Origin of the sequence: Achromobacter sp. ACM03 (genome assembly GCF_014851665.1) — a bacterium.
Classification (GTDB): Bacteria; Pseudomonadota; Gammaproteobacteria; order Burkholderiales; family Burkholderiaceae_B; genus Achromobacter; species Achromobacter aegrifaciens.
In genome coordinates, this window is record NZ_JACVAD010000001.1 from 1,020,209 (window position 1) to 1,075,766 (window position 55,558).

Annotated in this window: 55 protein-coding genes (2 of these 55 cut by a window edge); 22 read left to right on the forward strand and 33 right to left on the reverse strand. The window is 67.4% G+C overall.

From position 1 onward, the window contains the following. The 3 genes in view from IB257_RS04605 to surE are tightly spaced (at most 17 nt apart) and all read right to left on the reverse strand, a layout consistent with a single transcriptional unit that may run on beyond the window. A protein-coding gene (locus tag IB257_RS04605) for a peptidoglycan DD-metalloendopeptidase family protein (RefSeq protein ID WP_054453979.1) crosses the window boundary here: on the reverse strand, positions 1-684 show its 5' portion. Its footprint begins 171 nt before the window's first position; 684 of the gene's 855 nt are visible here — the first part of the coding sequence; its start codon is at positions 682-684; the stop codon falls past the left edge of the window. Between the two features lie 17 nt (positions 685-701). Next, a complete protein-coding gene (locus tag IB257_RS04610; RefSeq protein WP_054453977.1) occupies positions 702-1,526 on the reverse strand; it encodes a protein-L-isoaspartate(D-aspartate) O-methyltransferase in 825 nt (274 codons plus the stop codon). Beyond that, positions 1,511-2,269, reverse strand: a complete 759-nt coding sequence (surE, locus tag IB257_RS04615) for a 5'/3'-nucleotidase SurE (RefSeq protein WP_054453975.1) — start codon at positions 2,267-2,269, stop codon at positions 1,511-1,513. The genes IB257_RS04610 and surE overlap by 16 nt, the downstream gene beginning before the upstream one ends. A 188-nt stretch (positions 2,270-2,457) precedes the next feature. On the opposite strand from surE, the gene plsY reads away from it, so the two are divergent. Next, complete coding sequence (gene plsY, locus IB257_RS04620) at positions 2,458-3,099, forward strand: glycerol-3-phosphate 1-O-acyltransferase PlsY (protein WP_054453973.1); 642 nt, start codon at positions 2,458-2,460, stop codon at positions 3,097-3,099. Between the two features lie 51 nt (positions 3,100-3,150). Here the strand turns inward: plsY and tsaD are convergent, their stop codons facing one another. After that, entirely contained in the window at positions 3,151-4,182 is a 1,032-nt protein-coding gene (tsaD, locus tag IB257_RS04625) for a tRNA (adenosine(37)-N6)-threonylcarbamoyltransferase complex transferase subunit TsaD (protein ID WP_054453971.1), read from the reverse strand. 110 nt (positions 4,183-4,292) lie between these two features. Between tsaD and IB257_RS04630 the strand changes: the two genes are divergently transcribed. The 3 genes from IB257_RS04630 (at position 4,293) to IB257_RS04640 (ending at position 7,353) form a co-directional block, all read left to right on the forward strand. Continuing rightward, entirely contained in the window at positions 4,293-5,585 is a 1,293-nt protein-coding gene (locus tag IB257_RS04630; protein ID WP_119449664.1) for an NCS2 family permease, read from the forward strand. 208 nt (positions 5,586-5,793) lie between these two features. Beyond that, positions 5,794-6,810: an LLM class flavin-dependent oxidoreductase gene (locus IB257_RS04635; protein ID WP_054453967.1), complete on the forward strand. Its 1,017-nt coding sequence runs from the start codon at positions 5,794-5,796 to the stop codon at positions 6,808-6,810. Between the two features lie 168 nt (positions 6,811-6,978). Next, complete coding sequence (locus tag IB257_RS04640; RefSeq protein ID WP_013394055.1) at positions 6,979-7,353, forward strand: co-chaperone YbbN; 375 nt, start codon at positions 6,979-6,981, stop codon at positions 7,351-7,353. A 28-nt stretch (positions 7,354-7,381) separates the two neighbouring features. Here the strand turns inward: IB257_RS04640 and IB257_RS04645 are convergent, their stop codons facing one another. The 5 genes from IB257_RS04645 to IB257_RS04665 form a co-directional block, all read right to left on the reverse strand. Next, on the reverse strand, positions 7,382-7,969 hold the full coding sequence (locus tag IB257_RS04645) for a YigZ family protein (RefSeq protein WP_054454822.1): 588 nt from the start codon (positions 7,967-7,969) through the stop codon (positions 7,382-7,384). Between the two features lie 27 nt (positions 7,970-7,996). After that, positions 7,997-8,803 carry a transporter substrate-binding domain-containing protein gene (locus IB257_RS04650; RefSeq protein ID WP_192491922.1) on the reverse strand — a complete coding sequence of 269 codons (807 nt, stop codon included), beginning with the start codon at positions 8,801-8,803 and terminating at the stop codon, positions 7,997-7,999. An 18-nt stretch (positions 8,804-8,821) separates the two neighbouring features. Then, positions 8,822-9,595: an ABC transporter permease gene (locus tag IB257_RS04655; RefSeq protein ID WP_054453964.1), complete on the reverse strand. Its 774-nt coding sequence runs from the start codon at positions 9,593-9,595 to the stop codon at positions 8,822-8,824. Continuing rightward, positions 9,592-10,590: an ABC transporter substrate-binding protein gene (locus IB257_RS04660; protein ID WP_054453961.1), complete on the reverse strand. Its 999-nt coding sequence runs from the start codon at positions 10,588-10,590 to the stop codon at positions 9,592-9,594. Before IB257_RS04660 ends, IB257_RS04655 begins: the two co-directional genes overlap by 4 nt. A 70-nt stretch (positions 10,591-10,660) precedes the next feature. Then, positions 10,661-11,431 carry an ABC transporter ATP-binding protein gene (locus IB257_RS04665; RefSeq protein WP_054453958.1) on the reverse strand — a complete coding sequence of 257 codons (771 nt, stop codon included), beginning with the start codon at positions 11,429-11,431 and terminating at the stop codon, positions 10,661-10,663. A 274-nt stretch (positions 11,432-11,705) separates the two neighbouring features. Between IB257_RS04665 and IB257_RS04670 the strand changes: the two genes are divergently transcribed. From IB257_RS04670 to IB257_RS04700, 7 genes are read left to right on the forward strand one after another with little or no spacing between them, the layout of a single operon-like run. Then, the gene (locus IB257_RS04670) at positions 11,706-12,947 is read left to right on the forward strand and encodes a CaiB/BaiF CoA-transferase family protein (RefSeq protein WP_054453956.1); all 1,242 of its coding nucleotides are present in this window, start codon (positions 11,706-11,708) and stop codon (positions 12,945-12,947) included. 49 nt (positions 12,948-12,996) lie between these two features. Next, positions 12,997-13,962, forward strand: a complete 966-nt coding sequence (locus tag IB257_RS04675) for a tripartite tricarboxylate transporter substrate binding protein (protein WP_054453953.1) — start codon at positions 12,997-12,999, stop codon at positions 13,960-13,962. Positions 13,963-13,974: 12 nt separating this feature from the next. Next, positions 13,975-14,454: a MaoC family dehydratase gene (locus IB257_RS04680; protein WP_054453951.1), complete on the forward strand. Its 480-nt coding sequence runs from the start codon at positions 13,975-13,977 to the stop codon at positions 14,452-14,454. Beyond that, positions 14,451-15,233, forward strand: a complete 783-nt coding sequence (locus IB257_RS04685) for an enoyl-CoA hydratase/isomerase family protein (protein WP_175213460.1) — start codon at positions 14,451-14,453, stop codon at positions 15,231-15,233. Before IB257_RS04680 ends, IB257_RS04685 begins: the two co-directional genes overlap by 4 nt. 5 nt (positions 15,234-15,238) lie before the next feature. Further along, entirely contained in the window at positions 15,239-15,634 is a 396-nt protein-coding gene (locus IB257_RS04690) for a Zn-ribbon domain-containing OB-fold protein (RefSeq protein WP_054454816.1), read from the forward strand. Continuing rightward, positions 15,631-16,788, forward strand: a complete 1,158-nt coding sequence (locus IB257_RS04695; RefSeq protein WP_192491923.1) for a thiolase — start codon at positions 15,631-15,633, stop codon at positions 16,786-16,788. The genes IB257_RS04690 and IB257_RS04695 overlap by 4 nt, the downstream gene beginning before the upstream one ends. A gap of 17 nt (positions 16,789-16,805) precedes the next feature. Next, positions 16,806-17,582: an SDR family NAD(P)-dependent oxidoreductase gene (locus tag IB257_RS04700; protein WP_119449657.1), complete on the forward strand. Its 777-nt coding sequence runs from the start codon at positions 16,806-16,808 to the stop codon at positions 17,580-17,582. A 51-nt stretch (positions 17,583-17,633) separates the two neighbouring features. Here IB257_RS04700 and IB257_RS04705 read toward each other — a convergent pair whose 3' ends face one another. Further along, positions 17,634-19,238: an ABC-F family ATPase gene (locus IB257_RS04705; protein ID WP_119449656.1), complete on the reverse strand. Its 1,605-nt coding sequence runs from the start codon at positions 19,236-19,238 to the stop codon at positions 17,634-17,636. Positions 19,239-19,473: 235 nt separating this feature from the next. On the opposite strand from IB257_RS04705, the gene IB257_RS04710 reads away from it, so the two are divergent. From IB257_RS04710 to IB257_RS04720, 3 genes are read left to right on the forward strand one after another with little or no spacing between them, the layout of a single operon-like run. Then, entirely contained in the window at positions 19,474-21,051 is a 1,578-nt protein-coding gene (locus tag IB257_RS04710) for a CHASE2 domain-containing protein (protein ID WP_119449655.1), read from the forward strand. A 6-nt stretch (positions 21,052-21,057) separates the two neighbouring features. Then, positions 21,058-21,414: a hypothetical protein gene (locus IB257_RS04715; RefSeq protein ID WP_192491924.1), complete on the forward strand. Its 357-nt coding sequence runs from the start codon at positions 21,058-21,060 to the stop codon at positions 21,412-21,414. A gap of 7 nt (positions 21,415-21,421) precedes the next feature. Continuing rightward, on the forward strand, positions 21,422-22,990 hold the full coding sequence (locus tag IB257_RS04720) for a M48 family metalloprotease (protein WP_192491925.1): 1,569 nt from the start codon (positions 21,422-21,424) through the stop codon (positions 22,988-22,990). A gap of 36 nt (positions 22,991-23,026) precedes the next feature. Here IB257_RS04720 and IB257_RS04725 read toward each other — a convergent pair whose 3' ends face one another. The 10 genes from IB257_RS04725 to IB257_RS04770 all read right to left on the reverse strand — a co-directional run bounded on the left by IB257_RS04725 (position 23,027) and on the right by IB257_RS04770 (position 32,120). Then, a complete protein-coding gene (locus tag IB257_RS04725; RefSeq protein ID WP_192491926.1) occupies positions 23,027-24,064 on the reverse strand; it encodes an LD-carboxypeptidase in 1,038 nt (345 codons plus the stop codon). Further along, entirely contained in the window at positions 24,061-24,552 is a 492-nt protein-coding gene (gene tadA / locus IB257_RS04730) for a tRNA adenosine(34) deaminase TadA (protein ID WP_054453937.1), read from the reverse strand. Before tadA ends, IB257_RS04725 begins: the two co-directional genes overlap by 4 nt. A 10-nt stretch (positions 24,553-24,562) precedes the next feature. Beyond that, positions 24,563-25,411, reverse strand: a complete 849-nt coding sequence (locus IB257_RS04735) for an HAD family hydrolase (RefSeq protein WP_059380070.1) — start codon at positions 25,409-25,411, stop codon at positions 24,563-24,565. A 110-nt stretch (positions 25,412-25,521) separates the two neighbouring features. Next, positions 25,522-26,004 (reverse strand): hypothetical protein, encoded by a 483-nt coding sequence (locus IB257_RS04740; RefSeq protein WP_119449652.1) that lies wholly within the window; start codon positions 26,002-26,004, stop codon positions 25,522-25,524. 130 nt (positions 26,005-26,134) lie between these two features. Continuing rightward, positions 26,135-26,476, reverse strand: a complete 342-nt coding sequence (gene mnhG / locus IB257_RS04745; protein ID WP_054453932.1) for a monovalent cation/H(+) antiporter subunit G — start codon at positions 26,474-26,476, stop codon at positions 26,135-26,137. Beyond that, positions 26,473-26,754: a K+/H+ antiporter subunit F gene (locus tag IB257_RS04750; RefSeq protein WP_013394078.1), complete on the reverse strand. Its 282-nt coding sequence runs from the start codon at positions 26,752-26,754 to the stop codon at positions 26,473-26,475. The genes mnhG and IB257_RS04750 overlap by 4 nt, the downstream gene beginning before the upstream one ends. Further along, the gene (locus tag IB257_RS04755) at positions 26,751-27,233 is read right to left on the reverse strand and encodes a Na+/H+ antiporter subunit E (RefSeq protein WP_054453929.1); all 483 of its coding nucleotides are present in this window, start codon (positions 27,231-27,233) and stop codon (positions 26,751-26,753) included. The genes IB257_RS04750 and IB257_RS04755 overlap by 4 nt, the downstream gene beginning before the upstream one ends. Then, positions 27,233-28,864, reverse strand: a complete 1,632-nt coding sequence (locus tag IB257_RS04760; protein ID WP_054453928.1) for a monovalent cation/H+ antiporter subunit D — start codon at positions 28,862-28,864, stop codon at positions 27,233-27,235. Before IB257_RS04760 ends, IB257_RS04755 begins: the two co-directional genes overlap by 1 nt. Further along, entirely contained in the window at positions 28,861-29,205 is a 345-nt protein-coding gene (locus IB257_RS04765) for a Na+/H+ antiporter subunit C (RefSeq protein ID WP_054453926.1), read from the reverse strand. Before IB257_RS04765 ends, IB257_RS04760 begins: the two co-directional genes overlap by 4 nt. Next, entirely contained in the window at positions 29,205-32,120 is a 2,916-nt protein-coding gene (locus tag IB257_RS04770) for a monovalent cation/H+ antiporter subunit A (RefSeq protein ID WP_192491927.1), read from the reverse strand. Before IB257_RS04770 ends, IB257_RS04765 begins: the two co-directional genes overlap by 1 nt. 560 nt (positions 32,121-32,680) lie before the next feature. On the opposite strand from IB257_RS04770, the gene IB257_RS04775 reads away from it, so the two are divergent. After that, a complete protein-coding gene (locus IB257_RS04775) occupies positions 32,681-33,661 on the forward strand; it encodes a tripartite tricarboxylate transporter substrate binding protein (protein WP_175163865.1) in 981 nt (326 codons plus the stop codon). A 463-nt stretch (positions 33,662-34,124) separates the two neighbouring features. Continuing rightward, entirely contained in the window at positions 34,125-35,006 is an 882-nt protein-coding gene (locus IB257_RS04780; RefSeq protein WP_192491928.1) for a hypothetical protein, read from the forward strand. A gap of 34 nt (positions 35,007-35,040) precedes the next feature. Here IB257_RS04780 and IB257_RS04785 read toward each other — a convergent pair whose 3' ends face one another. From IB257_RS04785 to IB257_RS04825, 9 genes are all read right to left on the reverse strand, one after another. Next, positions 35,041-36,006 (reverse strand): tripartite tricarboxylate transporter substrate binding protein, encoded by a 966-nt coding sequence (locus tag IB257_RS04785; protein WP_054453920.1) that lies wholly within the window; start codon positions 36,004-36,006, stop codon positions 35,041-35,043. Positions 36,007-36,046: 40 nt separating this feature from the next. Beyond that, entirely contained in the window at positions 36,047-37,189 is a 1,143-nt protein-coding gene (locus tag IB257_RS04790; protein ID WP_192491929.1) for a CaiB/BaiF CoA-transferase family protein, read from the reverse strand. A 24-nt stretch (positions 37,190-37,213) separates the two neighbouring features. Next, the gene (locus tag IB257_RS04795) at positions 37,214-38,269 is read right to left on the reverse strand and encodes a hypothetical protein (RefSeq protein ID WP_370540085.1); all 1,056 of its coding nucleotides are present in this window, start codon (positions 38,267-38,269) and stop codon (positions 37,214-37,216) included. Further along, the gene (locus IB257_RS04800; RefSeq protein ID WP_054453914.1) at positions 38,262-38,945 is read right to left on the reverse strand and encodes a TetR/AcrR family transcriptional regulator; all 684 of its coding nucleotides are present in this window, start codon (positions 38,943-38,945) and stop codon (positions 38,262-38,264) included. Before IB257_RS04800 ends, IB257_RS04795 begins: the two co-directional genes overlap by 8 nt. Next, positions 38,942-40,123: an acyl-CoA dehydrogenase family protein gene (locus tag IB257_RS04805; RefSeq protein ID WP_192491931.1), complete on the reverse strand. Its 1,182-nt coding sequence runs from the start codon at positions 40,121-40,123 to the stop codon at positions 38,942-38,944. Before IB257_RS04805 ends, IB257_RS04800 begins: the two co-directional genes overlap by 4 nt. 159 nt (positions 40,124-40,282) lie before the next feature. After that, a complete protein-coding gene (locus IB257_RS04810) occupies positions 40,283-41,164 on the reverse strand; it encodes a DMT family transporter (RefSeq protein ID WP_192491932.1) in 882 nt (293 codons plus the stop codon). A gap of 374 nt (positions 41,165-41,538) precedes the next feature. After that, a complete protein-coding gene (locus tag IB257_RS04815; protein WP_192491933.1) occupies positions 41,539-44,166 on the reverse strand; it encodes an AAA family ATPase in 2,628 nt (875 codons plus the stop codon). After that, the gene (locus IB257_RS04820; RefSeq protein ID WP_119449677.1) at positions 44,163-45,290 is read right to left on the reverse strand and encodes a DNA repair exonuclease; all 1,128 of its coding nucleotides are present in this window, start codon (positions 45,288-45,290) and stop codon (positions 44,163-44,165) included. The genes IB257_RS04815 and IB257_RS04820 overlap by 4 nt, the downstream gene beginning before the upstream one ends. A 79-nt stretch (positions 45,291-45,369) precedes the next feature. Next, positions 45,370-46,671, reverse strand: coding sequence for a D-amino acid dehydrogenase (locus tag IB257_RS04825; RefSeq protein WP_192491934.1), 1,302 nt, complete (start codon positions 46,669-46,671; stop codon positions 45,370-45,372). A gap of 135 nt (positions 46,672-46,806) precedes the next feature. On the opposite strand from IB257_RS04825, the gene IB257_RS04830 reads away from it, so the two are divergent. The 5 genes from IB257_RS04830 to IB257_RS04850 all read left to right on the forward strand — a co-directional run bounded on the left by IB257_RS04830 (position 46,807) and on the right by IB257_RS04850 (position 49,334). Further along, positions 46,807-47,274 carry a winged helix-turn-helix transcriptional regulator gene (locus tag IB257_RS04830; RefSeq protein ID WP_013394098.1) on the forward strand — a complete coding sequence of 156 codons (468 nt, stop codon included), beginning with the start codon at positions 46,807-46,809 and terminating at the stop codon, positions 47,272-47,274. A gap of 127 nt (positions 47,275-47,401) precedes the next feature. Next, complete coding sequence (locus IB257_RS04835) at positions 47,402-48,061, forward strand: DUF502 domain-containing protein (protein ID WP_119449644.1); 660 nt, start codon at positions 47,402-47,404, stop codon at positions 48,059-48,061. Positions 48,062-48,094: 33 nt separating this feature from the next. Further along, a complete protein-coding gene (locus tag IB257_RS04840; protein WP_125473305.1) occupies positions 48,095-48,340 on the forward strand; it encodes an RNA-binding S4 domain-containing protein in 246 nt (81 codons plus the stop codon). Positions 48,341-48,373: 33 nt separating this feature from the next. After that, complete coding sequence (locus IB257_RS04845; RefSeq protein WP_192491935.1) at positions 48,374-48,949, forward strand: restriction endonuclease; 576 nt, start codon at positions 48,374-48,376, stop codon at positions 48,947-48,949. Between the two features lie 13 nt (positions 48,950-48,962). Next, entirely contained in the window at positions 48,963-49,334 is a 372-nt protein-coding gene (locus IB257_RS04850; RefSeq protein WP_054453896.1) for a DUF2784 domain-containing protein, read from the forward strand. 8 nt (positions 49,335-49,342) lie between these two features. Here IB257_RS04850 and IB257_RS04855 read toward each other — a convergent pair whose 3' ends face one another. From IB257_RS04855 to IB257_RS04865, 3 genes are all read right to left on the reverse strand, one after another. Then, positions 49,343-50,470, reverse strand: coding sequence for an acyl-CoA dehydrogenase family protein (locus IB257_RS04855; protein ID WP_119449641.1), 1,128 nt, complete (start codon positions 50,468-50,470; stop codon positions 49,343-49,345). A gap of 132 nt (positions 50,471-50,602) precedes the next feature. Further along, complete coding sequence (locus tag IB257_RS04860; RefSeq protein ID WP_054453891.1) at positions 50,603-52,420, reverse strand: glycoside hydrolase family 15 protein; 1,818 nt, start codon at positions 52,418-52,420, stop codon at positions 50,603-50,605. Positions 52,421-52,423: 3 nt separating this feature from the next. After that, the gene (locus IB257_RS04865; RefSeq protein WP_125473590.1) at positions 52,424-53,245 is read right to left on the reverse strand and encodes a glucose 1-dehydrogenase; all 822 of its coding nucleotides are present in this window, start codon (positions 53,243-53,245) and stop codon (positions 52,424-52,426) included. Between the two features lie 161 nt (positions 53,246-53,406). On the opposite strand from IB257_RS04865, the gene IB257_RS04870 reads away from it, so the two are divergent. Further along, on the forward strand, positions 53,407-54,501 hold the full coding sequence (locus IB257_RS04870) for a sensor domain-containing diguanylate cyclase (protein ID WP_082400964.1): 1,095 nt from the start codon (positions 53,407-53,409) through the stop codon (positions 54,499-54,501). 60 nt (positions 54,502-54,561) lie between these two features. Here the strand turns inward: IB257_RS04870 and IB257_RS04875 are convergent, their stop codons facing one another. Then, positions 54,562-55,558 carry the 3' portion of an ABC transporter substrate-binding protein gene (locus IB257_RS04875; RefSeq protein WP_054453885.1) on the reverse strand. 734 nt of this gene lie beyond the right edge of the window, so the window shows 997 of its 1,731 coding nt (coding positions 735-1,731); the start codon falls outside the window, past its right edge; the stop codon is at positions 54,562-54,564.

Consider the following 55,558-nt stretch of genomic DNA (forward strand, 5'->3'; position numbering starts at 1 on the left):
AATGAAGCCGTTCTGGTGTTCGACGATGATCAGGTTGCCCAGGCCGCGCACACCGTTGCCGCTGTACTTGACCAAGCCGTCGGCGGCGGCGGTGACCGGATCGCCCAGCGCGCCGGCGATGTCGATGCCCTTGCTGCTGTTGTTGAAGCCTTGCACGATCTGGCCGTTGGCAGGCCAGGCCCAATTGATGACGGCCGCGTCGGCCGCGCGCGTGGCGGGCTTGGTCTCGACCGGCGCGGTGGGCGGCGGCGTGGTGGTTTCAGTGGTCGGCGGCGGCAGGGTTTCCGGCTGGTCCAGCGGACGCGGCTGCGTCTTGGAGCCCGCGACCGGCGCGGTCTGCGCCCCGCCGCTGGCGCTGCCGGACATCTTCAGGACCTGGCCGACCGAGATCTGGTTGGGGTCGCTGAGGTTGTTCCAACGCTTGACGTTTTCGACATCCACATTGTTGGCGCGGGCGATCTTGTAGAGCGTGTCGCCCGGTTTCACCACATAGGTGCCGCCGGTCTGGGTCGCCGGCGCGGGTTGCCCGCCGGTCATGTCGACCACCGGGGCGCGCGTGCCTTTGGAAGCGCAGCCAGCCAGGATGGACAGGCTGAGAGCCCCCGCGATGAAGAGCGGGCGGCGCAGGCGCGTCATGGACGCGCCCAGGGTGATATCGGTCAGTTGCAACTGCCCGTTGAGCATACGTTTCTCCTGTTTGCTCAAGATTGTATTCCGGCCCGTAGCGGCACAAAGCGCACGGCCTCTAATTCTGTGCGTTTCCAGCTGGCCGCGCCTGTGCGTTCGATGAGAACCAGGCGCTGGTTGGCGCCCCCTTCAGGAGCGATCAGGCGGCCACCCGGTGCGAGCTGCGAGAGCAGCGCCTGCGGGATGGCAAGGCCAGCGGCAGCCACAACGATAGCATCGAACGGCGCCACGCCGGGCAGGCCCAGCATGCCGTCGCCGTAGATCAAGCGGATCCTGGTGGTGAGCCGCAGGGCGCGCAGATGCTCGCGCGCAAGTTCATACAATCCGCGGATGCGTTCGATGGTGTGAACCTCGCGCACGAACTGCGCGAGCACCGCCGCCTGGTAGCCGCAACCCGCGCCGACTTCCAGCACGCGGGTGGGCGTGCGGTCGTCGCAGGCGGCGGCGATCATGCGCGCCACCACCCAGGGTTGGGAGATGGTTTGCGAATGACCGATGGGCAACGCGGCGTCTTCGTAAGCGCGGCTGGCCAGCGCCTCGTCGACGAACAGATGGCGCGGCACCGCGCCCATGGCGTTGAGCACGCGCTCGTCGGTAATGCCCTGCGCCCGCAGGCGCTCGACCATGGCCTGGCGCAGGCGATCCGAATTCAGCCCCAGATTGCTGCCCGATGCGGGCGTCGGCGCCTGGGTCTGGCGTTGCAGCGTGGCTGCGGAAATGCGGGTGTTGCTGTTGGCGGGCGTGACGCCCGGACTGAGCCGACCCGAGTCGTAGCGCACCGGACCGGTACGCCCGGGCACCGGCTGGGTCACGTCCGGCTGGCTTACACGTTTACGCATAGCGGCTCCGCCCAGGTCCGGATCTCGTCGAGCTGGCTGTGCTGGGTCAGGTCCAGGCGCAGCGGCGTGACCGACACCGTACCCTGCTCGACGGCATGAAAGTCCGTGCCTGGCGTGGCGTCGGCCGCCAAACCCACGGGTCCGATCCAATAGACGGTATCGCCATACGGCGTGGTGGTGCGCACCACCGGCTGCGAGGGATGGCGCTTGCCCAGGCGCGTGACCGCGAAGCCGTGCATGTCTTCGAAGCGGCGGCTGGGGATATTGACGTTCAGGAGCACCGGCGCGGCCAGCGGCTGGGCCAGATGGCGTTCCACCACGAGGCGCGCGGCGCGCGCGGCGGAATCGATGTGCTCCCAGCCCTTCTCGGCCAGCGAGAACGCGATGGCCGGAATGCCGAACAGATAGCCTTCGCTGGCAGCGGCCACGGTGCCCGAATACAGGGTGTCGTCGCCCATGTTGGCGCCGTTGTTGATGCCGGACACGACCAGGTCGGGCCGGGTATCCATAAGGCCGGTGAGCGCCACGTGCACGCAGTCGGACGGGGTGCCGTTGACGGCAATGAAGCCGTTGGAGGCGGTGCGTACCGACAGCGGCCGGTTCAGCGTCAGGGAGTTGGACGCGCCGCTATGGTTGGTTTCAGGCGCGACGACAGTGAGATCGCCCAGGCCCTGCAGCGCGTCAACCAGCGCCTCGAGCCCAGGGGCCGAATAACCATCATCGTTCGAAACCAGAATTCGCATTGTGCATCCGAAAGAAAATAAAACGCGGGTGAACGCGTCGGATTGTACCGTCCGCGGCCGGTATCCGTGCGATCGACTGGCGGACGGGGGCCGCAGCCCCGCTCGATAACCCGTAGCCGGGCCCGGCCCCGGGCGCGGTAGAATCCGCACCCATTACCGCAACAACACAACAACAACGGATCCTATCCATGGCGATAAACGACCCCTCCCTGGTCTTCAGCGCTGCGCTCATCCTGCTGGCCTACCTGATCGGCTCTGTGCCCTTCGCGGTGGTCGTCAGCAAGCTCATGGGCCTGCAAGACCCCCGCAGCTACGGCTCCAAGAATCCCGGCGCCACCAATGTGCTGCGCACCGGGAACAAGACGGCCGCCGCGCTGACGCTGCTGGGCGACGCCGCCAAGGGATGGTTCGCGATCTGGCTGGCCGAAAAACTGGCTCCCGGGATCTCCCCCGTCGCGCTGGCGCTGGTGGCGCTGGCCGCCTTCCTGGGCCATCTGTACCCGATATTCCTGCGCTTCAAGGGCGGCAAGGGCGTGGCCACCGCCTTGGGCGTGCTGGTGGCAATCCAGCCCTGGCTGGCGGTCGCCACGGCGGCCACCTGGCTGATCGTCGCGGTGTTCTTCCGCTATTCGTCCCTGGCTTCACTGGTGGCGGCCTTCTTCGCCCCCGTCTACTACGTGTTTGGTTCCGGCCTGGCCTGGTATGCGCAGCCGTCCATGGGCGTGGCGCTTGCGGTCATCGGCGTGCTGTTGTTCTACCGCCACCGCGCCAACATCACGCGCCTGGTCCAGGGCACGGAAAGCCGCATCGGCGGCGGCAAGAAGAAATAAACGCGCAAGGAATGCGCTTCGGGGCGGCCTGCATGGCCGCCCTTTTCATTTTCAGGCGATGTCGGCCAGGTCCCAGCGCGGCTTCACCGTGAAGCTGTGCGCATCCGGATCCAGCGTCGCCAGGCCAGCCTTGACCCGCTCGGCGGCGGCAAAGGCAATCATGGCGCCGTTGTCGGTGCACAGTTCCAGCGGCGGGAAATAGGCGCGCGCCTTGAGCGGCTTGAGCGCCGCGTCCAGCTTGGCGCGCAGCAACTGGTTGGCCCCCACTCCCCCGGCCACCACCAGGCGCTTCAGGCCGGTCTGCTTCAGGGCCTTGATGGCCTTGGCCGCCAGCACTTCCACGATGGCGGCCTGCGTGGCCGCGGCCAGGTCGGCGCGGGTCTGTTCGTCCAGTCCGCCCGCGGCTTCGGCAGCCTTGACCCGGGTCAGCACGGCCGTCTTCAGGCCGCTGAAACTGAAATCCAGGTCGCCGCTGTGCAGCATGGGGCGCGGCAGATCGAAACGCGCGGCATCGCCGCTGGCGGCCAGCCGGGACAGCGCCGGTCCGCCGGGATAGCCCAGGCCCATGAGCTTGGCCGACTTGTCGAAGGCCTCGCCCGCCGCGTCGTCCAGCGTTTCGCCCAGCAATTCGTAGCGTCCCACCCCGTCCACGCGCATCAGCTGCGTGTGTCCGCCGGACACCAGCAGCGCCACGAAGGGGAATTCAGGCCGCGGATCCGCCAGCATCGGCGACAGCAGATGGCCTTCCAGGTGATGGATGCCGATGGCGGGCAAATGACGCGACCAGGCGAACGACTGCGCGACGCTGGCGCCCACCAGCAAGGCGCCGGCCAGGCCGGGGCCGGCCGTATAGGCCACGGCGCCGACATCCGACATTTGCAGGCCCGCTTCTTCGAGGACCTGCCGGGTCAGCGGCACGACGCGGCGAATATGGTCGCGCGAGGCGAGTTCCGGCACCACGCCCCCGTATTCCTGGTGCATGGCGATCTGGGTATGCAGCGCGTGCGCGAGCAGGCCCCGTTCCGTACAGACGGCAGCGACGCCGGTTTCGTCGCAGGAGCTTTCAAAGCCGAGAATAATCATGGCGGCAGAGTTTACAACTGATGCGAAAATACGCCCTTTCATGAAAAACCGGCGGGCAACCCAGCCCGCCCACAACAACCCGCAATCCTGCAAACACATTGGGGACTCGAATGCTCGAGAAGCTATTCAAGCTGCGTGAACACGGCACGACAGCGCGTACGGAACTGGTCGCCGGCCTGACGACATTCCTGACGATGTCGTACATCATCTTCGTCAATCCGGACATCCTGTCGTCGACGGGCATGGACCGCGATGCCGTGTTCGTCGCCACCTGCCTGGCCGCCGCGCTGGGCTCGCTGGTGATGGCGCTGATCGCCAACTGGCCGATCGGCATGGCGCCGGGCATGGGCCTGAACGCCTTCTTCGCATTCACCGTGGTCAAGACCATGGGCTACACCTGGGAGCAGGCGCTGGGCGCCGTGTTCATCTCGGGCGTGATCTTCCTGTTCCTGACGTTCTCGGGCATCCGGGTCTGGCTGGTCAAGGGCATTCCGCATTCGCTGCGCAGCGCCATCGCCGCCGGCATCGGGCTGTTCCTTGCCATTATCGCGCTATCCAGCGCCAACATCGTGGTTGCGCATCCCGCCACCAAGGTCACGCTAGGCGACCTGACCCAGCCCGGCCCGCTGTTCGCCATCCTGGGCTTTTTCATCATCGCCGCGCTGGATGCGCTGCGCGTGCGCGGCGCGATCCTGATCGGCATCCTGGTGGTCACGGTGCTGTCGATGGCGCTGGGCTACAACGAATTCAAGGGCATCTTCGCCGCCCCGCCCAGCCTGGCCCCCACACTGATGAAGCTGGACATCCTGGGCGCGCTGCACAGCGGCTTCGTGCACGTGATCCTGGTGTTCGTGCTGGTTGAAGTGTTCGACGCCACCGGCACGCTGGTCGGCGTGGCCAAGCGCGCGGGCCTGATGCCCGAGAACCGCCCCAACCGCCTGGGCCGCGCACTCTTCGCCGACAGCAGCGCCATCGTGGCCGGCTCGATGCTGGGTACCAGCAGCACCACCGCCTATGTGGAAAGCGCCTCCGGCGTGCAGGCTGGCGGCCGTACCGGCATGACGGCCCTGGTCGTCGCGGTGCTGTTCCTGGCCGCGCTGTTCATTTCGCCGCTGGCCGGCGCCGTGCCGGCCTACGCCACCGCGCCCGCCCTGCTCTACGTGGCCGGCCTGATGATGCGCGAGCTGATCGACATCGACTGGAACGACGTCTGCGAGGCCACGCCGGCCGCGCTGACCGCCCTGGTCATGCCGTTCACGTACTCGATCGCCAATGGCATCGCCTTCGGCTTCATCAGCTACGTGGTGCTGAAGACGGCTACCGGCAAGGTCCGCGACGTGCATCCCGCCACTTGGCTGGTCGCGGCGCTGTTCGTGATCCGCTACGCGTTCTTCCCCGGCTAGGCGCAAGCCCCAAGGCCGCTCTCAAGGCGGGCCAATCGCGGCAATAGCGGAAATCAATCAACCCGCCGCGCCATATGGTTGCTGGCGGGTCCGCTTGATTTCACCGATACACTCCCCATGTATAACGGCATATGGAGTCCGCCTTGCGCCTTACCCGCTTTGTTTCCGCCCCGCTGTCCTGTCCCACCGTGCATACGGAGGTTTCCGCATGAGCAGCCTGGCCCGCATCCCTTTCTCCGTACTGGACCTGGCCCCGATAGTGCAAGGCCGCGACGCGGCTGACGCCTTCCGCAACACGGTTGCGGTCGCGCAGCACGTGGAACGCCTGGGCTACAAGCGCTTCTGGCTGGCGGAACACCACAACATCAACGGCGTGGCCAGCAGCGCCACCGCCGTACTGATCGGCCACGTCGCCTCGCACACCAGCACCCTGCGCGTGGGCTCGGGCGGCGTCATGCTGCCCAACCACGCGCCGCTGATCATCGCCGAGCAGTTCGGCACGCTGGAAACGCTTTACCCTGGCCGTATCGACCTGGGCCTGGGCCGCGCGCCCGGTAGCGACGGCGCCACGCAACACGCATTGCGCCGCGGTCCGCGCAGCGGATTGGAGTTCCCGGCGCTGGTGGAAGAATTGCGCGGTTTCCTCGCGCCTTCGCGCCCTGGCCAGCCCGTGCGCGCCATTCCCGGCGAAGGCCTGGACATTCCGATCTGGCTGCTGGGGTCCAGCGATTTCAGCGCGCGGCTTGCCGCGGAGCTGGGCCTGCCCTTCTCCTTCGCGGGACATTTTTCGCCCGAAGGCATGGCGGCCATGCGCCTGTACCGCCATTTGTTCAAGCCGTCGGCAACGCTGGCGCGCCCCTACGCCATGATAGGCGTGCCGGTCGTGGCCGCCGAAACCGATGAAGCCGCCAGGCGCCAGGCCACCACCCAGCAGCTGAAATTCCTGTCGCTGGTGCGCGGCAACCGCCTGCAGCTGCAACCGCCCGTGGACAGCATGGACGGCCTGTGGAACGAATGGGAGCGCGAGGCGGTCCATCAAAGACTGGGCGCGGCCATCGTGGGCGGCCCGGATACCGTCCGGCGCGAACTGGAAGCGCTGGTGGCCGAAACCGAGGCCGACGAAGTCATGATCGTCTCGGATTTCTACGATATCGCCGACCGCCTGCGTTCCTTCGAGATCGTCGCGTCGTTGAAAAACGGCGCCCCGGCAAGCACCGCGGCCTGAGGGCCGCAGCCCGCGCCTCAGGCGCCAACCATTGCGACGCGGCCATTACCCGCTCTACTATCGTTCTTAAAGCACCGAACGCCGCCGCAACGCCCCATCGGGTCCGGGACGGGCATACCCCGGGCCTCTGACACCGCTTTTTACGCCGCTCGCCGGCAAGGATTCAAAATGAGTATTGTTGAACTCACCAAAGACAGCTTCCAGGAAGCCATTACCCCCGACGGTACGCTGATCGTTGATTTCTGGGCGCCCTGGTGCGGCCCCTGCCGCGGTTTCGCGCCGGTATTCGAACAGGCCGCCACCGAGCATCCCGACGTCACCTTCGCCAAGGTCAATACCGACGTGGAACAGGAACTCGCCGGCGCGCTGGGCATCCGTTCCATCCCGACCCTGATGGTCTTCCGCGAAAAGGTCCTGCTGTTCTCGCAACCGGGCGCCTTGTCGGGCGGCCAGCTCAATGAGCTGCTCGCCAAGATCAAGGAAGTGGACATGGAAAAGGTCCATCAGGAAATCGCAGCTGCCCAGAACGGGCAGGACGCCTGAACGCTGCGCGGGCCGTGCGCCCCTGGGATCAGGACTCGACTTCCCAGGCCGCACGCCCGCGCGTGATGTTGGCGGCGGTCACTTCCAGGTCCGCCACCGCTGCGCGCGGCACCGTGAACCGTAGCGCCACCCCTTCCTCGTTGAAGTCTTCCTGCAGGATGGCCGCGCCTGCCTGAGCCAGGCGCGACTTCAACAACGCCAGTTCGCCAAAACCGCAAGCGCAGGCGACGGTTGCAAGATCCACGATCTCGGTCCGCTCCCCCAGCCGCAGGCAGTTGGCCGCGCAGCCCCCGTAGGCGCGCACCAGTCCGCCTGCGCCGAGCTTGATGCCCCCGTACCAGCGCACTACCAGCACCGCCACGCGATCCATGTCCTGGCCTTCGATGGCTTGCAGGATGGGACGGCCGGCCGTGCCTCCCGGCTCGCCGTCGTCATTGAAGCGGTATTCCTGGCCGATGCGGTAGGCCCAGCAGTTGTGGGTCGCTTCGGCGTCGCTATGTTCGGCAAAGAAGCGCATGGCTTCGTCCACGCCGGACACGGGCGCCGCATACGCGACAAAGCGGCTTTTCTTGATGTCTTCCTGGTAGGTGCAAGGGGCGGTCAGCGTGTGCGTCATGACCGGCATTGTATGTGCCGCCAGTCCCTAGCCGTGGCAGTCGGGCACTTCCTGGTCGAGATAGACATCGAAGGCCACGTCGCGGGCCCACTTCGCGGTCATGGCCTTCCAGGCGCCCGCTCGGTCCCAGGAGCGCATTTCCTGGCTCAGCCAGTTGCGGCTGGCGGAGTCGGAGGCCGGCAGCAGCCACACGCGTTCACGCCGCGCGCCATCGGCCGCCAGCGTCGAGGAGAACTTCTTCCATTCCGGGAAGCGCACCAGCGGCTCCCAGACCGCGTCGTCGACCAGGCCGACATCGCAGCTGCCCTCGCGCACGGCGACCAGCGCATCGGACGGCACGCGGTAGGTGCGCACCACGGCGCCCCAGCTTTCGGCCAGGGCGCGGGAAGCGCTTGCGGCCTCCGCCATGCAGACGCTGCGGCCGCGCACGTCGGCGGGCCTGCGCAGGCTGGTGTCGCTGCGGATCACGGCCTTGGGTCGGGCGGCATAGCCCGTGGCTTGCGTCGCGACCGCGTCCGGCTGGGCCGACGCGCCGTCGGCCAGGACCAGGTCGACCCGCCCCGCCGCCAGCGCGGCAGCGGCCTGTTCCTGCGGCAATTGCACCAGGCGCACCGGCAGTCCCAGGCTTTGCGCCAATCTGTCGGTCATTGCGGCGTCCAGGCCGTCCGGCGTGCGGATCTTGGCGCCGGCCGCGGGCGGCGGCGCCAGGTAAGGCACGCCCACCACCAGCTCGCCGCGCGCCCGCGCCGCCGCGAAGGCGTCGGGCTGCGCCTGCGCGAAGCCCGATGCAACCAGGCAGGCGCCGAGGACAAACAGACGGATGCGGCCAATCATGCAGGACTCCTGTCGCCCTCAGACGTACTGGTAGCGCAGCAGGCGGTGCTTGAGGTTTTCAAGCACGAACTGGTCGATCAGCGCGGCCAGCACGGCAATGACCAGGATGTTGGTCATGACGCCGGTCATGTCGGCGATTTCGCCCGAATAGGCCAGCGAACGGCCCAGCCCCTTGCCGAAGCCGATCAGCATTTCCGCCGAGATCAGCGCGCGCCAGGCATTGCCGAAGGCGAGCTGCGCGCCGGTGATGAGCTCGGGCATCACGGCCGGCAGGTAGACCCGCTTGACCAGTCCCCAGCGCGTGGCGCCCATGACGCGCGCCGCCGACACATGCACGCGCTGCACGGACTCAGTCGCGTTCATCACGCTGAGCGCGGCCGGGAAGAAAGCCGACAATGCCACCACGACGATGATGGGCGTATTGCCGAAGCCCATCACGATGAGGAACAGCGGCACCCAGGCGATCGACGGAATCGACTGCAGGATGACGATGGCGCTGCGCAGCACTTCGCGGAAGAAGAACAGCACAGCCGCCACCAGGCCGAAGCCGATGCCGGCCGCCAGCGCCAGGCCGTAGCCCGCGCCCAGCCGCCCCAGCGTGCCCAGGAGGCTCTGATGGAAGGACTGCTTGCCCAGGTCTTCGACCAGGCGCTCGACCACGGCCGGCACGCCCGGCATCAGGAAGTCCGGCAGCGCGAACGCCGCCAGTTGCCACAAGGCCAGGATGAACAACACGCCCAGAACGCCCGCGAAATGCTTGCGGGCGCCGGTGACTCGGGTAGATGCGCTCAAAGCTTGCGAGCCTCTTGCCAGGACAGGTCGACGATGCTGGAGACGTCATACGGCTTGCCGTCGCGCGTCTTCAGCGAACCCTGGGCTTGCAGGATGTCGGCGATTTCCTGCATGCGGCGGGTGTCCTTGTCGGTCAGCTTGGGCGTGAAGACCTGCGTGCCGATGGCTTCGGCGATGACGGTCTCGCGCGGCAGTTCGCCACGGGTCAGGGTCTTGAGCGTGGGTTCGGCGATGAAGTAGGACGCGATCAGCTTGGAAGCCTGCGCGGGTTCCTTCTGCAGCAGCTGGATGGCCTGGTTCTGCGCATCCAGCGCCTTCCAGACGTCGTCCTTGCGCTTGGCCAGCGTCTCGCCGGAGGTGATCACCACCATGCACGGGAACGGCCAGGCCTGGCCCACTTCATAGATCTGCTTGACCGGCGCCACCAGTTGCGCAATGCGATCGTAGGGTTCGAACAGGAAGGCCGCGTCCACGCGCTTGCCCACCAGCGACTGGACCGCCACGGCCGGGCTTACGCCCATGACGTTGACGTCGTCCGCAGCCAGGTTGCCCTGCTTGAGCACCACGCCCTTCAGCACCACGTCGGCAGTGCTGCCTTCGGCCTGGGAGGCCAGGGTCTTGCCCTTCAGCCCGGCGATGTCCTTGATGCCGGAGTCTTCGCGCACGATCAGCGAGTGGTAGCCCTGCTGCGCACCGCCCACCACCTTCAGGTCCGCGCCCTTGGAGGCCCAGGCCACCGCGTTGGTGAAGCCCAGCACGCCGATGTCCAGCTGGCCGCCGACGATGGCCTTGATCAGGTCGGTGCCCGACTTGAACTCGATCAGTTCGGAATCCAGGCCGGCCTTTTTGTAGTAGCCGCCCTCTTGCGCGACGATGGCCTGCGCATCGTCCATCACGCGCAGATAGCCCACACGGAATTTCTCGGCCGCCATCGCGGGGGCTGCCGCCAGCAGCGCCGCGGCCAGCGGCAGGGACAGCCATTGCTTCAGTTTCATGGGAAGTGCTCCAAGGTATGCAGGGCCGGCCGACGCGCACGCGCCGCCAGCAAGAATCCAGATCCGGGGGTCAGGCTGCCAGGGCCAGGTCCGCGTGCTCGCCCGAACCGTCCACCGCGATGCCGAGCAGGCGCAGGATCTCGCGCTTCTCGGCCGCCAGGCCGGACAGGTCATGGGTCTTTTCGCGGTGCGCGAGGTTGAACTCGCGCAGCACGCGCGCCGGGCGCGGGCTGAAGACGATGATGCGGTCGGCCAGGAACAAGGCCTCGTCCACGTCGTGCGTCACCAGCAGCACGGTGGGCTTTTCCTGGGCGATGAGCTGGCGCAGGACGTCCTGCAGGCTCAGCCGGGTCAGCGCGTCCAGCGCGCCGAAAGGCTCGTCCATCAGCATGGTCTGCGGCTGGGCGATGAAGGCGCGCGCCAGCGCGGCGCGTTGGCGCATGCCGCCGGACACCTGATGGGGGTAATAGTGTTCGAAGCCGGCCAGGCTGACGCGCGCCAGCCACTGGCGCGCGGCTTCACGGGCGCGGGGCTTGGGCGTGTTCTGGAATTCCAGCGCCAGCGCCACGTTGTCCTCCAGCGTCAGCCAGGGGTACAGCGCGTGTTCCTGGAACACCAGGGTACGGCTGGGATGGGGGCCGGCAACCGCCTTGCCGTCGGCCAGCACGCTGCCTTCGGTGGGCTTTTCCAGGCCGGCCGCCAGATGCAGCAAGGTGGACTTGCCGCAACCCGAGGGGCCCACCAGGGCAACCAGTTCACCGGTCTTGATTTCGCTGGTAAAGCCGTCCACCACCGGCAGTTCGCCGAAGTGCTTGTGGACGTGATCGAAGGTGAGATTCATGGAACGTATCGTGGCGGGCCAAAAATGAGCCTCCAATCTAACAATTCGTTATATGAATCCAAACTATCAATATTGAATGTCTTAACTTCTTTTCGTAATAAAGAACGCATCAACAGCGTTCTGCCCGGACTGGTTACGGACATCGAACGGCGGCCCCATCCCGCCGGCAATACTCAATTCGAATCGATAACGCGTAAAACGATATTGGACCCTCGCTACCTCCGTCATTAAGGTGGACCCCAGACATAACGGGGCCCACCCCGATCGGAGCGACATGGAGCGAGACAACACCGCCGCCGCGCAGCCGCGCGGCGCGCTATCCCACCTCAAGATCCTGGACCTGACGCGCGTGCTGGCCGGCCCATGGGCGACGCAGACGCTGGCCGACATGGGCGCTGACGTCATCAAGGTAGAGCGCCCTGGACACGGCGACGACACGCGCGGCTGGGGGCCGCCTTTCCTGACCGGCGCCGACGGCGCTGAGACCCGGGACTCGTCCTACTTCCTGAGCGCCAACCGCGGCAAGCGGTCAATTACCGTGGACATCGCCACGACGGAAGGCCAGGCTCTGATTGCGGAACTGGCGAAGGACTCCGACGTGCTGGTCGAGAACTACAAAGTCGGCACGCTGGCGCGTTATGGACTGGACTACGACAGCCTGCGCGCCATCAATCCGCGCCTGGTCTATTGCTCGATCACCGGCTTCGGCCAGGACGGACCCTACGCGCCGCTGCCGGGCTACGACTTCGTGTTCCAGGGTATGGGCGGACTGATGAGCATCACCGGCGACCCCGCCGGCGAGCCGATGAAATCCGGTATCGCGATCACGGACCTGCTGACCGGCGTCTACGCCAGCACGGCCATATTGGCCGCAGTCGAACACCGCCGCGTCAGCGGCGTGGGGCAGTACATCGACATGTCGCTGCTGGACTGCGTGATCACGATCTCGTCCTACCAGGCCATCAACTACTTCCTGTCCGGGCGGGTGCCGCAGCGCATGGGCAATGCCCATTCCAACATGGTTCCGTACCAGGTATTCGCCTGCAAGGAAGGCTCGGTCATCGTCGCCGTCGGCAATGACGGCCAATACCGCGCCTTCTGCGGCGCCATCGGCCGCGCCGACCTGGCCGCCGACGAACGCTACGCCACGGCCGGCGGGCGCAATCGGAACCGCGACACGCTGATACCGCCGATCGCCGAGGCGATGCTGGCGCGCACCATGCAGGAATGGGTGCAGATACTGCAGGCGGTCAACGTGCCCTGCGGGCCCATCTACGACATCGAACAGGTATTCCAGGACCCGCACGTGCGCCATCGCGGCATGCAGTTGTCGCTGCCCCATGTCTCGGGCGTGGACACGCCGGCCGTGGCCAACCCCATCCGCATGCGCGACACCCCCATGCGCTACGACCGCGCCGCGCCGGCGCTGGGCCAGCACACCGACGCCGTGCTGCGCGAGCGGCTGGGCCTGGACGAAGCCCGCATCGCGCAGCTGAAAGGCCGCGGAATCATCTGACCCCAACCGCCGGGCAGGCGGCCATGACAACAACCCAGGAGACACCACCATGCGCATCATCACCGCCGCAGTCTGCAGCGCCCTGACCCTGGCGGCCCTAGCGGCCGCCCCCGCGTCGGCTCAGGACGCGCCCGTCCGCTTCATCGTGCCCTACCCGCCCGGCGGCGCCGCCGACCAGATCGCGCGCCTGGTGGCGCAGGAAATGAGCAAGGGCGGCGGCGCGACCATCATCGTCGAGAACAAGCCCGGCGCCGCCGGCATGATCGCCGCCGACTACGTCGCCCGCGCCAAGCCCGACGGCAAGACTTTCTTCGTCGGCTCCAATGCCCCGCTGGTGGTGAACCAGGCGCTCTACGCAAAGATGACCTACGACCCGTCCAAGGACTTCGTCCCGGTCTCGGGCATGGCCAAGTCGCCGCTCTTGCTTGTGGTGCGCCATGACCTGCCGGCGCGCGACGTCAAGGCCTTGATCGCCCTGGGCAAGCAATCTCCCGGCAAGCTGACCATGGGCTCGGCCGGCACCGGGAACATCACCTATCTTGCCGGCGAATACGCCGTCAGCAAGCTGGGCTTCCAGGTCACGCACGTACCCTACCAGGGCAGCGCCCCCGCCATCGTCGGCCTGATGGGCAGCAGCACCGACATGATGTTCGACGCCCTGCCCTCCAGCATGACGCAGGCGCAGTCCGGCAAGATCCGCCCCTTCGCCGTGCTCGACGACAAGCGCTTCGCCGGCCTGCCCGACGTACCCACCGCCGCCGAGCTCGGCTATCCCGGCATCGACGCCAGCGCCTGGTTCGGCCTGGTGGCGCCCGCCGGCACGCAGACCGCCGTCGTCGATCAGATGAACCGCGGCGTCAACCAGGCGCTCGCGCAGCCGGAACTGCAGCGCAAGCTCACCAGTATCGGCGCGGTGGCCATGCCGGGCGACGCCCAGGTGTTCGCCGCCTTCGTGCAGGCCGAGCGCGACCGCTGGCTGCCGGTCGCCCGCGACCTGGGCCTGAAGGCCCAGTGAAAAGAGCCCCCCATGATCACCTTGGACTCCATCGAGGCGCTGCGCGCCTTTTCCGGACAGCCTCCCGCGCTGACTCCCTGGCAGACGGTCGACCAGGACACCATCAACCGCTTCGGCCTGGCCACCGGCGACACGCAGTGGATCCACATGGACCCGCAGCGCGCGCAGGCCGAATCGCCCTACGGCGCGGCCATCGCCCACGGCTTGCTGACGCTCTCGCTGCTGCCCAGCCTCTATGCGTCGGCGATGCGCTTTCCGAACCGAAGGCTGGCGGTGAACTACGGCTTTGACCGCGTGCGCTTCACCCAGGCGGTCAAGGCCGGCGCGCGCATCCGCGGCGCGTTTGCACTGACTGGCGTGGACGAGCTGCCGGATGGCCAGGCGCGCCTGGCGTGGGACGTTCGCATCGATATCGACGGCGAGGAAAGACCGGCGCTGGTTGCGCGCTGGCTCACGCAGATCGCCTATCACGCAGGCAAGGAGCAGGCATGACACTGAAGATCACCCGCCACGGCGCCACCGCCGTGCTGGCCATGGACCGCCCCGACCAGCGCAATGCGCTCAGCCTGGAGATGCGCGAGGCGTTCGCGCGCGCCCTCCCGGAACTGCGCGAGGATGACGGCATCAAGGCCGTCGTCCTGACGGGTTCGGGCGGGCATTTCTGCGCCGGCGGCGACATCAAGTCCATCGCACAGGCGCATGCCCAGGGCCTGGACGCCTTCGAGGGGCGCGCGCGCATCCGCAAGATCCACCAGTGGTACGACGCGCTGGTGGATCTGGAGAAACCCGTCATCAGCGCGGTGGAAGGCGTGGCTTTCGGCGCCGGCCTGTCGCTGGCGCTGTGCGCGGACTACGCCATCGCGCGGCGCGGCGCCACCTTCTGCGCGGTGTTCGCCCGCATCGGCTACGTGCCCGACATGCTGGGCATGTATCTGCTGCCGCGCGCCGTCGGGCTGGCGCGCGCCAAGGAACTGGTGTTCACGGCCCGGGTCTGCGACGCCGAGGAAGCGCTGGATCTTGGGCTGGTGCAGGCGCTCTGCGACGGCGATCCGCTGGAACAGGCGCTGGCCATGGCCGAACGTTTCCACAACGCCCCGACGCAGGCGCTGGGGCTGGCCAAGACCATCATGAACCGGACCTTCGAATCCAGCCGCGAAGACATCTACGCGCAGGAAGCCATGGCCCAGGCCATCTGCCGCGACAGCGCCTTCCACCGCGAAGCCGCCCGGCGCTTCGTGGAAAAGCTGCCCCCCGCCTACAAATGGGATTGAACGACATGCCTACGCAAACCCAAACCGCCGAACCGGGTCCGCAGGCCCGCTACGAGGCCTATCTGAACGAAGGCCGTTTCATGCTGCAGCGCGACCGCGCCAGCGGCGAATTCTTCTTCTATCCGCGCGTAGCCGCGCCGCGCAGCGGTTCGCGCGACGTGGAATGGGCCGCACCCAGCGGACTGGGGCGGATCTACGCCGCCACCGTCATCCACCCCCGGCCGCCCGAAACGCCCTACGGCGTGGTGCTGGTCGATCTGGACGAAGGGCCGCGGCTGATGTCACGGGTGGACGGCATCCCCGCGCAGGACGTGCGCATCGGCGCCCGGGTGCGCGCCCGCGTCGTCCAGGAGGCCGGATGCGGCGTGCTGGTGTTTGAACCTGTGGCGGAGCAAGCATGACCCAAGACCGTTTCCCGCGCGGCAAGGCCGCCATCGTCGCCGCAGCCACCTACGGTATCGGCCAGACCCCGGGGCTGAGCTCGATGGACCTCGCCGTCCAGGCCAGTCTTGCGGCCTTGGACCAGGCAGGGCTGCGCCCGGATCAGGTCGACGGCCTTTTCATCGGTCTGCCCGATGACTTCATGTCCGGCCTGGGCTTTGCCGAATACCTGGGCATCTCGCCTCGCCTGACGGAGAACAACCGCACCGGCGGGTCCTCCTTTCTGACGCACGCCATGTGGGCCGCGCTGGCCTTGGAAGCGGGGCAATGCGACGTGGCGCTGATCGCCTACGGCAGCAATCAGCGCAGCGGCGCGGGCAAACTGGTGAGCTCCATGCGCCCCGCCCCCAACGAAGCGCCCTACCGCCTGGCGCGTCCGGTGGGCGCCTATGCGCTGGCGGCTTCGCGCTACGCCCACCAGTACGGCCTGAAGCGCGAACAGTTGGGCGCGGTGGCCATCGCCGCCCGCCAATGGGCCATGCTCAATCCTGAAGCCTACATGCGCGAACCTCTGGACATGGCGCAGTACCTGTCGGCCCGCATGGTGGCCGAGCCCCTGAGCGTGCGCGACTGCTGCCTGGTCACCGACGGCGCCGCCGCCGTGGTGATGACCCGCGCCGACCGGGCCCGCGACCACTGCGCCCGGCCCGCCTATCTGTTGGGCGCGGCCGCGGCCACGGACCACCGCGAAATCACCAATATGCCGGACCTGACCGTCACGGCGGCCGCGAGCAGCGGCGCGCGCGCCTTTGCCCAGGCCGGCGTGCGGCCGCGGGACATCGACGTGCTGGAGCTGTACGACGCCTTCACCATCAACCCGATCCTGTTCCTGGAGGACCTGGGCTTCTGCGCCAAGGGCGAAGGCGCGGCGTTCGTGGAAAACGGCCGCATCGCGCCCGGCGGCGAGCTGCCCGTCAACACCAACGGCGGCGGCCTGTCCTGCGTGCATCCCGGCATGTACGGCCTGTTCACCATGGTTGAAGCCTACGTGCAGCTGGCCGGCCTGGGCGGCGCGCGCCAAGTGCCCGGCGCCAGCCTGGCGCTGGCTCACGGCAACGGCGGCGAGCTGTCCAGCCAGGCCACCCTGATCCTCGGCACGGCCGAAACCCTCTGAACCCGACAAGGAAAACCATGAACCGCACAGCTTTTCTGCTAGACCAGCGCAGCATCATCGTGACCGGCGCCGCCCAGGGCATAGGCCGCGCCATCAGCGAACTGGCCATGCAATTAGGCGCGCGCGTGACCGCCGTCGACATGAACGCCGACGCCCTCGCCGCGTTCGAGCGCGAGGCGCCCAAGGATCAGTTGCTGACCCTGGCCGGCGACGTGTCGGACCCGGCATTCGCGGCCGCGGCCGTCGAGCGCGCGGCGCAGCGCTACGGCGCGGTGGACGGCCTGGTGAACAACGCGGGCATCACCCGCACCGCCATGATAGAAAAAATGACCCAGGAAGCCTGGCAAAAGGTGATCGACGTGCACCTGACCGGATCCTTCCAGTTCCTGCAGGCCGTCGGCCGCCACATGCTGGCTGGGGCGCGCGAGACTGGCAAGCCCGGCGGCTCCATCGTCAACATCACCTCGGACGCGGGTCGCCGCGGCACCATAGGCCAGATCAACTACGCCGCGGCCAAGTCCGGCGTGCTGGGCCTGACCATGAGCGCGGCGCGCGAATGGGGCAAGTACGGGATACGCGTCAATACCATCGGCTTCGGCGTGGTGGAAACGCCCATGACGGAGACCATACGGGGGGACAAGTTCCGCGACACCTATCTGTCGCAGATCCCGCTGGGCCGCTTCGGCCAGCCTGGAGAAGTGGCGTGGCCGGTGTGCTTCCTGCTGTCGGATGCCGCCTCGTATATGACGGGGCAGCACCTCTATGCCAATGGCGGCATGACCATAGGCATGTAGGGAAAATCCAGGGCCGCGGCCAGATGCTTCTGGCGGCGGCCCGCGGCGGCCTCAGCCGTCGATGCCGCGCGAGGTCAGGTAGTCGTCGTAGCCGCCGCGGTAGTCGACGATCTCGCCCGTGGGCAGGATCTCGATCACGCGCGTGGCCAGGCCGGACACGAACTCGCGGTCGTGCGACACGAACACCAGCGTGCCTTCGTACTTTTCCAGCGCGAATTGCAGCGATTCGATCGATTCCATGTCCAGGTGGTTGGTGGGCTCGTCGAGCAGCATGACGTTGTGCCGGCCCAGCATCAGGCGGCCGAAGGTCATGCGGTTCTTTTCGCCGCCGGACAGCACCTTGGGCGCCTTGGGCAGGTCGTCCGCCGAGAACAGCAGGCGGCCCAGCACCGAACGGATCGACTGGTCGTCGTCGCCCGGTTGGCGATGGTCGCCCATCCAGTCCAGCAGGTTGATGTCGGTCTGCAGAAACTGGTCGGACACGTCCTGGGCCATGTAGCCCAAGTCGGCGTTTTCGGACCACTTCACTTCGCCCGAATCGGGCTGCAGGTCGGTGGCCAGCAGGCGCAGCAGGGTCGTCTTGCCGACGCCGTTGGCGCCGATGATGGCGATCTTTTCGCCTGCGTCGACCATGGCCGAGAACTTGCGGATGACGGGCGCGTCGTAGGCCTTGGACAGGTTTTCGACGGTAACCGCCAGGCGGTGCATGACCTTGTTCTGCTCGAAGCGGATGTACGGGTTCTGGCGCGACGAGGGCTTGACCACGACCTGGTCGGCCTTGATGCGGTCGATCTGCTTCAGGCGCGAGGTGGCCTGGCGCGACTTGGACTTGTTGGCGGCGAAGCGGCGCACGAAGTCCTGCAGTTCGGCCACGCGTTCCTTGGCCTTGGCATTGTTGGCCACCAGGCGCTCGCGGGCCTGGGTCGAGGCCAGCATGTAATCATCGTAGTTGCCCGGATAAATGCGGATCTCGCCGTAATCCACGTCGGCCATGTGCGTGCACACCTGGTTCAGGAAGTGGCGGTCGTGGCTGATGATGATCATCGTGCTCTGGTAGCTGTTGAGCACGTTTTCCAGCCAACGGATGGTGTTGATGTCCAGGTTGTTGGTCGGTTCGTCCAGCAGCAGCACGTCCGGATTCGAGAACAGGGCCTGCGCCAGCAGCACGCGCAGCTTCCAGCCCGGCGCCACTTCGCGCATCGGCAGGTTGTGCTGGTCGACAGCGATTTCCAGGCCCAGCAGCAGTTCGCCGGCGCGGGCTTCGGCGGTGTAGCCGTCGTACTCGGCGAACTTGGCTTCCAGGTCGGCCGCGCGCATGTAGTCGTCTTCGGTCGCTTCCGGATTGGCGTAGATGGCGTCGCGCTCGGACATGGCGGCCCACATCTCGGTGTGGCCCATCATGACGACGTCCAGCACGCGCAGGTCTTCAAACGCGAACTGATCCTGGCGCAGCTTGCCCAGGCGCACGCCCGGCTCCAGCGACACGTTGCCCGCCGAGGGTTCCAGGTCGCCGCCGATGATCTTCATGAAGGTCGACTTGCCGGAACCATTGGCCCCGATCAGCCCGTAGCGGTTGCCTTCCCCGAACTTGACGCTGACGTTCTCGAAAAGGGGTTTGGGACCGAACTGGATGGTGAGATTGGCGGTGGAGATCACGGTATGTTTGAGTCTTTGGGCGTCCGGGGACGCATGCGGAGAAACCCGATAGTGTACCAAGCATCCGTGAATCGCATCCAGGCCGGGCAAGCTACCCGCTGAAGCATCTGGAAATGCTGCATGGCATTTGATGTCACAACGTAAACATTTGTATTAATTGGGGTACTATTGCGGGCAACTCAGCGCCTATGGCCGCCAGGCCGGTCAGGCGGTTGCAACCCACCTCCCCCGCTACGTGGCAGACGCCAACCACTCCTCCGAGAAAGTCGAGCTTTCCTATGGCCGGTCGCTGATCGTGGCGGCCATCGTCGCGATCGTGATGTTGTGGGCGACGCCCCGGCTCACCCCCAGTTCCGACCTGCTCACCTATGCGGCGGCGCGGCTCCAGGCCCGGCTGGTCGGGGGCCACTACGACATCTCGCACCGCAACGACACCACGGTCGTCCTGATCGACGACGACTCCCTGGACCAGCAGAAAGGCGCCTGGCCGGTGCCTTACAGGACGCATGCGCGCTGGCTGCGCAACATCGGCCTGATCCACAAGCCCAAGGCCATCTTCCTGGACATCACCTTCGGGCGCGAGCGCGACGATCCGACCCTGCCCGAGCTGGCCGCCGCCCTGTGCGAGCTGCGCGACGCCAACATCCCGGTGTTCCTGGCCGCGCTGCCCGATGCGCAGGGCAACCTGAGCCTGCGTTCGGGCCTGGAAGCGCCCGCGGGCGAGAAGCCATGCTTCACCATGGTCGACGTGCGCTACACCCCCAGCAAGGTGGACCGGCTGGTATGGAGCTATCCCCTCTGGTCGGGCGAGCACGCGCGCAGCGCGGCGCTGGCCATCGCCCAGGACGCGGCGGGGGTGGCCATCACGCGCACGCACGAAGCCATGGCCTTGACCTGGGGCGTCGACAACCTGGACCAGCGCCGCTTCAGCATGGAATGCCGGCAGGCCCGCGGCGGCTACATGGAAATGCTGCCGTCCTACGTCCGCAGCCTGCTGGGCGACCCGGACGCCGCCCAGCCCATCTGCCCGTACACGCGCGCGCTGACCCTGTCCGAACTGCGCGCGCCAGAAGCCGACGGCGCCCGCCTGGCCGACATGCTCACGGGGCGCTACGTCATGATCGGCGCCGCGCTCAGCGGCTTCAACGACACCGTGCTGTCGCCCGTGCATGACGCCATCCCCGGCGTGTTCATGCACGCCATGGCCCTGGACAATCTGCTGACCTACCAGGACGACTACAAGCGCGCCCTCGAATGGGAAATCTGGCCGCCCAATGTTCTGTGGCTGCTGGGCATCCCGGTCGTCATGCTGGCCCATTTCCTGCATTGGCTGGCGCAATGGCTGCGCGGTAATACGCGCTTGGGCGGCCGGCTGCTGGCCCCGCCCGCCGAATGGCGGCTTTTTGCCGATGCACCCGCCCTGCCGCTGCCGCCTGCCGCGCAAGCCGGCGACGGCTGGAAGGCCAAGGCCGGGCGCCTGTCAGCCCTGCTGCGCGACCGCGCCGCGCGCCTGTGGCTGGCGCGCTGGTTGACGTCCAAGCTCTGCGTCGCGGCGTTGCTGCTGCTGCGCAAGGCGGCCGCCATCGTCCTGTCCTCGCTCATCGTGCTGTACATCGTGCTGCTTGCGCAGCGCTGGCTGAACGTGGGCACCCTGCCCATCGTCGACCTGGCAATCATGGCCCTGGCCGCCCACTGGCTCGGCTGGACCAATCGCGCCACCGCCTTTCTTTTTGGCAAACCGGACCGCGCTTCCGCGCCGGCGTCCACGACACCCTCGCGGGAGCCATCCGCTACCCGCCCACAACAGGAGTAGAAACGCATGCCCAAGCCCTCCTCCCTGATGACCGCGCTGGCCGCGGCCGCTCTTGCGCTGGCTGGCGCGAGCGCCTCGGCGGCGGACGCCATCGTCGGCCTGAACATCAAGCCCGTGCCGCTGTATGCCAAGTCGGACGGCGGCGCGCCCGCGGCCAAGTCCGATGGCCAGGGCATGCCCTGGCCCGTGCTCGAAGAGGCCAATGAGTTCTACCACGTCAAGGTCGACGGCAAGGACTATTGGGTGGACAGCATGCACGTGCGCATCGCGCGAGGCTCCGCCGCGCAATGCGGGCCTGTGATCAAGGGCGTGCCGCCGCCCACCGGCTCGACCGCAGGCGCGGGCGAGAACGTCTGCCGCTGAGCCGCCCATGCGATCCGCCCACATCCTGCGCATGGCCGCCGTATCCGGCGCGCTGCTGCTGAGCGCCTGCTCCACGCTTCCCGGAGGCAAGGGTTTTTCGGTCACGGCCGGCCAATTGCCTCCGCCTCCCGCCGACCGGCAATGGCCCGACGCCAACCTGGACGCGCGCAACCAGCGCGCCCAGGGCATGGGCCTGGTCGCCATGCCGGAGATGGAAACCTATCTGAACGGCCTGCTTGCCCGGATCAAGAACGCCGCGGGCGTGCCGGGCTGGCCTGGCGCGGTTCACGTGACCTCTTCATCGGCGCTGGAAGCCTACAGCACCGGCGCGGGCAACATCTACCTGTCCATGGGCTGGCTGGCCTCGGCGGAATCCGAGGACGAGATCGTCGCCATCCTGTCCCATGAGTTCGGCCACGTCTACCTCGACTACCACCAGATGGAATCGGTCAATGCCGCGGGCGACCAGGTCGCATCGTTGGCGGCCGTGGGCGTGGCACTGGCCCGCAAGGCCGGCAGCGCCACCGGCTGGAGCCCCGTGGACAGCGTGATCGCCTCGTATACGCTGGGCAAGAACATGCTGGTGCCGGCCTGGGGCCGGCAGCAGGAAGAAAACGCCGACCGTTTCGGCGCCACTGTCAGCCTGGAACTGGGCTACTCGTATACGCAAGGCTTCAAGGCGTTCCTGGAACGCCAGGCCACCTGGGAAGCCGAGAACGCCCAGGTACAGGCCGAAGCGCGCCAGCGCATGCTCGAGCAGATCAAACAGGCGGCGGCCGACAACACCCGCAAGCGGGAGGCGGCCAAGGGCAACAGCATCGCTCCCCTGACCGAGATGCAGGCCTCGTTGAATTCCGGCGTGGCCGGCGCCAGCGAAGGTTTGCGCACCGGCCTGGAAGACATCTGGAACAAGCTGACCGTCAGCCATCCCGACACCGGCGCGCGCCTGGCCGCGCTGACCGAACAGGTCATGCCCCTGATGGCGGGCAAGCCGCGACCTGCGGCGGCGACCGCGCCCTGGAACAAGGCCCTCGCGCAACGCCGCACGGCCGCGCTGCTGAAGAACTACAAGACCGCAGCCGAGGCGCAGCAGGCGCTGCAAGCTCAGGACTATCCGCGCGCCCGCAAGCTCGCGGCCCAGGCCGCTTCGGGGCCCAGCGCCGCGCACGCCCTGCCCTTGCTGACCTTGAGCATGGCGCAGGCGGAGTCCGGCGCGCGCGGGTCCGCCTTGCTGGACCGCAACCTCGCGTCCGAGCCCGACCGCGCGTGGCAGGTGTACGTGCTGCGCGCCAATAATCTGCTGGGCGCGGGCCAGTCCGGGCCAGCCTCCAAGATCATGGGCCAGGGCTTCGAGTACTTCCGTGGTTCGGCGCTGGCATGGCCCGAAGCCATCCGCTTCTATGGTCAGACCCAGGGCTGGGATCAGGCGCGCAAGCTGGCGCAGGAATGCGCGTCGCGCTTCGCGAGCTATGCCGGGGAGTGCAGCAAGGCGGCACAGTCGCCCGCCGAGCAGGCCGAGGCCAAGCGACGCAGCGAGCAGAAGGCGCAATCGCTGGTCGACAGGCTGTTCAAGTAGCAATGAGAAAGGGGCGCTCGGCGCCCCTTTCCTTTTTTAGTGCGTGTGTGCGTCCAGCACCAGGTGCGCCATGCCTTTCTCGGTGGCCAGGCCCACCTTCTGCCCGATCGGCAGCGTCGCCTTGGTGGCAACATGGCCGTACGGCAGCCCCGTCACCACCGGCACCTTGACCGTCTTGCGCAGCCACGCCACGACTTCGTGCAGGTCGTAGCCGTTGTCGTGCGGCGCCAGCTTGTAGTCCGAGAAGCGGCCCAGCACGATGGCCTTCTGCTTGCCCAGGATGCCGGCCTGCGCCAGCTGGATCAGCATGCGTTCGATGCGGTAGGGATGCTCGGCCACGTCTTCCAGGAACAGGATGCCGCCCCGCACCTTGGGCATGTAGGGCGTGCCCAGCAAGGACGTCAGCATGGCCAGGTTGCCGCCCCACAGGATGCCGCGGCAGTCCACCGCATCGGCGTCCTGGGTTTCGAAGCTGAGGATTTCCAGTTCGCCGCGCATGATCTCGCCGAACAGCGCTTCGGTCAGGTCATCGACCTTCTTGCCGCCGAAGTCATAGACGGCCGAGGCGCCGGTATAGCTGACCGCGCCGGTCTGCGCCAGCAGGCCCAGGTTGAAGGCGGTGAAGTCGCTCATGCCCACGAATCGCTTGCCGCTGTCGGCCATGGCCTTCCAGTCGATGGCAGGCAGCAGCCGGCCCATGCCGTAACCGCCGCGCGTCACCATGACGATGGGCAGCTTCTGCTTGGCGGCGCGCGTAAGGCTGGCCAGGCGCTGCGCGTCGGTGCCGGCAAAGCGCTGGTGCTGCGCGTACGCAGTGCGGTCCACGGCGGTCTTGAAGCCCTGTTGCTGCAGCCGTTCGCGCGCCAGTTCGACGGCGGCCGGATCGCGCACGGCAGACGACGGCGAGATCAGGTAGATGCCGCGGGCGTCGGGCAGCACGTGGGCGTGGCTGTGGTCATGCCCGCAGTCTTCATCACATTCGTGGCCTGCGTGGCCATGATCGTGGTTGTGGTCATGGTCGTGGGCGGCGGCGGCTTTCGCGCCGCGCGCCTTGGCGCCTTGGGATTTGCTCATGCTGCGGATTCCTTGCTGCGGCGCTCGCGGAAGAACCGGCGCAGCAGCTCGCCGCAAGGTTCCGCCAGCACGCCGCCGGTGACTGAGGTGTGATGATTGAGTTTGGGGACCGAGCCCACGTCCAGCACGCTGCCGCAGGCGCCGGTCTTGGGATCGTAGGCGCCGAACACGACGCGCGCGAGCCGCGCATGCAGCATGGCGCCGATGCACATGACGCAGGGCTCCAGCGTGACGTATACGGTGATGCCCGGCAGCCGGTAATTTTCCAGCGCGCGCGCGGCGCCGCGCAAGGCGACGATCTCGGCGTGGGCGGTGGGGTCGTGGTCGATGATGGTGCGGTTGTAGCCGCGCCCCAGGATGTCGCCCTGGGCCGACACCACCAGCGCGCCTACCGGCACCTCGCCGATGTCGTAGGCTGCTTGCGCCTGTTCCAGCGCCAGTTCCATGAAGCTGGCATCCTGCGCGGTCCAGGCCGGGACCGCCGCCATCGGGACTGCTTCAACCACGGTACACCCGGGACTTCAGCGCGATGCGGCCGGCCAGGCTGGTCACGGCCTCTTCCAGCCATTGGTAGAGCTCGGCGTGCTCGTCGTAGCGGGCCTGGTTCAGGTTCGATACCCGGCCCTCTTCGATGAAGCCCCAAGCCCGGCTGCGCTTGTCGCGATGCTTGGGGTCCCAGACACCGAAGGCGAAGCCGCCGGCGCGGCGGATCAGCGAAAAGCACGGGATGTCGGTGTAGCCGTCGCCGACGAACACCATCTGGTCGAACGGCACGCGCAAGCGGTCCTCGGGCACCTTGCGGTTGACCTCGAAAGGCTTGTTGCGGAAGTCGCGGCCGATGATGCCCTTCTGGATGTGGAACAGGTAGCGGGTCTTGTCGGTAAAGCTGACGATGCGTCGCGGAAACGCGATGCCGCCGTCCGCGCCGTAGATGAATTCGGACGCCCAGATCTCGGTGAACTCATGCGCGATGGGCGTAGACCTGACCACGTCGCCGATGCCGCTGGAAATCAGGTAGAACTCCAACTGCACCTGCGGCTGTTCGGCCCGCACGGCGGCGCGCAGCCGCTGGAACAGCGTGGGCACGCCGTCGTGCAATTCCAGCCGGGCGCCCCAGTCCTTCAGGCGCTGCTGCGTGATGAGGCCGTGCTTGCCCGATTGCGACAGCTGGATCATCTGGTACAGATAGGCGGGCACGGGATCCCAATCCTGCTGCGAGAGCAAGGGATCGACCTCATCCTTCCAGAAGGATGCCGTGTCCACGCCCATGCTTTCCAGGAAGCCGGACGTGCTGTCCGAGGCCAGCGTGTCGTCGAAGTCGAATATCAGGGCGATGACGTCGGACATGTATATGCGTGAAAAAGGGGCGACAGCCGCCATTTTGCCTGAATGTGGCGGCGGCTGCGCCCCTGGAGGCCCAAGGCGGGCGGCCCTGCCGCCCCGGCCCCGACTGTCGCTTACTGGCGCACCGGCGCGGTCATGGGCGCCGCCGCCGGCGCGGGCGCCATGCCCGGCGCGCTAGTCGCGGGCGGCACGGTATCGGCCGGCACCTGGATCACGGTTTCACGCAGCACGCCCCCGCCCTGCACGCTGCCACGCACATTGGTCGGCGAGGTCATCTGCGTGACGCAGTCCTGGCGCGAGGCGGCCGGCAGGCGGTTGCAGCGGTCCAGCATGTTCTGCTGCAGTTGATCGTTGTTGCCGTCCTTGAGGTTGTTGCGGCCGCTTTCCTGGCGCGCCGCGCCGGCTTCGCGCATGCAGGCGGCCTGGTCCTGGCCGGTGGCGCCGCTCTTGCATGCCGCGACGTCCTGCTGGTACTGGGACTGAGCTGAGCCGCGGCCGGTCGCATCAGCCGCGTGGACCGCTCCCGCGGCCAACATCAGGCCAGCGGCACAAAGCGTCGCCGCGAGGCGTTTGGTATGCATGGGTCGTGTAGTCATGGTCAGCTCCTTGAAGTTGATTGAACCGTTACCCACTATCCCACGATGACGCTTCGGCTACATGTCCAGCGACATGAAATCGTAAGACTACGTTTCAATTGACGCGACGCAACAAATCCTGCCTTTCCCCTTAACTTGCGTCGCGCTCGGCGTCGGTCTTGCTCAGGCGATTACGGTAGGTTGCCGCACGCATGAGCAGCATGGCGGTCACGGGCGAAGACACGATCAGCAGCAGCGTGATGATGACTTCATGAAACACAGGCCGCGAGGACAGTGCCGAAAACACCAGGATGGACGCCGCGAGCACGCAGCCGCAACCCATGGTGTTGCCCAAGGTGGGCGCATGGATGCGGGCATAAAAGGTACGGAAGCGCAGCAGGCCGGCCGAACCGGTCAGCGCAAGCAGGCCGCCGAGCACCAGCAGGATGCTCGCGGGTATGGCGGCCCACAGCGGGATCTGGGCGTCGATCATGGCTCGATCACCTCGCCGCGCAGCAGGAAGCGCGCCATGGCGGTGGAACCGACAAAGCCGAACAAGGCGATCAGCAGCGCAATGTCGAAATACACGGAAGTGCCGGAGCGGATGCCGAACACCAGCATGGTCAGCATGCCGTTGATGTAGAGCGTGTCCAGGGCCAGCACGCGGTCCTGCGCGGTGGGACCGCGCAGCAGCCGGATGGCGGCGAAGACCATGCCCAGCGCGAAGCAGAGCAAGGCGAAGGACGCCGCCCAATAAAGTATGTTGTTCATTCGAAAATCTCCATCAGCGGGCGCTCGTAGCGTTCCTGCACCAGCTTGATCCAGTCGCCTTCGTTCTGCAGGTCCAGCACGTGCAGCTTTAGGCTGTGGTCGTCGGTCAGGTCCACCCAGACGGTGCCCGGCGTGTACGTGACGATGCAAGCCAGCATCGCCAGGCCGTGCGGGTCGCGCATGGTCAGCGGGATCATGATGAACCCGGGCGAAAAGTCATTGCGGCGCGGATTCAGGATCAGCCGCGCCACGGCGATATTGGATTTGATGATGTCCGCGGTCACGTGCAGGAACAGCGGCACCGCCTTCCACAGGCGGCGCGGCTTGGCCCTCAGCGGCCGCAGGCGCGACGCCGCCCAGGTGAACCAGAGCGCCAGCGCGATGCCCAGCGCGATCTGGCCCGCGGACGCGCTCTGGTTGAGCACCAGCCACAGGACGAACAGGTAGACGGGCAGGAACAGGAAGTAGAGGCGGCGCATCAGCTTCCTCCCTTGAGGCCGCGCACGGTCTGCGCGGACATGACGGCGTCGATATAGGACTTGGGCTGGTCCAGCGACCGTGCCGCGTCGTCCAGATAGGCCGACACGGGGCCGGCGCCGGCCGCCAGGCCCACGCACAGCAGCAACAGCACGGCCACCGGCCCGGCTTCGATCAAGCGCAGGCGCGGCGTGCTGCGGTCATCGCTGGCCCAGAACACGCGGATGCCGGTGCGGCCCAGGCCGATAAGGCCCGCCAGCCCCGACAGCAACACCGCGGCCACCAGTATCCAGGCGTCCATGGGCACGACCGATTCGTTGGCGGCCGACACCGCCGCCGACAGCAGCGACAGCTTGGCGACGAAGCCCGACAGCGGCGGCAGGCCGGTTACCAGCAAGGCGCAGGAAATGAAGGCCAGGCCCAGGAAGGCCATGGCGGCGGGAATGGCCACGCCCACCACGTCGTCGGAACGGTTGACCGAGGCCGGGTCGTCCAGGTCGAATGCGTCCAGGGTGACCGCCAGCACGTTGGCGCCGAAGCTGCGGGTGCGCTCGATCAACTCAGCCAGCAGGAAGAACGCGCCCGTGGTCAGCACGGAGCTGAGCAGGTAGAACAGCGCCGGCCCCGTCAGCGTCACGCCGGGCATGCCCAGTGCGGTCAACAGCGTGCCGGCCGACACGATCACGCAGTAACCCACCATCTTTTCCAGTTGCTGGGTCGCCAGGAGGCCCAGGCCGCCGAACAGCAGCGTGGCCAACCCCGCCGCGAACATCCAATCCAGGCTGAAGGCCGCCGGCGCGCCGGTGGGCAGCAGCAAGGAACCGATGCGCAGCAGCGCGTAGATGCCGACCTTGGTCATGATGGAAAACATGGCCGCGACGGGGGCGCCAGCCGAGCCGTAGCCCTTGACCAGCCAGAAGTTCAGCGGCCAGGCGCCCGCCTTGACCAGGAAGGCCACGCCCAGGATGGCCGCGCCCGCCTCGAACAGCATGCGGTCCGCGCCCGCCAGGTTGCCGGCGCGCACCGCCAGGTCCGCCATGTTCAGCGTGCCGGTGACGCCGTAGATCAGCGCGATGCTGATCAGCAGCAGGAACGAGGCCACCAGGTTGACCGCAATGTACTGCAGGCCGGCGCTCACGCGCGCCACGCCCGAGCCGTGCAGCAACAGGCCATAGGACGCCGCCAGCAGCACCTCGAAGAATACGAAGAGATTGAACAGGTCGCCCGTGAGGAAGGCGCCGTTCAGGCCCATCAGCAGGAACTGGAACAGCGAATGGAAATGCACTCCGGCGCGGTCCCAGCGCGCCAGCGCATAGACCAGCGTCGCCAGCCCCAGCACCGCGGTCAGGGCCAGCATCACCGCAGCCAGGCGGTCGACCACCAGCACGATGCCGAAGGGCGCGGGCCAGTCGCCCACCAGATAGACCCCCACCCCGTCCGGCCAGACGCCAGGCACGCCGCCGCCCGCCACCACCAGCAGCGCGATAGCGGCAGCCAGTTGGCCCAGCGTCGAAACCAGCGCAATGGCGCCACGGGTGTAGCGGCGGGTGTCCGCCAGCAGGAGCATCGCCGCGCCAGCCGCCAGCGGCGTGACGATGGGCAATACGGGCAGGTGTTGCAGCCAAAAATTCAAGATTGGGACTCCCGTCCATCAACGTGGTCGGTACCCGTGAGGCCACGCGAGGCCAGCAGCACAACCAGGAACAGCGCGGTGGTGGCAAAGCCGATCACGATGGCCGTCAGCACAAGCGCCTGCGGCAGCGGATCCGCATACCAGGAAGGATCATGGGCCATTGCCGGATCGACCACGGGCGGACGGCCCGAGGTCAGCCGGCCCATGCCGAAGATGAACAGGTTCACCGCGTAGGAAACCAGCGACAGGCCCATGATGAACTGGAAGGTCCGCGGCCGCAGCAGCAGCCAGACCCCCGAGCCCGCCAAGACACCGATAGCGATGGCGTATATCAATTCCATCAGGCTTCCCCTGTTTGTGCGGCCGCCGCCTGGATTTCGACGGCAGCCTTGCGTTGCGCGCGCAGCGATTGGTGGGCCAGCGCCACCAGCACCAGCACGGTGGATCCCACGACCAGCATGTAGACGCCCAGGTCGAACAGCAGCACGCTGGACAGATGCACGTGGCCGATCAGCGGCAGCGCGACATCCCAGGCCAGCGCCGCCAGGAAAGGCTTGTAGGCGAGCCACGCGCTCACCGCCGCGGTGCCGGCGAACAACAGGCCGATGCCGATCCAGTTCTGCGGGTTGAGGCGGCTGCGCGACTCCACCCAGTACACGCCACCGACCATGTATTGCAGGATGACGGCGGTGGCGAAGATCAATCCGCCCACGAAACCGCCGCCCGGCTCGTTGTGGCCGCGCAGCAGGAAGTACACGGAAATCAGCGCGGCGGTGGGCAGCAAGAGGCGCACCAGCACGGTCGGCACCATCATCGAACCCGTGGGCACCAGACACTTGATGTCCGGCGCGGCCGGCACGCCGCCGTCCTGGTCGATCTGCTGGCGCGGCAGGTCCGCGCTTTCGGCGGCCGGACGGAAGCGGCGCAGCAGCGCGTAGACGGTCAGCGCCACGATGCCCAGCACCGTGATTTCGCCGAAGGTATCGAAACCGCGGAAGTCCACGAGGATCACGTTCACCACATTGGTGCCGCCGCCATCGGGCAGCGCACGGTCGACGAAATACGAGGAGATGGTGTCGCCTTGCGGCCGCACCAGCACCGCATAGGCCAGTGCGGCCATGCCGGTGCCCGCGGCGCCTGCCAGCAACAGGTCGCGCAGACGCCGCCCGCGAGCCCGCAGCGTGGCCTTCAGGCTTTCGTCTTCATCCTGCGCAATGCGCCGCGGCAGCCAGCGCAGGCCCAGCAGCAACAGCACCAGGGTCACGACCTCGACCGACAGCTGGGTCAGCGCCAGGTCGGGCGCCGAGAACCAGACGAAGGTCAGGCAGGTGATCAGGCCGGCGCCGCCCGCCAGCGCCAGCGACGCCAGGCGGTGGTACTTGGCCTGGAAGGCGGCGGCCAGCGCGCAGCCCGCGCCCACCAGCCACAGCAGCGCGAAGGCCGGATCGATCGGCGTCATGCGGCCCGAGCCATCCAGCCAGCCGCCCGCGCGCAGCGGCAGCCAGGCCACGAACAGCGTACCCAGCACGATCAGCAGCATCTGCACCTGCAGGCGCGAGGACGCCAGCCAGCGCAGCAGCCAGGCCGCGGCCACGCTGGAGCCGTCCAGCAGCGCCTCGAAGCTGCGGCGGCCGTCCAGGCGGTAGATGAACGGCACCCGGCCCGGATTGGCGCGCTGATGGGCGCGCAGGGCGAGATAAAGCAGAATGCCGGCCGTGGTCGCAACCAGGCTCATGACCAAAGGCAGGTTCAAGCCGTGCCAGACGGCCAGGCTGTACTCCGGCATGTCCTGACCCAGGATGCTCTGGGCCGCGGTCGCCAGGAACGGGCCGACCGTCAGGCCCGGCACCACGCCCACCAGCAGGCAGATCGCCACCAGCAGCGCGCTGGGGAACAGCATCCAGCGCGGCGGCTCGTGCGGGGCGCGCGGCAGGTCGGTGGCCGGGGGGCCGAAGAACACCTGCAGGATGAAGCGCAGCGAATAGGCCACGCTGAACGCGCCCGCAATGGTGGCCACCAGGGGCAGGCCGATCTCGGTGATGCGGTCGCCGCTGACGAAGGTGGTCTCGGCGAAGAACATTTCCTTGGACAGGAAGCCGTTGAGCAGCGGCACCCCCGCCATCGACGCAGCCGCCACCATGGCCAGCGTGGCGGTGATCGGCATGGCCTTGTACAGGCCGGACAATCGGCTCAGGTCGCGCGTGCCGGTCTCGTGGTCCACGATGCCCGCCGCCATGAACAGCGAGGCCTTGAAAGTGGCGTGGTTGATCATGTGGAAGATGGCGGCCACCAGCGCCAGCGTGCTGTTCAGGCCCAGCAGCAGCGTGATCAGCCCCAGGTGGCTGATGGTGGAGTACGCCAGCACCCCTTTCATGTCCTGCTGGAAGATGGCGGCGTACGCGCCCAGCACCAGCGTGATCAGCCCCGCCCCGCCGATGATCCAGAACCATTCGTCGGTGCCCGACAGCACCGGCCAGAAGCGCGCCAGCAGGAACACCCCGGCCTTCACCATGGTCGCCGAATGCAGGTAGGCGGATACCGGCGTGGGCGCCGCCATGGCGTTGGGCAGCCAGAAATGGAACGGGAACTGCGCGCTCTTGGTCAGCGCGCCCAGCGCCACCAGGATCAGGACGGCCGGATACCAGGGGTCGGCCCGCACCAGATCGCCCGCGGCCAGCACGCGGTCCAGGTCATAGCTGCCGACGATATGGCCCAGGATGAGGACGCCGGCCAAGAGGCACAGCCCGCCGCCGCCCGTGACCGTCAGCGCCATGCGCGCGCCGCGGCGGGCGTCCAGGCGGTGATGCCAGTAGGCGATCAGCATGAAGGACGCCAGGCTGGTCATTTCCCAGAACATGACCAGCTGGATCAGGTTGCCCGACAGCACCACGCCCAGCATGGCGGCCATGAAGGCCTGGAAGAAGGAGAAAAAGCGCGGCACCGGATCTTCCGGCGACATGTAGTAGCGCGCATACAGCACCACCAGCGCCCCCATGCCGGAGACGATCAGCGCGAACAGCCAGGCGTAGCCGTCCATGCGCAGGGTGAACTGCAGGCCCAGGGCGGGCGCCCAGGGCATGTCGAAGCGGACCACGCCGCCGTTGGCGACCTCGGGATAGAGGCTGATGACCAGCACCACACAGACCAGTGCGATGAGGCCCGCCAGCCAGGCCTCGGCATTGCGGGCGTTGGATGGCAGAAGCGCGGCGCACAGGCTGCCGGCAAACGGCAGAGCGAGGATCAGGATCAGCGACATGGCGTTCCGAGAGTGTCCGGGCCCCCTCCCGCCAGCGCAAGGCAGCGAAAGACGAACAGACCGGGGATTGAAAAACGGACGGAACCCTGGCCCGGTGCGTCGCTGCACTACACGTTGCCCCGCGGGGGGCATCAACCAACGCCATTGAACGGCGCAGACAGAAACAAACGCAATAGCTTTCTTGCAAGACCGGCCAAGAATCTCATACGAAAAATATCAGATTCTTGTAAGTTATGCAGAGATTTATGTGTTTACGATGCGGATGACAGCAAGATCGATGCGCAATCCTTGCGCAATTGAAATATTCCGGAAGCTGTTCATGTCTTTGTCAGCATTGGATTTTTTCGTCTATTGCCGTCTTCTCCGGGCAACGGCGCCGTAAAAAAATAACCCTGGACAAGCCAGGGTCTATCCGGGTTGACCGACGGATATTTACTGTGTGGAATGGCGCCCACGAAGCATCCACCGCGCCAGCATCCGGGCGCGGCAGGCTTCACCGACGCCGGCCCAAGAAGCCGGCCGGGTCGGAAATTCAAATAATCTGGAGAAGACTCTTGACCATGCTGTCCCAAGCCAAGGCCGTCCTGGCCGCCGCCATCGCCGGCCTCTGCCTCACCACCGCCGCGCAGGCAGCCGACCCCTACCCCAACAAACCCATCCGCCTGATCGTCCCGTTCGCCGCGGGCGGCACCACCGACATCGTCGCGCGCATCGTCGCCGAAGGCCTGACCCGCGAGCTCGGCCAGGCCGTGGTGGTCGAGAACCGAGGCGGCGGCGGCGGCTCGATCGGCGCCGATGCCGTGGCGCGGTCCACGCCCGACGGCTACACCCTGGGCGTGGCCACCGTCAGCACCATGGCCACCAACCCGGCCACCAACCCCAAGAACCCGTACAACCCGTTGAAGGACTTCGTCCCCATCACCAATATGGTGAACGTTCCCAACGTGCTGACGGTGAACCCTGCCGTGCCGGCCAAGACCCTGGCCGAGTTCATCGCCCTGCTGAAGGCCAACCCCGGCAAGTACGCCTACGCGTCCTCGGGCGCGGGCGGCATCGGCCACCTGGACGGCGAGCTCTTCAAGTCGCTGACCAAGACCGACATGGTGCACGTGCCCTACCGCGGTTCGGGTCCGGCCCTCAATGACGTGATCGCCGGCCAGGTCAACGCCCAGTTCGACAACCTGCCCTCGTCCATGCCCCACATCCAGGCCGGCAAGCTGCGCGCCCTGGCCGTGGCCGCGCCCAAGCGCCTGCCCGCGCTGCCGGACGTGCCGACCTTCTCCGAAGGCGGCCTGCCGGAAATGGACAACATGGCCTGGTACGGCCTGGTAGCGCCCGCCGGCACCCCGCAGGCGGTGGTCGACCGCATCCATGACGCCACCGTCAAGGCGCTCAAGGATCCGAAGATCGTGCAGCGCCTGGCCGACGGCGGCTCGCTGGTGGACGGCAACACGCCCGCCGAATACGCCGCCCAGATCAAGCGCGAGCTGGAACTGCGCCAACGCATCGCCAAGGAACGCAACATCCAGTCGACCAACTGATCGTCAGCGGACAGCGCGCCGGCCCGGTCCGGCGCCGCCCCAAGGCCGGCCTGTTTCCCAGGCCGGTTTTTTTTCGCGCCCGCCTTGCGCCCCCAACGTTCCAAGGGCTGCGCTTGACTGCAATCGCCCCGGTGGTAGCATGTGCGACCGTGCGATCCCATCTTTCTCCCCCTCCCTGCGCCGCCTGCGCGCTTTGCGCCCTGCGCTCGACCCTGTTGAGCTCGCAGGAAGTCGCCGCGCGCTCCGCCTACGCGCGCTCCAAGCCCGGCTAATCGCCCGCTTTTCCCCTTTCTGATTCCTGCACCGGCCCGCCGCCGGCTGCCTGCGCACATTCGCGCATCCGGCAGCCTTGCTGCCGGCCGGCGGACGCCCTGCCGCGTGGCCGGGATCCGCGTCTCGTCCCTCGATCCGCAACGCCAACGCAGGCTTGCGGCCAGGCCACGCACCGACCTATTCAAGCGCCATGCAACTCACCAAGAACTTCGTCAAAGCCAAGAACCCCTGCGCGGGCGGCTACAAATGGTTCATCCGCGACCACAACGGCCAGGGAGACTACCAGGCCGTGCTTGACGCCTTGGTCGCTGACGGCCGCGTCAGCGACGCCTGCTGGCTGCTGGACCAGTTCGGCCCCACCGACGCGGTGCTGCGGCTGGATTCGGTCGACGCCAATGCCATCGTGTTCGCCGGCACGCTGGAAGTGCGCATGGGCATCAATGTGGACAGCGTGGTGCGCGCCGGGCGCAGCATCGTCACGGGCGGCGGCATCCGCGCCGGCGAAACCATCCAGGCGGGCGAGAACATCACCGCCAACGCCAACATCGCCAGCGGCGGCAACCTGCGCGCAGGCGGAGACATCAGCGCCGATTGGGGCATAGAAACCGCCACGCGCCTGGACTGCGGCGGCAATGTGCGCGCCAAGTGGGACATCTGCGCCGGCCAGGACCTGGCCGTGACCGGCCACCTGCATGCCGGGCAGGACATCCAGACGCAAGGCGGCATCAAATGCGGCCAGGGCATCAAGGCCGGCGGCGACGTGGGCGCCGAAAAGGAAATCGACGCCGCCTGCGGCATCCAGGCCGGGGGCTCCATCCAGTGCGGCGAGCACCTCGCTTCCGGCTGGGGCCTGATCGCCGGCGAGGACATCCGCGCCGAAGGCGCGATCCGGGCAGGCGAAGGCGTGCAGGCCGAAGGCGTGATCGAGGCCGGCACGGGCCACGGCATCTACGCCGGCCTGAGCGTCCGCCTGGACGCCTGGGCCGCCTGCGCGCGGGTGGTGGCGCAGAGCCGGCCCGAGCAATTGGTCAGCGGGCACTGGGACGGCCAGGACAGCGCCGCCTACGCATAACCGCAGCCCCGGCGCAGCCGGGGCGCAAAGCCGCCTACTCCGGCTTGATGTTCGCTTCCTGCATGCGGCGGCCCCAGGTGCCCAGTTGCGCCTCCACGAAAGCCTGCTGTTGCGCCTGCGTGTTCGGCGCGGCCGTCATGCCCAGGGCGGCGAACTTCTGCTGCACCTCGGGACGCGCCAGCGCGTCGTTCACCGCCTTGTTCAAGCGCTCCAGGATAGGCTGGGGGATGCCGGCGGGACCGGCCAGGCCTACCCATACCACCAGGTCGAAGTCCTTATATTCCGTTTCGGCAAAGGTTGGCACATCCGGCAGGTCCGGCAAGCGGCGCTCGGTGCTGATGGCAAGCGCCCGCAGCTTGCCGCCGCGCAGCAGCGGCGTGGCGACCGACAGGTCCGCCATCACGTAATCGACCTGCCCGCCTGCCAGGTCCGTCAGCGCCGGAGGCTGGCTCTTGTACGGCACGCCTTCCGCGCGCACGCCGGCAATGCGGTTGAACGCCGCCGCGCCGACCTGCCCGCCCGGCGAGCCGTAGCCGTAGTTCAACGATCCCGAGGCCGCCTTCTTCACGAACGTGGCCAAGTCCTTGTACGGACCGTCCGCGCGTACCAGCAGCAGCATGGGCATGGTGGTCAGGCGCGACACGTGGCTGAAGTCCTTCTGCGCATCGTAGGGAAGCTTCTTGAACAGCCCCGGATTGATGGAGTTCAGCGAACTGCTGGAGATCGTCAGCGTGTAGCCGTCGCCCGGCGAACGCACCGCATACTCGGTGCCTATCAGGCCTTGGGCGCCGGGCTTGTTCTCGACGATCACGTTGGCGTTCAGGTCCTTACGCAGTTCTTCCGCGATGATGCGGGCGCTGGTGTCGGTCGCGCTTCCTGGCGAAAAAGCCGCGACGATCTTGATGGGCTTGTCGCCCGGATAGGTCTCGGCCTGCGCCGCGCCTTGCGCGGACAGGTTCAGTAGCGCGCATGCCAACAGCGCGAATCGAATCGTTTTCATGGTCTAGTCTCCTGGTTTTATGGGTACTGCCTGGTTCGCCTTACCGCTCTGACGGCGGTGTTGCGGCGTTCATTTCGCCCAAGCGCGGCGGGCCCCGGCGTATGGCCGCCGGCGTGCCGGACAGTTTTATCGGTATGCCCGGGCCGTGGTAGTCGTCGCGCCGGACCACCATCTGGCGATGCTCGGTATGGGCGGCTGCGGCCACCGATGCCATGTCCAGGATCGGCGCGGCCGGTACGTTCTGCGCCAGCAACTGCTTGCCGAACGCCTCGCCATCGACCTGCGCGAACGCCTGGGCCAGCGCCGCATCCACGGCTTCGCGGTTGACCACTCTTTGCCCGTTGGACTTGTAGCGTTCGTCCTGCGCCATGTCGGCAATGCCCAGCTGCGTGCACAGCTTGGTGAAGAGGCGATCGTTGGCGACCGCGATGAACAAGGGGCAGGTCCGGGTCTGGTAAACGTTGTAGGGCACGATGTTGGGATGCCCGTTGCCGCTGGGGCGCGGCGTATTGCCCGACGCCAGGTAATTGGCCAGGAACGGATGCGCCACCGATACGGCGGAATCGTAGAGGCACACGTCCGCCATCTGGCCGCGCCCCGTGCGGTGCCGGGCCTGCAGGGCCAGCAGCACGGCGATCGCGGCGTTCATGCCGGTGGTGAGGTCAACCACCGGCACGCCCAGCCTCAAGGGTTCGCCACCCGCCTCGCCGTTGATGCTGAGCAGGCCGGCCATGGATTGCACCGCGGCGTCGTAGCCGGGCAATTCGCCCAGCGGGCCATCGTCGCCGAAGCCTGTGATGCGGCAATGGACCAGTCGCGGAAAGCGCTCGGTGATGGCGGACGGTTCGGCCACGCCCCAAGCGCGCAGCGTGCTGGCCTTGAAGTTCTCGATCAGCACGTCGGCCGTTTCCAGCAATTGCCAGAACGTCTCGCGGCCGGCTTCGCTGTTCAGGTCCAGCACCATGCTGCGCTTGTTGCGGTTCACGGCGCGGAAATAGGCCGAACTGCCGTCCACGAACGGGGGACCGAAACCGCGGCATTCATCGCCTTCCGGCGATTCGATCTTGATTACGTCGGCGCCATGGTCGCCCAGCATCTGGCCGCAGAATGGCCCTGCCAGGACGCGCGACGCGTCGATGACGCGCAGGCCGGAGAGCGCGCCGCCGGTATCGCTGCTATGCATAGTCTGTCTCCTTCGATTTCAGGCTCAGGCCGAAGCGCCGGCGATCAGCCAGCTGAATTCCCTGCCCTGCGCGCCCGCCTGCGTGTTCATGCGCAGCGCAAGCCGGTGATTGTGCGCATCCAGCGCGCCTTCCAGCAGGCCGTTCCAGGCTTGCGCCACGCAGGGGTGCGCATCGGCCACGGTGTCCATCAGGTTCCAGCCGTGTTGCGTCACGCGCACGCCTTCCGCCGTTTCGCTCAACTCGCACGTGTCGCCCTGTGCTTGCGCCAGCGCCACCATGAAGCGCCCGAACTGCAGCGCGGAACTATCCTGCCCCACGCCCAGCGCCCGCGCCGTCTCGTGATAGAACTGCATGCCTATCATTCTTCCAGTCAGGTGCAGCAGCGCGGCCGCGTCCTCCGGCCCCCACAGGTTCACCGCTACGGGCAAGGCGCTGCGCACGTACTCCATGGCGTAGTTGCGGCTGGCCTTGGCCAGGCGCGTCGCGGGCCAATCCACGGTGGGCAGCGTCGGTGCGGCAGCGGCGTCGAAATCGGGCGCGTCCTCATTGCGGCTGAAGCGCAGGCGTTCATGCGGCTGCAGGTCGCGGTCGTACTCGTAGTAGTAGCCCTCCAGCCCAGACTGGCCGTCGACAGCCTGCTTGGTGCATACGAAACCCAGCCGCGGATTGTTGAGCGACACGCCGTTCTGCGCATGCCAGCCCGCCAGCATGGCGCGCGACACCTCCGACGGTATCGCGCACAGCGCGGTGCCCGACCAGATCCAGCGCGGCGCGGAATAGCGTATCCAGGCCTTGCGGTCGGACTCGTACATGTACTGCACCGCCACGCCGCCGATATGGTTGGAGAGGTAGTGGTACTGCGCCGCCGCCACCGCGGGCGGCAGATGCGCGATGCCCAGCTTCTTCAGGCCCGGCAGGAAGCGCTCGTTGCGCTGGCGGCAGAAGATCTCGTAGACCAGTTCGGCCGCGCGCGCCGTGCCGCGGCGCGTCACGGCCGACAGGACGATGCCGGTGAAGAATGCGTGATACCACTCGGAAACCGCGCGCCAGCCGCGTTCCTCGGATTGCATGTCATGCATGGCCATTCACTCCAGTGGGAACCGCCACGGAACCGGGCAGCAGGGATTGCATGGACGCGACAGCGAAATCCGCGATGTCGCGCGCGATGGCTTCGCGATCCGCTTCGGATTCGCCGGCCCTGGGGCGATACCACATGGTGGTCCAGTTCAAGGCGCCCAATAGCGGCTTGACCTGCAAGGCCGGCGGACCGCGCCGGAAGTCTCCGGTCGCCATGCCCGCCTCGACCACGCTGCGGAACAGCGACTCGTAGCGGTCGCGCTGCCGCACCAGTTCTTCCAGCTCGGCACGCTGGTTCGCCGTGGTGCGTCCGGCCAGGTGCAGTTCGACGCCCTGCACGGTGACGCGCTGGTACGGCAGGTGCGCCATCATCAGATGCGTGTGGGCGTGGGCCATGTTCCAGAGCCGCTGAGGCGGCGACGCGCCCGCGTCCTCCGCCAGCGGCGTCACCGTGTCCAGGTTCAACTGCATGGCGCGCCGGTGCACGGCGAAGAACAGGTCGGTCTTGCTGCGGTAGTAGTAGTAGACGCTGCCTTTCGTGACGCCGATCAGGTCGGCGACCGAATCGATCGTGGTCGCCGCGAATCCCATTTCGGTGAAGGCATGCGCGGCCGCGTCCAGCAGCTCCACTTGCCGCAGGGGCATCTCGTCATAAGGAATGGCAGTCTTGGCTTTCATGCGAACTCCCCGCGCTGCGCCGCAACGCCTGCGCTTTTCTTGATGGCGCGGGCCAGGACCACGCGCTGGATTTCGGAGGTGCCTTCGTAGATTTCGGTGATGCGCTGGTCCCGGTAGCAGCGTTCCACCGCGCTGGGCTTCACATAGCCGCGGCCGGCGAGAATCTGCATCGCGTCGTCCACCACGCTGTGCGAGGTTTCGCTGGCCAGCAGCTTGGCCATCGCGCCCAGCGTGCCGATGTCCTGCCCGGCGTCGTAGGCGCGCGCGGCTTCGTAGGTCATCATCCGCGAGGACGACAGCGCGGTGGCGGCGTCGGCCAGCTTGAAGCCCACGCCCTGGTGGTCGATGATGCTGCGCCCGAAGGTCTGGCGCTGCACCGCGAAGTCTCGCGCCTCGGCATAGCTGCACAAGGCGATACCGTTGGCCTGGGCCGCCACCACCACGCGGCCGATGCTCAAGGTCGCCAAGGCGAGCTTCAGCCCTTCTCCCAGCGTCCCGACCACGCTTTCAGCGCCGACCCAGGTGTCCAGTTTCAGGTTCGTGGTGGTGGTGCCGCGTATGCCCATCTTGTCTTCGTAGTGGTCTACCACCACGCCGCTTGCGTCGCGGTCGACCACGAATGCGCTGATGTTGTTGCGCGCCCCCTGCTCGCCCGTGCGGGCGAACACGATGAAATGGCGCGAATGCCCGCCGTTGCCCAGCCAGCATTTTTCGCCCCGGATGCGCCATCCGTCGCCCTCGGGCACGGCCGTGGTCAACAGGGCCGCCGCATCCGAACCGGCGCCGCGCTCGCTCAGGGCGAAGTTGACCGCGTGGCCGTCGCGCGCCAGGCCGCCCAGCAGCACCATCTTCTGTTCGGCGGTACCTCCCAGGATGACCGGAAACGCGCCCAGCGACAGCGCCGCCAGGATGGCGGCCGTGGAGGCGCAGCCCTGGGCCACGGTTTCCACCACCGCCACCAGCGAGGTCAGCGATGCGCCCGCGCCACCGTACTCGGCCGGAATGAAGAGTCCCGAGATCCCGCTTTCCCGCAACGGCGCCAGGTGCTCCACGGGATAGCGTTGTTCCCGGTCTATGGCGGCGGCCGCCGGCGCGAACGCCCGCGCGGTCAAGTCGGCGGCCTTGTCGCGCCAGGCGCTTGCCTGCGGGTCGAGCGGGGGATTCCAGATCACGGACATCGTTGTCTCCAGCAACATACTAATGAGTATTTAATAAGCTGGATGAGAACATACTACTTGGTATTTTTCTTCGATACCTGGGGAAAACCCGCGACCCAATGAGTTGCCCCGCGGGCGCACTCAAATCCGCTCGCGGGGTCATGCCTCAACTGGCAACGGTCAGGTCCGCACCGCTTTCGCCGCTGGCGCCGGACTGCGCAACACCAGCATCAGGCCCAGCAGGATCGCCGCCATCCCGCCCAGACTCAACGCCGACAACCGGTTGCCCAGGATGAGGTAATCCAGGGCCGCCGTGCCGGCCGGCACCAGATAGAACAGGCTGGTGACGTTGACCAGGTTGCCAGCCTGGATCATGCGGTAGAACAGCAGGGTCGCGCCCACCGAGATCACCAGGCCCATCCAGATCAGCGGCAGGATGAAACCGATCACCCACTCCACGCGGATCGGTTGGAATGGCACGAACAGCAGGCACAACGCCAGACTGACGAAGTACTGCAACGGCATGACGTCCATGGGCGCCTGGCGCACGCGTTTCTGCAGCATCGCGCCGCTGGTCATGCAAAGCAGCGCGGCCAGCGCGTAGGCCATGCCGGCCGCGGAAAAACGCGCCATGCCTACGCTCTGGTAGACCACCATCACCAGCCCGCACAAGGCAAGGCCGAGGCCCGCCACGCGCGGCAATGAGTAACGCCTTTCCATCACCGCCAACGTCAGAATGGGCTGCGCGCCCAGCAGCGTGGCCAGCACGCCCGGCGTGATGCCGTGGTCCAGCGCCAGCAGGTAGCAGATGGAGTAGCCGCCGATGAGCAGCAGGCCAGTGGCCGCGACAGTCAGACGCGTGCCCGGCTCTGGCAGCCAGCGCCGCCGCCACGCGCACAACAGCATCAGCGCGGCCAGCGCCAGGATGAAGCGCAACAGCAGGAAGCCGAAGGCGGAGGCGTGGGACAGCCCCCACTTGGCGAAAATCGCGCCGCCGCTCCACAGCAGCACGAACAAGGAAGTGGAGCCATAGGAGGTCCACGCAGATCTATCGAAAGACATGAGGTTTCTACCTGTCGGGGTATGAACAGGCTCCAGCCCCGCCCGCGCAAGCGGGCATAAACATGCGCTAGACGGATGCAATATGCATCAGGACGTCTGACGAAGCTTTTTTGAAGAAAGGCTGGAGTCGCGTTGCGGACGGCGTCAGCCGACGACGACCGCGCTAGGCGGGTAAGCACCCGAGACCACGCCGCAAGGCGGCGCGACCGGCGGCGATACCACCGTGGACACGACAGGAGAAAAACCGGGGGAAACTGCGGAGCGCCGGGACAGCACACGCGCACGCGTATCCGCTGCGCGGGCAGCGGATGCGGAATCGGCGAGGAGCGTGTGGTCAGGCATGGGGCGTAGCCTACCGGCTGCGCGCGGCGCGGTCAAGCGATGCGCCGCTGCTCCACCCCCATGTCGCGCCACGCTTCGCCATGGCAGGTGAACATGAGGATCTGATGCCGCGTGGCCGCGTCGAACAACGCGCGCTTCATAAAGTCGCGCCGCGCGTCGTCCGTGTGGACCAGCGCGTCGTCGAGCAGCAGCAGCGTCGGCCGCCCTGCTTCGCGCAGCAGATCGGCGTAGGCGAAGCGGGCCAGGATGCCCAGTTGTTCGCGCGTGCCGAAGCTGAGCGCGGACAGCTGGTCCTCGCCGCCCGCGCGGCGCAGCGCGGCGGGCAGCAAGGCATCGTCCAGTCGCAGGTCGGCTTCCGGAAACAGCAGCGCCAGGTAGTGGTTCAGCCGGCGCGCCAGCGGCGCTTGCAGGCGTTGCGTCGCCGCCGCGCGCTTGTCTGCCAGCAGCTTTTGCAGGAGTTCCAGCGCAGCGGCGCGGCGGGCGAAGTCGTCGCGCCGCCGCTCCAGGCGTTCGCAGGCGGCCTCTGCTTCAGACAGGCGTTCGCCCAGCCCTTGGGCGCCCGCCTGGTCCAGCTTGCCTTGCAACTGCAGGATTTCGCCGTGGCGCTTGTGCTGCGCCTCGCGCTCGATCGCGGCGGACTTCTCGTAGCGCTGCACATCCTGTTCGACCAGCTCGGGACGGTGGCCAGCCAATGCCGCCTGCGCCTCGCGCACGCGGCGCTCCAGTTCGTCGTGGCTGCTGCGGACCTCGGCGAGCCTGCCTGCGCGGGCCTGCCGCTGCGTCGCGCGCTCGGGCGATTGGAGCTCGGCGCTGCGCGCCGCCGTCTGGTTTTCCAGCAATTGGGCGCGCGCGCCGTCGGTGTCCATGGTGCGCTGTGCGGCGGCCAGCGCGGTCTCGGCCTGCGCCGAAACCGCCTCGGCCTCGCGCAGGGCCTGGAGCGCCCCGGGCAGATCGCCGCCGTCGTCCGCCTGCGGCGCAGGTGGCAGCTTGTCCAAACGTTCCTGCAACTGCACGCGACGCGCCAACGCGTCGTCGCGCTGCCCACGCAGAACGTCCACGCCCTTGGGCGCATGGATGCCCAGCGTCTTGCGCATGCCGTCCAGCTCGCGCAGCAAGGCGCCATGGCGGGCGTAGCGCTGCTCGGCCTGCGCCAGGCTCTCGACGTCCAGGCGTTGCAGCAAGGCCGCGCTGGCCGCCCGAGCCGCATCGATTTCGCGCTTGAGCGCGGGCAAGTCCTTGCCGCCCGGCTCGATGCGCAAGCGCCCCACGCCCGGCAGTTCCAGTTCGGCGGCCGCCGTCAACAGGACCTCGTCCGCGCCGCTCAGCATCCGGCCGTCCAGCAGCGCCCGGCCGCCCGCTTCCAGCTGATAGGACAGGCGCGTGGCGCTGGCCTGCTGCTGCAATTGCAGGTTGGCCAGTTCGCGTTCGCTCTTGCGCAGGGCTTCGATGTCGGCGTCGGCGATTTCGATCCGCATGGTCTCGGCCTTGAGCGCGGAGCCCTGCTCGATCAATGCGGTGACTTCCTTCAATGCGCCGTCCAGGCGTTCGATCTCCACGCCCAGCTGGAGCAGTTGATGCTCCAGGTCGCGCCGGTCGGCCACGGCCTGCACCGAAGTAACGCGCTGGCGCGCCGCGTCCACCGCGGCCGCATGCGCCTGGCGCTGCTGTTGGGCGCGCGCCAGCGGTTCGCGCGCGGCCTCGACCCGGGCGCGCGCGGCGCGGGCCTCGCTGGCCAGCGACTGGAGTTCGGCCTCGTCCTGCTGGTCGCGCCGGACCTGGTCCTGCAACAGCGCCAGCGTTTGCGCGGCTTGCGCCTGTTCGCGGCGCAGCCCTTCGAAGGCTTCGCGCTCCTTGGCCAGGGCCGCCAGGCGCGCACGCGCCTCGGCCGCCTTGGCTTCGAAGTCCTTCCAGGGCTCGCCGGCCTGGGCGCGCTCGTGGTCGCGGCGCAATTCGGCCAGGCGGTCCACGTCGGCGTTCAGCTGCGCCATGGCCCGCGCGCACTCGTCGCGTTCGGCCGCGGCGCGCGTCAGCGCATCTTCGGCTTCCTTGTAGACGCCCTTGGGGCGGCCATTGCGTGCGTCCAGCAGCGCGCCGCGTTCGGCGGCCACGCGCTCGTACAGGCGGTCGCCATCGCCCGAAGCCAGCTCGCCGGACAGCTGCGTCAAGGCCTCACGCAGATGCGCGCCCGCATGGCCGGCCGCTTCCTGCAGATTCTGGCCGTCGCCCTGCTGGATCCACAACAGGCCCGGTATGCCCGCCAGGTCCGGCTTGCTCTGGCCGCGTCCCGGCAGTTCAAAGCCCAGCAACGCGGCCAGCGCGTTCTCGGCCTCTTCGCCGTCCAGCCGTTGCGCGCCGCCATCGATCAACAGTTCGCAGCGGGCGCGCGACAGGAATTGCTTCTTCAGCACATAGCTGTGTCCGGCATGCGTGAATTCCAGTTCCACGCTGGGTCGCGCGCCGGACTCGCCGTGCGGCGCCAGGTCAGCGACCTTGCTGGTGCTGTAGCGTTCAAGAAAGGCTGAACGGATGGCCGCGGCCACGGTGCTCTTGCCGGCTTCGTTCGGGCCCACGAACAGGTTCAGGCCGTCCTGCAGCCCTTCCAGCGCCATGGGCTGGCGGAACTTGCGGAATTCTTCCAGGGCGATGCGCGAGAGCTTCATTTGGCGGCTCCCGGCGCGGCGCTTTCGCGCTGGAACCGCAGCAGCAGCCGCAATGCCTCGCCCGCAACCGCAGATTGTTCCGGGTCGGCCTGCAATGCCTGCAATTGCGCCGCAACTTCGCCCACGTAGCCGCTGGCGCGCAGTTCGGCCAGGTCGGCTTCGTCCGGTTCCAGCATGAGGCCGGACAGGTCCGGCAGCAGCGCACGCACCTGCGCCGCGGCCTGGTCCACGGCGCGTTGCAGCGCTTCCCAGGTTTCCATGTTGACGTGCCCTTGCAGGTCCAGCCGCAGCACATCCTCGGCGCGCAGCTCGGCCATGCGCGCGGCCAGCGCCTGCGCGTCCGAGGGCAGGCTCAGCGTTTCCGACCAGGCCGACCAGCGGTACTTGCCCGTAGCCAGCCGCTCGACGGCGGGCGTGGCGCCCGGCGCCTCGATGCGCACATGCAGCGCGTACCCCGGTTCGTTGCCGCGGAAGCGGTCCTGCTCCGGCGTGCCGGCGTACCAGGTGCGCTCGTCGATGGACAGACAGCCGTGCCAGTCGCCCAGCGCCAGATAGTCCAGCCGCGCGCGAACCGCGCGGTCCGGGGCGATGGGATTGGTGGCATCGATGGTGTCCGGCAGGCGGCCCGCCACGCTGCCGTGCGCCAGGCCCACGCGGATGCGGCCGGCTTCGGTTTCCAGCGCGTCGAAGGCCTGGGTCACGTCGTCGTAGGTATGGCGTTGCGTCAGGGGCGCGGCCAGCACGGCGAGATTGATCGCCGCCAGATCGACCACGCCGGTGCGCAGCGGAACATGCACGTTGGAAGGGATGCAGCCCAACTGCATCGCCCGGCTCCAGACGCTGTCGGCCAGCGCGGCGTCGTGGTTGCCGGCGATCATGACCCAGGGGCCGGTGTAAGCGGCCATGGCCGCGAACAGGCGGCGTATCGTGCGGTCCGACACGCCCTGCGTGTCGAACACATCGCCCGCCACCAGCACGGCGTCCACGCCGCGCTCCGCGGCCAGCGCAGCGATGCGGGCGACGACGTCGAAGCGGGCCTCGGCCAGCATGGCGGCATCGTCGGTTTCAAACTGGCCGTATTGTCGGCCGATCTGCCAGTCGGCGGTGTGCAGGAAATGGATCATGCGGGCCATTGTAGATGGCCCATGCGCAGTCCCGGCGGCGATATCCGGAAGAATCGCCGCCGGCTTGCCGCAAGTGGAATCAGGCGCTCTTGCCGCCCAGCACCAGCGACTGGCTGGACGCCGCCTTGCGGTCATAGCGCGACAGGCCCAGGCCGTCGGTGCGGATGGCGGGACGCTGGCCCATGACCAGGTCGGCCACCAGCTTGCCCGAGCCGCAGGCCATGGTCCAGCCCAGCGTGCCGTGGCCGGTGTTCAGGTACAGGTTGCCGTAGCGGGTCGCGCCGACCACCGGCGTGCCGTCCGGCGTCATGGGACGCAGGCCGGTCCAGAACTCGGCCTGGGCCACGTGGCCGCTGCCCGGGAACAGGTCGTTGACGACCAGTTCCAGCGTCTTGCGGCGGGCCTCCATCAGGCGCAGGTCGAAGCCCGCGATCTCGGCCATGCCGCCCACGCGGATGCGCTGGTCGAAACGCGTGACGGCGATCTTGTAGGTTTCGTCCAGAATGGTCGAAACCGGCGCGGCCGATTCGTCCGCCATGGGGATGGTCAGCGAGTAGCCCTTGAGCGGATACACCGGCAGGTCCAGGTCCAGCGGCTTGAGGAAGTCGCGCGTGTAGCTGCCGAAGGCGGCGACATAGCGATCGGCGGTCAGGACTTCATTGCCCACGCGCACGCCGGTGATCTGGCCGCCGGCCGTGTTCAGGCCCGACACCGTCTGGCCGTAACGGAATTCCACGCCCAGGCCCTTGGCCATTTCGGCCAGGCGCGTCGTGAACAGTTGGCAGTCGCCGGTTTCGTCGTTGGGCAGGCGCAGGCCGCCGCTCAGCTTGTGCAGCGAGCGCGCCAGGGCGGGCTCGGCCGTCACCAGGCGGTTGCGGTCCAGCAGTTCGTAGGGTACGCCCACTTCTTCCAGCACCGCGATGTCGCGGCGCGCGGCTTCCAGCTGGGCCTCGGTGCGGAACAGCTGCAAGGTGCCGCGGGTGCGTTCTTCGTAGTGGATGCCGGTGGACTGGCGCAGTTCGCGCAGGCAATCGCGGCTGTACTCGGACAGGCGCAGCATGCGCTCCTTGTTCACCGAGTACCGTTCGGCCGAACAGTTGGCCAGCATGGACGCCATCCATTTCAGCTGGAACAGGCTGCCGTCCAGGCGTATGGCCAGCGGAGCGTGTTTCTGGAACAGCCACTTGATGGCCTTCAGCGGAATGCCGGGCGCGGCCCACGGCGTGGAATAGCCCGGCGAAACCTGTCCGGCGTTGGCGTAGCTGGTCTCTTGCGCCGCCGAAGGCTGGCGGTCCAGCACCGTGACTTTGGCGCCTTGGCGGGCCAGATAGTAGGCGGTGGTGGTGCCGATGACGCCGCTGCCGAGGACGATGACGTGCATGATTCTTTCCGGTGATTGGTTTTGTTCAGGAATTTCGGTAGTCTATGGGCCTCTCAGCAGTGAAAAGCACTGAAGATTTTGCTTTGCCAGTGCTTTTTCCCGGCCGCCTCCTGTTTTTCGATCGCCAAAAGTGAAATGCGCGAGCTAGACCGTATCGACCTGAAAATCCTGGATATCCTGCAGCGGGAAGGCCGCATTTCCGTGACCGAACTGGCCGACCGGATCAGCCTGTCCGCCACCCCCTGCTCCGACCGCGTCAAGCGCATGGAGCGCGAAGGCGTCATCACGGGTTACCATGCGCGCGTCAATCCGGCGGCGCTGGGCAAGAACCTGCTCGTCTTCCTGGAGATCAAGCTGTCGGCCAAATCCGGCGACGTGTTCGACAAGGTCAAGAAAGAGCTGCTGTACGTGCCCGAAGTCATGGAATGCCATCTGGTGTCCGGCGACTTCGACTACCTGGTCAAGGCCCGCCTGACCGAAATGAACGAATACCGCCGTCTCCTCGGCGAAATCCTCAAGCGCCTGCCCGCGTCCGCTGAATCGCGCAGCTACGTGGTCATGGAGGAGATCAAGGAGACCCTGTACCTGCCCGTGGACCGCTAGGCGCGCGCCGCTTCCGCTGATCGCATGCCGATTGTTACCTGTCGGGCCCGCGCCGGCTGCTATGCTGGCGGCCCTTCGGCGCGTGCCTTTGCCGCGTAATCCGACCCTGATTTATTTGCCTATGTCTATGACTCGCCTCTATAAATACTTCTTCCGCGGCCTGATCACCGTCCTGCCGCTGGCCCTGACGATCTACCTGCTCTATATCTTCCTGGCGTGGACCGAAGCCGTGGCGCTGACCTTCCTGCGCCCCTTCATCGGCGGGTTCTATGTGCCGGGCATGGGCCTGGCGCTGGGCATCCTCGGCATCCTGGCCATCGGCTACCTGGTGTCCAAGGAACGCGTGCAGCGCGTGCTGGTGCTGCTGGAAATGCCGTTCACCAACCTGCCGGTGGTCAAGAGCATCTATTCGTCGCTGAAGAGCTTCGCGGACTATTTTTCGCCCAGTTCCAAGAACACCGCCCAGCAGGTCGTGATCCTGCGAGTGCCGGGCCAGCAGCTGGAACTGGTCGGCCTGGTCACCCGCCGCAACATGGAAGGCTTGCCCGAAGGGTTCACCCAGGGCGAGCGCGTGGCCGTATACCTGCCGATGGGCTACATGATCGGCGGCTATACCGTGTTCGTGCCGCAGGAATGGGTCCAGCCCATCCAGATGTCGGTCGAGGAAGCCATGCGTTCGTCCCTGATCGCCTGGATGGCTCGCGCCGAAACCAGCAACAACCGTCCCGCCGCGCAGGAGCCCCCCGCCCCTGCCCAGGACGGCGCCAACGGCGGCGGCCAAGCCTGAGCGCCCCGCCCCCACCTCTACCAGACTCTCGCTATGCCCATCATCGAATTCACGCTGGCCGAAGGCAGCCCCTATATTGAAGTGAACCAGCTGCTCAAGGCCACCGGCGTGTGCGACAGCGGCGGCGCGGGCAAGATGCTGGTGGCCGAAGGCCACGTCAGCGTGGGCGGCGTGGTCGAAAGCCGCAAGACGGCCAAGATCCGCGCCGGCCAGATCGTGACCTGCGGCGACGTGCGCATCGTCGTGCGCGGCCCCGACGCCGGCGACGCAGACGCCTGAAGCCCTCCACACCACGCATCACCGCGAGCCGCCATGAAACTCAAGATGTCCCAGAACTCCATTTTTGCGGTGCTGCTGCGCTCGCCCTGGTGGATGAGCGCCGGCGTGGCCGTGCTGCTGTCGGCCGCCGGCTTTGCCGCGCTGCCGCTGGAGTACGCCGCGATGGGCGTGTTCGCCGCGGTGCCGTTCGCGGTCATCGCCATCATGGCGGCCTACAAGCAATTGCGCGCGCCCTCGGGCGCGCGGGTGCAGGCCGTGGCCGAAACCGCCGCCGGCATGTCCTGGGCGGAATTTTCCAAAACCGTCGAAGCGGGCTTTCGCCGCGACGGCTGTGAAGTGCAGCGCCTGCAATTGCCCGGCGCCGATTTCGCGCTGAGCAAGGACGGCCATGTCGCCATGGTCAGCGCCAAGCGCTGGAAGGCCGCCCGCGTCGGCGTCGAACCCTTGCGCGAACTGCAGGCGGCGCGCGAGAAGCGCGGCGCGCGCGAAGCCATCTACATTGCGCTGGGCGAGGTCTCGGACAACGCCCTGCACTACGCCAAGTCGCAAGGCGTGTCGCTGATGACCGCGCCTGAACTGGCCAAGCTGCTGCGGGACCTCAAGCCCTGAGGCGGACACGGCCATGAGCTATCGACTGCTCGCCGACCTGGTGCTCATCGTGCACGGCCTCTTCGTTGCCTTCGTCGTATTCGGCGGCCTGCTGGCGTTATGGAAGCGCTGGATCGCCTACCTGCACCTGCCCGCGCTGGCCTGGGGCGCGCTGGTGATAGGCATGGGCTGGATCTGCCCGTTGACGCCGCTGGAGATTTCGCTGCGCCAGCAGGCCGGCCAGCAAGGCTATGGCGGCGGCTTCATCGAACACTACATACTGGCGCTGATCTACCCCGAAGGCATCACCCGCGGCACGCAGATCGTACTGGCGGCCTTGCTGATCGTGGGCAACATCGTCGTCTACACGCTATGGGCGCGGCGCGGCCGGCGCCTGCCGGCCTAGCCTTTCGTTCACAGGGCCCGGGCGATCACCAGGCGCTGGATGTCGCTGGTGCCTTCATAGATCTGGCAGACCCGCACATCGCGATAGATGCGTTCCACCGGAAAATCCTTCAGATAGCCGTAGCCGCCCAGGGTCTGGATGGCGGCGGAGCAGACCTTCTCGGCCATCTCGGAGGCGAACAGCTTGGCCATGGACGCTTCCGTCAACGCCGGCCTGCCGGCCTCGCGCAAGGCTGCCGCATGCAGCACCATCTGGCGCGCCGCATGGATCTGCGTGGCCATGTCGGCCAGCCGGAACGCGACCGCCTGATGCTCCATGATGGGTTTGCCAAAGGCCTGCCGGTCGCGCGCGTAGTCGCGCGCGCACTCGTAGGCCGCGCGCGCCATGCCCACCGACTGGGACGCGATGCCGATGCGCCCGCCCTCCAGGTTGGACAGGGCGATCTTGTAGCCTTCGCCCTCCGCGCCCAGCCGGTAAGCCGCCGGAATGCGCATGTCCTCGAACGCGATCTGGCAGGTGTCGGACGCATGCTGGCCGAGCTTGTCTTCCACCCGCAACACCTTGTAGCCCGGGGTGTCGGTGGGCACGATGAAGGCCGAGATGCCGCGCTTGCCGGCATCCGGGTCGGTCACGGCGAATACGATCACCACCTGGCCGCTGCGCCCCGACGTGATGAACTGCTTGGCGCCATTCAGGATGTAGTCGTCGCCATCGCGGCGCGCCCGGGTGTGCAGGCTGCTGGCGTCCGACCCCGCCTGCGGCTCGGTCAGCGCGAAGGCGCCGATATGCTCGCCCGTTGCCAGCGGACGCAGGAACTGTTCTTTCTGCGCGTCGGTACCGAACTTCAGGATGGGCATGCAGGCCACCGAATTGTGCACGCTCATGATGGTGGAGCAGGCGCCATTGCCGGCCGCGATTTCCTCCAGCGCGACCGCATACGAGATATAGCCGCTGTCATTGCCGTCCCAGGCTTCGGGCACCAGCATGCCGAAAAAGCCCAGCTGCGCCATTTCGGCGATGGCGTCGGCGGGATAGTGATGGTCGCGGTCCCAGCGTTCCGAGTTGGGCGCCAGGCGCTCCTGCGCGAAGCGGCGCGCCATTTCCTGGACGCTGAGCTGTTCGTCGGTCAAAAGCATGCTTGTCTCTCCTGGATGCGGTGGCGGCCGATGCGCGGCCTGCTCTGTTCTGCGGTTCGGCGCCCGACTTGGGGCGTCCGTCAGATCGCCAGAATACACCGCGCCGGCAGGCGCTGGACGCCGCCGCGCGGCCTATTCCCGCGGCGCGTCCTGCTCGCTGCGCTGACGCGCCGGGCCGCTCGCCCGGCTCAGGTTGTAGGCGGTATTGACCAGCCCGATGTGCGAGAACCCCTGCGGGAAATTGCCCACCAGGCGGCGCCGGCCTACGTCGTATTCCTCGGCCAGCAGGCCCAGGTCGTTGCGCAGCGCCAGCAGCCGCTCGAACAGGCGTTCGGCGTCATCGATGCGCCCCTGCATGACGTAGGCGTCGGCCAGCCAGAAGCTGCAGGCCAGGAACACGCCTTCGTCGCCCGGCAGGCCGTCGCTGGCATGCTGATTGGAATAGCGCAGCAGCAGGCCATCGCGCAGCAGTTCGCGCTCGATGGCGCGCACCGTCCCCGCCACCCGCGGATCGTCCGCGGGCAGGAAACCCACCTGGGGGATGAGCAGCAGGCTGGCATCCAGCTCATCAGATCCATAGCTCTGCACGAAGCTGCCGCGCGCCTGGTTGTAGCCGTGCTTGCAGATGTCCGCCCGGATGCGGTCGGCAAGCCGCTGCCATTCATCGCGCGGCCCGCGCAGGCCGAAGCGATCACAGGATTGCACCGCGCGGTCGAAGGCCACCCAGCACATCAGGCGCGAATGGGTGAAGGCGCGGCGCTCGCCGCGAACTTCCCAGATGCCGTGGTCCAGGTCCTGCCAACGGCGCTTCAATGGCTCCAGCAGCACGTTCTGCAGGCGCCAGGCCTCGGCCAGCGGCGCCAGGTCCGCGGCGCGCGCCGCATACAGGGTTTCGATGAGTTCGCCATAGACGTCCAGCTGGCTCTGGCCGGCGGCGCCGTTGCCCCGGCGCACCGGCAGGCTGCCCTCATAGCCCGGCAGCCAGGGGATTTCCAGTTCGGGCAGCCAGCGTTCGCCCGCGATGCCGTACATGATCTGCAACTGGTCGGGATGCCCGGCCACCGCGCGCAACAGCCATTGGCGCCAGGCCTCGGCCTCCTCGCGGTAGCCGGCATTGAGCAAGGCGTAGAGGGTCAGCGCCGAATCGCGCAGCCAGCAATGCCGGTAGTCCCAGTTGCGGCTGCCGCCCAGGGCCTCCGGCAGCGAGGTGGTAGGCGCGGCAATGATGCCGCCGGTGGGCTGGAAGGTCAGCAGCTTCAAGGTAATCAGCGAGCGCACCACGGCCTCGCGCCCTTCTTCGCTGCCCTCCCAGCGGCAGCGCTTGGCCCATTCCTGCCACCAGGAAATGGTGCGGTCCATGCTTTCCACGCGATCCGGCACGAAGTGCGGCGTGCGGTGCGAACGGTGGTAGGACAGCGTAAACGGCACCACCCGCCCCGGATGCACGGTGAAGCGCGCCGTGGTGGTGAGTTCGTGCCCCGCCAGGTCCACCGGCGTGTGCAGTTCGACCGCGTCGGGGCCCGCGATGGCGCTCAGGCCATAGTCGCGCCGGCGCACCCAGGGAACGGCCTGCCCATAGTTGAAGCGCAGCGCCATCTCCATGTCCATCTGCACGTGTCCGGATTCGCCGCGCACGATGCGCACCACGTCGGCGCGCTCGTCGTCGTCGCTCAAGGGCATGAAGTCGTACAGCAGCGCCGTGCCCGAGCCGGTTTCGTAGCGCGTTTCCAGCACCGCGGTATCCGGCACATAACGGCGCGACACCGTGCAGCGCTGCGCGTGCGGCGCAATGCGCCAGCGCCCGTGCCGTTCATCGCCCAGCAGCGCCGCGAAGCAGGCGGGGGAATCGAAGTGCGGCAGGCACAGCCAGTCGATGGAGCCGTCGCGCGCCACCAGCGCAGCCGACAGCATGTTGCCGATCAAGCCATAGTCTTCCAGGGGCTTGGACATGGCCTAGCCCGCGCCCCGGAATTCGGGATACAGCGTCATGCCGCCGTCGACGAACAAGGTCGTGCCGGTGACGTAATCCGAGGCGTCGCTGGCGAGCCAGACGGCGGCCCGCGCCACGTCTTCGGGTTCGCCGATGCGGCCGTAGGGAATCAGCTGCAACAGCCTGGCCAGGCTTTCCGGCGTATCCCAGGCCGGCTGGTTGATAGCCGTGCGTATGGCGCCCGGCGCAATCGAATTGACGCGTATCCGGGCCGGCGCCAGCTCCTGCGCCAGGGATTTCATCAGCATCGATACGCCGCCCTTGGACGCCGCGTAATTCACCTGGAAGGCCCAGGGTATGACCTCGTGCACGGAACTGATGAAGAGGATGTTGCCCGCCGCCAATCCCTGCCGCGCCGGGTCGACCGGCTGTGACTGGAACTGCTGCGCAGCGGCGCGCGCGCACAGGAACTGCCCCGTCAGGTTCACGTCGATGACGCGCTGCCAGTCGGCCAGCGTCATGTCCGCAATCGGCGCGGGATGCTCTATGCCCGCGTTGTTGACCAGGATGTCCAGGCGCCCGTAATGCTGCAGCGCCTGCGCAAACAGGTGCTCCACCTCGGGCTCCTTGCTGATGTCGGCGGCCGCAGTGACGGCCGAACCGCCCTGCCGCTGGATCGCTTCGGCGACGGCGGCGGCCCGCCCCTGAGAATCGCCGCCCGCGCGATGATTCACCACCACCTGCGCGCCAGCGGCCGCCAGCCCGATCGCGATGGCCCGGCCTATGCCGGAAGATGCGCCTGTCACCACGGCCACCCGGCCGCGCAGTTCGCTCGCGTGATGCATGCCTGCCTCCCTGGCGGCCGCTACGCATCGAGCCCGGCCGCCGCGTGTAGAACGTCCAGCGTAGTCCCGCGAGCGGGTTACATGCAACCCGCGGCACAGCGTGCATAATGGCGGACATGCGCGGCCCGCGCTCCTCACGGAGCGTCGGGCCGCAGGTTCATATGCCCACCCGTATGCCCATGCTTCCTGGAGACGCCGTGCTGGATCCAATACTTGCAGAACTGTCGACCACCCTGCCCGAGGCCAAGTCGGTCGAACAGCTGACGCGACCGCTGCTGGACATGCTGGGCGCGGTGACCGGGCTGGAATCCACCTATCTCACGTCCATCGACCTGAAGGCGGATCTCCAGAGCATCCGCTACGCGCGCAACGCCGGCACACTGCAAATCCCCGAAGGCCTGTCCGTGCCCTGGGACGACACCCTGTGCAAACGCGCGCTGGACGAAGGCCGCATGTGCACCAGCGATGTCTCCAGCTGCTGGCCGGATTCCGACGCGGCCCGGCAACTGGGCATACAAACCTATCTGAGCGCCCCGGTGCGCACCGATGACGGCGTGCTGTTCGGCACCCTGTGCGCCGCCAGCGCCACGCGACACCAGATCGAGCCGCAGGCCGAATCGGTGCTGAAACTGTTCTCCAGCGTGATCGCCCGCTTCCTGGAACGCGAAATGCTGATGGAGCAGCTGCACGCGGCCAACGTCCAGCTCATGTCATATGCGCTGACCGACACCCTGACCGGCCTGCCCAACCGCCGCGCGCTTTACGAGGCGCTGGACCGCTTGCAGGCGCGCGCCATCCGCGAAGGCGGCAGCGTGCTGGTCGGCGTGATCGACCTGGACGGTTTCAAGGGCATCAACGACGTCTACGGCCACCAGCAAGGCGACGTGTTCCTGCAGGAGGTATCGCGCCGGATCTCCGCGGCCCTGCGCGGCTCTGACATGCTGGGCCGCATAGGCGGCGACGAATTCGTGCTGATCGGCCCCGGCCCTGCCTTGGTGGCGGGTGACGGCCCCCATGGCGTGCACGCGCCGCGCGGCGACGCCGAAGAAGCCGCCCGCTCCCTGGAAGAGCGCGCCACCGCCGCCACCGTGGGCCGCTACCAGCTCGGCGAGGCGACCGTCCCGTACGAAGGCGCCAGCGTCGGCGTGGTGGCGCTGGATCCGCGCGGCCTGGACGCTGAAGCGGCGGTACGCCTGGCCGATGCCCGCATGTATGAAGTCAAGCGCGCGCGCAAGGCGGCGCGCGTCATACACTGACGGGCAAAAAAAGGACCCGGCGCGATGCCGGGTCCAGGCCGTGCGCAGCGTTCGGCCGGCTTACCTCACCTTGCCCTGCTTCCACGCATCCAGCAGCTTCTCATAGGCGATCGTCTCGCCCTTGGGCTTTTCGTTGGCCAGCTTCTTCCACGGCGCATGCTGGTCCGACAGCCACTTGCTGGGGTCGCTCTTGGGGTTGAGCTTGGGCGCGCACTGCGCCATGCCGGCGCGCTCCAGACGCGCCATGACCTGATCCATTTCATTGGCCAGGTTGTCCATGGCGGCCTGCGGAGTCTTTTCGCCCGTGACCGCGGTGGCGACGTTCTTCCACCACAGCTGCGCCAGCTTGGGATAGTCAGGCACGTTGTTGCCGGTGGGCGTCCACGCCACGCGCGCCGGGCTGCGGTAGAACTCGATCAGGCCGCCGTAGTTCGCCGCGTTCTTGGTGAAGAACTCGCTGTTGATGTCGCTGTCGCGGATAAAGGTCAGGCCGGTGATGGACTTCTTCAGCGACACCGACTTGGACGTGACGAACTGCGCATACAGCCAGGCCGCGGCCATCTTGTCGGGGTTGGTGGACTTGAAGAAGGTCCACGAGCCCACGTCCTGGTAGCCGTTCTGCATGCCGTCCTTCCAGTACGGGCCGTAGGGCGACGGGGCCATGCGCCACTTCGGCGTGCCGTCGTCGTTGACCACCGGCAGGCCCTTCTTGGTCATGTCGGCGGTGAACGCCGTGTACCAGAAGATCTGCTGGGCGATCTGGCCCTGGGCCGGCACCGGGCCGGATTCCGAGAAGGTCATGCCCATGGCCTGCTGGGGCGCGTACTTCTTCATCCAGTCCACGTACTTGGTCAGGGCATAGACCGCAGCCGGACTGTTGGTGGCGCCGCCGCGCGCGACCGACGCGCCGACCGGGGTGCACTTGTCGTCCGCCACGCGGATGCCCCACTCGTCCACCGGCATGCCGTTGGGCAGGCCCTTGTCCGCGGCACCGGCCATGGAGAGCCAAGCGTCGGTGAAGCGCCAGCCCAGCGACGGGTCCTTCTTGCCGTAGTCC

Coding starts and splice junctions, on each gene's coding strand:
- IB257_RS04840 (WP_125473305.1), top strand. CDS start 48,095: ATGCCCATCATCGAATTCACGCTGGCCGAAGGCAGCCCCTATATTGAA.
- IB257_RS04630 (WP_119449664.1), top strand. CDS start 4,293: ATGCTCGAGAAGCTATTCAAGCTGCGTGAACACGGCACGACAGCGCGT.
- IB257_RS04635 (WP_054453967.1), top strand. CDS start 5,794: ATGAGCAGCCTGGCCCGCATCCCTTTCTCCGTACTGGACCTGGCCCCG.
- plsY (WP_054453973.1), top strand. CDS start 2,458: ATGGCGATAAACGACCCCTCCCTGGTCTTCAGCGCTGCGCTCATCCTG.
- IB257_RS04770 (WP_192491927.1), bottom strand. CDS start 32,120: ATGTCGCTGATCCTGATCCTCGCTCTGCCGTTTGCCGGCAGCCTGTGC.
- IB257_RS04805 (WP_192491931.1), bottom strand. CDS start 40,123: ATGTCCGTGATCTGGAATCCCCCGCTCGACCCGCAGGCAAGCGCCTGG.
- IB257_RS04785 (WP_054453920.1), bottom strand. CDS start 36,006: ATGAAAACGATTCGATTCGCGCTGTTGGCATGCGCGCTACTGAACCTG.
- IB257_RS04800 (WP_054453914.1), bottom strand. CDS start 38,945: ATGAAAGCCAAGACTGCCATTCCTTATGACGAGATGCCCCTGCGGCAA.
- IB257_RS04650 (WP_192491922.1), bottom strand. CDS start 8,803: ATGATTGGCCGCATCCGTCTGTTTGTCCTCGGCGCCTGCCTGGTTGCA.
- IB257_RS04675 (WP_054453953.1), top strand. CDS start 12,997: ATGCGCATCATCACCGCCGCAGTCTGCAGCGCCCTGACCCTGGCGGCC.
- IB257_RS04610 (WP_054453977.1), bottom strand. CDS start 1,526: ATGCGTAAACGTGTAAGCCAGCCGGACGTGACCCAGCCGGTGCCCGGG.
- IB257_RS04825 (WP_192491934.1), bottom strand. CDS start 46,671: ATGCACGTCATCGTCCTCGGCAGCGGCGTCATCGGCACCACCACCGCC.
- surE (WP_054453975.1), bottom strand. CDS start 2,269: ATGCGAATTCTGGTTTCGAACGATGATGGTTATTCGGCCCCTGGGCTC.
- IB257_RS04670 (WP_054453956.1), top strand. CDS start 11,706: ATGGAGCGAGACAACACCGCCGCCGCGCAGCCGCGCGGCGCGCTATCC.
- IB257_RS04645 (WP_054454822.1), bottom strand. CDS start 7,969: ATGACGCACACGCTGACCGCCCCTTGCACCTACCAGGAAGACATCAAG.
- IB257_RS04740 (WP_119449652.1), bottom strand. CDS start 26,004: ATGACTACACGACCCATGCATACCAAACGCCTCGCGGCGACGCTTTGT.
- IB257_RS04690 (WP_054454816.1), top strand. CDS start 15,239: ATGCCTACGCAAACCCAAACCGCCGAACCGGGTCCGCAGGCCCGCTAC.
- IB257_RS04720 (WP_192491925.1), top strand. CDS start 21,422: ATGCGATCCGCCCACATCCTGCGCATGGCCGCCGTATCCGGCGCGCTG.
- IB257_RS04815 (WP_192491933.1), bottom strand. CDS start 44,166: ATGAAGCTCTCGCGCATCGCCCTGGAAGAATTCCGCAAGTTCCGCCAG.
- IB257_RS04790 (WP_192491929.1), bottom strand. CDS start 37,189: ATGCATAGCAGCGATACCGGCGGCGCGCTCTCCGGCCTGCGCGTCATC.
- IB257_RS04755 (WP_054453929.1), bottom strand. CDS start 27,233: ATGCGCCGCCTCTACTTCCTGTTCCTGCCCGTCTACCTGTTCGTCCTG.
- IB257_RS04665 (WP_054453958.1), bottom strand. CDS start 11,431: ATGAATCTCACCTTCGATCACGTCCACAAGCACTTCGGCGAACTGCCG.
- IB257_RS04750 (WP_013394078.1), bottom strand. CDS start 26,754: ATGAACAACATACTTTATTGGGCGGCGTCCTTCGCCTTGCTCTGCTTC.
- IB257_RS04715 (WP_192491924.1), top strand. CDS start 21,058: ATGCCCAAGCCCTCCTCCCTGATGACCGCGCTGGCCGCGGCCGCTCTT.
- IB257_RS04775 (WP_175163865.1), top strand. CDS start 32,681: ATGCTGTCCCAAGCCAAGGCCGTCCTGGCCGCCGCCATCGCCGGCCTC.
- IB257_RS04765 (WP_054453926.1), bottom strand. CDS start 29,205: ATGGAATTGATATACGCCATCGCTATCGGTGTCTTGGCGGGCTCGGGG.
- IB257_RS04835 (WP_119449644.1), top strand. CDS start 47,402: ATGACTCGCCTCTATAAATACTTCTTCCGCGGCCTGATCACCGTCCTG.
- IB257_RS04850 (WP_054453896.1), top strand. CDS start 48,963: ATGAGCTATCGACTGCTCGCCGACCTGGTGCTCATCGTGCACGGCCTC.
- IB257_RS04640 (WP_013394055.1), top strand. CDS start 6,979: ATGAGTATTGTTGAACTCACCAAAGACAGCTTCCAGGAAGCCATTACC.
- IB257_RS04680 (WP_054453951.1), top strand. CDS start 13,975: ATGATCACCTTGGACTCCATCGAGGCGCTGCGCGCCTTTTCCGGACAG.
- IB257_RS04660 (WP_054453961.1), bottom strand. CDS start 10,590: ATGAAACTGAAGCAATGGCTGTCCCTGCCGCTGGCCGCGGCGCTGCTG.
- IB257_RS04795 (WP_370540085.1), bottom strand. CDS start 38,269: ATGCATGACATGCAATCCGAGGAACGCGGCTGGCGCGCGGTTTCCGAG.
- IB257_RS04860 (WP_054453891.1), bottom strand. CDS start 52,420: ATGTCCAAGCCCCTGGAAGACTATGGCTTGATCGGCAACATGCTGTCG.
- IB257_RS04830 (WP_013394098.1), top strand. CDS start 46,807: ATGCGCGAGCTAGACCGTATCGACCTGAAAATCCTGGATATCCTGCAG.
- tadA (WP_054453937.1), bottom strand. CDS start 24,552: ATGGCGGCGGTCCCGGCCTGGACCGCGCAGGATGCCAGCTTCATGGAA.
- IB257_RS04855 (WP_119449641.1), bottom strand. CDS start 50,470: ATGCTTTTGACCGACGAACAGCTCAGCGTCCAGGAAATGGCGCGCCGC.
- IB257_RS04865 (WP_125473590.1), bottom strand. CDS start 53,245: ATGCATCACGCGAGCGAACTGCGCGGCCGGGTGGCCGTGGTGACAGGC.
- IB257_RS04780 (WP_192491928.1), top strand. CDS start 34,125: ATGCAACTCACCAAGAACTTCGTCAAAGCCAAGAACCCCTGCGCGGGC.
- IB257_RS04695 (WP_192491923.1), top strand. CDS start 15,631: ATGACCCAAGACCGTTTCCCGCGCGGCAAGGCCGCCATCGTCGCCGCA.
- mnhG (WP_054453932.1), bottom strand. CDS start 26,476: ATGATCGACGCCCAGATCCCGCTGTGGGCCGCCATACCCGCGAGCATC.
- IB257_RS04685 (WP_175213460.1), top strand. CDS start 14,451: ATGACACTGAAGATCACCCGCCACGGCGCCACCGCCGTGCTGGCCATG.
- tsaD (WP_054453971.1), bottom strand. CDS start 4,182: ATGATTATTCTCGGCTTTGAAAGCTCCTGCGACGAAACCGGCGTCGCT.
- IB257_RS04845 (WP_192491935.1), top strand. CDS start 48,374: ATGAAACTCAAGATGTCCCAGAACTCCATTTTTGCGGTGCTGCTGCGC.
- IB257_RS04735 (WP_059380070.1), bottom strand. CDS start 25,411: ATGTCCGACGTCATCGCCCTGATATTCGACTTCGACGACACGCTGGCC.
- IB257_RS04700 (WP_119449657.1), top strand. CDS start 16,806: ATGAACCGCACAGCTTTTCTGCTAGACCAGCGCAGCATCATCGTGACC.
- IB257_RS04810 (WP_192491932.1), bottom strand. CDS start 41,164: ATGTCTTTCGATAGATCTGCGTGGACCTCCTATGGCTCCACTTCCTTG.
- IB257_RS04725 (WP_192491926.1), bottom strand. CDS start 24,064: ATGAGCAAATCCCAAGGCGCCAAGGCGCGCGGCGCGAAAGCCGCCGCC.
- IB257_RS04820 (WP_119449677.1), bottom strand. CDS start 45,290: ATGATCCATTTCCTGCACACCGCCGACTGGCAGATCGGCCGACAATAC.
- IB257_RS04870 (WP_082400964.1), top strand. CDS start 53,407: ATGCCCACCCGTATGCCCATGCTTCCTGGAGACGCCGTGCTGGATCCA.